Genomic DNA, 50,325 nt, shown 5'->3' on the forward strand with positions numbered 1-50,325 from the left:
TACGAACGTGAAATCGCGACGGACCTGCAGGCCGGCGAGATTCCGCTGCGCATCCATCCGCTCTCTATCAAGCGTGCGCTGGCTAATATGGTGGTTAACGCCGCGCGGTATGGCAACGGCTGGATTAAGGTCAGCAGCGGTAGCGAAGCCAGCAGCGCCTGGTTCCAGGTTGAGGATGATGGTCCGGGGATTAAGCCGGAACAACGCGAGCATCTGTTCCAGCCGTTTGTGCGTGGCGATAGCGCCCGCAGCACCAGCGGTACCGGGCTGGGACTGGCGATTGTGCAGCGTATTATCGATAACCATAACGGTCGCCTGGAGATTGGTTCCAGCGAGCGGGGCGGGCTGTTAATTCGCGCCTGGCTGCCGGTTCCGGTTCAACGTGCGTTAATGCCGACGAAACAGAGCAAAGAGAGTTAAGCGGCCGCTCGCGGCTGCCTGAATCGCGCGAGTCGGCGCGAGAGCATAAAAAAAGCCGGGCATTGCCCGGCTTATTCTTTATGGATACACGGTTAGCGTTTCGGACCGGCAGCGACCAGCGCGGCGCCCGCTGGCGTATCGGTGTACTTCTCGAAGTTCTCTACGAACAGCTTCGCCAGCTGCTCGGCCTTCTCCTGCCACTGCTCTGGCGAACCGTAGGTGTTGCGCGGGTCGAGGATGTGCGTATCGACACCTGGCAGCGAGATTGGGATCTGCAAATCGAACATCGGCAGCGTGAAGGTTTCCGCATCGTCCAGCGACCCGTCAAGAATGGCGTCAATAATGGCGCGAGTATCTTTAATCGAGATACGTTTGCCGGTGCCATTCCAGCCGGTGTTGACCAGATAAGCCTGCGCGCCGGACGCCTGCATGCGCTTCACCAGGACTTCCGCATACTGCGTCGGGTGCAGCGACAAAAACGCGGCGCCGAAGCAGGCGGAGAAGGTTGGCGTCGGCTCGGTGACGCCACGCTCGGTACCGGCCAGTTTAGCGGTAAAGCCAGAGAGGAAGTGATACTGGGTCTGATCTGCCGTCAGGCGCGATACCGGCGGCAGTACGCCGAATGCATCCGCGGTCAGGAAGATAACTTTGGTGGCATGGCCCGCTTTCGAGATCGGCTTAACGATGTTCTCGATATGATCGATCGGGTAGGAGACACGGGTGTTCTCGGTTTTCGAACCATCGTCGAAATCAATCGTGCCGTCCGCGCGAACCACCACGTTTTCCAGCAGCGCATCACGACGAATCGCGTGATAGATATCTGGCTCTGCGGCTTCGGAGAGTTTAATGGTCTTGGCATAGCAGCCGCCTTCGAAGTTGAAGACGCCATCGTCATCCCAGCCGTGTTCGTCATCGCCGATCAGGCGGCGTTTCGGATCGGTGGAAAGGGTGGTTTTGCCGGTGCCGGAGAGGCCAAAGAAGACCGCCACGTCGCCTTTCTCGCCAACGTTAGCGGAACAGTGCATCGACGCGATACCCTGCAGCGGCAGCAGGTAGTTCATGATAGAGAACATCCCTTTCTTCATTTCGCCGCCGTACCAGGTCCCGCCGATCAGCTGGATCCGCTCCGTCAGGTTGAAGGCAACGAAGTTTTCAGAGTTGAGTCCCTGCTCCTTCCACTGCGGGTTGGTGCATTTGGCGCCGTTCATCACGATGAAATCCGGCTTAAAGTTGGCCAGTTCTTCATCGCCTGGGCGAATAAACATGTTCTTGACGAAGTGTGCCTGCCAGGCCACTTCGGTAATGAAGCGTACGCTCAGACGTGTGTCGGCATTGGCGCCGCAGAACGCATCAACGATGAACAGACGCTTGCCGGAAAGCTGATGGGTGACCAGATCTTTCAGGTGCTGCCAGGTTTCCTGAGAGAGCGGTTTGTTGTCGTTTTTACCGTTGCCTTTATCAGACCACCACACGGTATCGCGGGTTGTATCGTCACGAACGATATATTTATCTTTCGGCGAGCGACCGGTAAAAATACCGGTATCGACGGCGATCGCTCCCAGATTGGTTAGTACGCCGCGCTCATACCCTTCCAGAGTGGGATCGAGTTCTTCTTGATACAACGTATCGTAACTAGGGTTGTGGACGATATCCTGGACGTCATTGATACCATAAGCCTTGAGATCCTGCGGGGTTAAACCATTATTAACGCGCATGTCACTGCTCCTTAGCCAATAATATATACTGCTTTAAATTGTAGGGGTTCTTTCGGGGTATAGACCGCGACCAGGCTCATAGATTTACGTATCTCGACAAACGCCTTACTTACGAAAAACACGGTGACTCCTGTCACGAAACATGCGTGATTATCTCAGGAAATTGGCCGTTGGTGGGGATAGATGTTTCTTATTGGTTAAAAAGTAATTAAAAAAACTGCTGAATTGTGAATGTAATCGCTTTCTTGAAAGAAAATTACGTAACTCTTTCAGTGAAAATCGATTCATCACGCGAGGAAATGTTTGACAACAGGCGCGGCGGAGGCTGAAAACCTCCGCCGCGAGCTCTGGCGGACAGGATTATCAGTGAACCTGCGGGTCAGCCGGAGAGGCATTATTGCGAATCTCGGCGATATCCATGGCGTTGAAGAGATAATGATTGCCGCAGTAATCGCAGTGCATATCAATTTCCCCTTCGTCAGCGAGAATGCTGTCGATCTCTTCATCCGGCAGCGTTTTCAGCGCCCCGGCGCAGCGTTCGCGGGAACAGGTACATTTAAATTCCACATTCTGCGGATCGTACACGGTCACTTCTTCTTCGTGATACAGACGCCACAGGACGTCAGTGGCAGAGAGGGTGAACAGCTCCTCGGCTTTGATGGTCTCAGTGAGCGTAGCCAGATGTTCGAAATCATTGGCCTGGGTCTCTTGTGCCGGCATGACCTGAAGCAGCATGCCGCCCGCCATCGGTTTCCCTTCATGTTCGCCGGTGCGAATGATAAGGCGCGTCGGCAACTGTTCTGAGCGCTGGAAATAATCTTCCAGGCAAGCCGCCAGGGTGTCGCCTTCCAGACCGACCACGCCCTGATAGCGCTCACCTTCATCCGGTGAAATGGTGATGACCAGGTACCCGTTACCGACCAGCGTTTTCAGGTCCGCATCTTCCGGAATGTCGCCCTGAGTCCGCGCTACGCCGCGCAGCTGCTGCTGATTCGTCCCGTTGATAACCGCCAGAGACAGAGGACCATCGCCCTGCAGCTGCACGGTGATATCGCCGGCAAACTTCAGCGTGGCGGTCAGCAGGCTGGTGGCGACGAGCAGCTCTGCCAGCACGGTTTTGACCGGCTGCGGGTAGCTGTGGTTCGCCAGAATCTGTTCCAGGGTTTCCGAGACGGTAACCAGTTCGCCGCGTACGGCATAGTTTTCAAACAGATAACGATGTAATTGATCGTGTTGAGTCATAATGGTCTCTCTTGCTGGCAACAGCGGTGCCTACAGGTATAGGCGGTTACTCACTGTCGCCGTGTTTAAATCTCATCAGGTCGCGGCGTTCTTTCTTGTCCGGACGTCTGTCGGGATGCGGCATGGTCAGCGCGTTCATTTTGCGCGCCAGCGCCATTTTCTCGCGTTTCTCGATGCTCTCTGCCGTCTCTTCATACAACGCGACGGCTTCACTGGCAGGTCGGCGCTGTTCCGTTATCCCTTTGACCAGCAGGGTACGTTCGTCGTTGCCCTGGCGTAGCGTCAGGGTGGCGCCCTGCTCAACGACTTTACCCGGCTTGCTGCGTTGGCCGTTGTAATGCACCTTGCCGCCTTCAATCATCTCGCGCGCCAGCGCACGGGTTTTATAAATGCGGGCTGCCCAAAGCCATTTGTCCAGCCTGACGGCTTCGACGGGCTTCTCTTTCATGGCCTCTCCTTTGGGGTCAGCGAAGGGATCAGGCGCCGGTAGTCGTTCAGTCCCGGATGGCGGGCATAGCTTTTTTCCGCCAGTCCGGAATCCGGATTCGTGACGCCCAGGCAGTAACGAATACCAAACTGAGCCGCGGCATCGAGAATCGCCTCGCTATCGTCAACAAAGAGCGTTTTGCGCGCATCGAAGCCGGTTTCTTCCGCTACCGCACGCCACAGACGCTGATCTTCTTTCGGATAACCAAATGTGTGGGTAGAAAGCAATAAATCAAGGTGTGCGTCGAGACCGGTATGTTCAAGCTTTACCGCCAGATTGTGCGGATGGGCGTTGGTCAGCAGGATGCGCCGCTTGCCGCTGGCCTTGAGGGCATCAAGGAACGGGACGGTATCTTCACGCAGCGCCGCTCGCGGCCCCTGCTCGCTGGTCATCGCACGAATATCCAAATTCAGGCGCTCGCTCCAGTAGTCCAGACAGTACCAGTTTAGCGTATGCTGCACCGCGTGATACTCCTGGTGCATCGCCTCTTTGGCCTCCTGCAGGTTGAGGCCACGTGCCGCCCCCCAGGTTTCCGGCACCAGCTTTTGCCAAAAATAGTTGTCGAAGGCGAGGTCGAGCAGCGTGCCATCCATATCCAGCAGAACGGTATCAACCTCCTGCCAGGCGATATCAAAATGCATGGTGAGTCTCCAGCGAGGGGAAATGCGCGACAGGGTATCACACCCCGCCGCGCAGGGAATTACTCTTGATGTTCCGGCGAGGGGATGAGTACCGGATTCAGACAGCTTTCGTAGTATTTCTGAATATCTTCCATTCGCTGGCGATGACGCTGGTAGCGACGAATCGTCAGGATCCCGTGCCACGACATGCAGCCCAGCATGGTCAGCAGAAGCAGCGTCGTCCCCAGATAGCGCCACAGACCTGAACGGTCCGGAATGCGATGCAGGTTGATGTGCTGCGTGCCATTGGCATCGGTATAGAGATTGGTAACAATCCCCTCGGCGTGGAACGGCGTATGCATCAGCATTCTGGCCAGCCGCTGCAGTTCGCCCCACTGTTCATGCGCCGGATAGTCATACAAGCTGGTGGTCGGCCACGGCTGATTTACCAGATCGCTGCCTTCGTCACTGACAATCAGGAAACCGCCGGGAGCCGGACTGTTAAGGGCCTGCGCTGCGCGTGAGGTTTCACGAATGACAAACGGTGCCGTTGAGGTGGTCACCAGATTTTCCAGCGACTCGGCGCTTACCGGGCGCAGCAGAACGTTGACGCCATCCAGCTTGCCCGAGTTGGCGCGTTTGGTCAGCGCTTCCCAGTTACGCGTATTGCCCAGGTTAACCAGCGCGTTTTTCAAACGGGTGCAGTCATCTTTTGCCGCGCACAGGTTGTTGGTTTTAATGACGATATCGCCAAAATCATCCAGCAGCACCATCCCTGATTTCTGAATCGCCGAGCGTAGCGCAGGGCTGACGTGCGAATCATCGTCCGGATCGGGATGTAGCTGGCGCTGCACGGATTGCATCAGCGCCGTGGCTTTGCTGACGACGTCGGACTCCGGGAGCGGTAGGGGAGGCGCGTCATTCCAGATGATCTGCGAGCAATCAAACGGCATAAACGGCGAGTTCTCTTTCGCCGTCCAGGTATCCGGCGAGTGGATATTGCAGGTTCCGGTACCTTTCAATCGCAGCGTATCGCCAAGACGAACCTGCGACTTCTCCAGTTGGGAGACGGTGGTCGCTTCAATGGTTTGCGCCCCTTTCAGCCACGAAAGCGTAAACTTAAACGGCATATTCAACGGTACGCTGGCCCACAGCATCACCACCACCAGCAGTGCGCCGGTGGCGATAATGGCGCTACGCAGCCAGTACTGAAGCGGGAAGTGTTTCACTTCATCGTGCAACGACAGGAAGCGGCCCTGGCGCACGACGTGACGGCTGAGATAGATATCGATATCCGTCTGCTGGCCGAGATCCTGGGCAATCCAGGGCTGCCAGTGGCGCGGATAGATCAGATCGATAATCCCCAGGGAGATATTATTGATATGCTCCTGGTCATTTTCGCCAAACAGACCCCAGCGTTTGGGCATCCCGCGCAGGCAGTGGATCTCCCGGAGCGCCGTTTTACGCGGCGGCGCGTAGATCCCCCACAGGCCCGCAGCCAGTAACAGCAGCCCGCCGAGCATTAGCCACGGGGTAAACACGTAGGGGCTTATCAGGCTGAAGTAAAACAGCAGGAACGAGGTGACGATAAAGATCGCTTCACGCAGCCCATCCGGCCGACTCAGCGCGTATTCCTCAGCCGTTTCCTGGCGAATACTTAACAGCTCGATCTGCTCGCTCTCTTCCCCGCGGATTGACGCCTGGGTTGACGACGCCCGTTCAAGGGCGTAACCGCGGCTCTCCTGCGGGTAGTCGCTGAGCGCGTGGCCATTGAGCGCAATGACCAGCGGCAGGCTGTCGGTGGGTATCAGCTCAACGCTATTTTCGTCATTGATATACTGCTCCCAGAAGGGCGGCAGATGCACCTCCACCGAGTCGAGGAAGTAGCGCCATTTGTTCGGGTCATCGGTGGTAATGCCATAGCGCGTAATGGCGCGGGTCACCGTGAAGACGGTATCGCTCTGTTGAGTGAGAGACAGTGCGGCAGGGGCAACGCTTGCCCCCGATGCCGGCATCTGTCGGGCGTGGTTGAGACCTTCAAGGTACTTTTCCACCGCGCGGCGTTCTTGCTCAGAAAGCTTGCGGGTGACAGCATCGCTAAAGGCATGCAGGAGGGGGAGGCGGCGACGTCTGGCATGCGATCGATACCACCACCCGATAAGCAATGCGCAGATTAGCAGAGCTGTGAAAGAAATCAGAAAGGTGCCCATGCCCATCCCATCGTAGTTATTCTTTTCTTACAGGTGTCTTTAGTTGCTTAACACTTTGCGTGAACCTGCAGTGTGCTCTCGGCAGATAGCGTATGTATACGGGAAAATTTATTGTGCGATACAGCAGCATACAAGCTTATCAAAATCGTTAAAATCCAGGAATCAGTAAATTCTCAAAAACATTTCAACCTATTGACTTTTTTATCTTTCTGATTCTCGTGTTTTGGGCGTGCAAGTTGCAACTATGTAAATAAGTGGCGAATTGAATTGCCGAAACCGTGCTGCGTATCGCACAATGACTTCTGGAATCACAGCATAGATCGATAACAATGAGCAAATCATTACAAAAACCCACCATTCTCAATGTTGAAACAGTAGCGCGTTCGCGTCTTTTTAACGTTGAAAGCGTGGACCTGGAATTCAGCAACGGCGTGCGTCGCGTTTATGAACGCATGCGCCCTTCGACGCGTGAAGCCGTGATGATTGTACCGATTGTCGATGACCATCTCATTCTGATTCGTGAATATGCCGTTGGCACCGAATCTTATGAGCTTGGGTTTTCTAAAGGGCTGATTGATCCGGGCGAAACCGTCATGGAAGCCGCGAACCGGGAGCTGAAAGAAGAGGTCGGTTTCGGCGCGAATAAGCTGACGTTCCTGAAAAAACTGAGCATGGCACCGTCCTATTTCTCCAGCAAGATGAATATCCTGGTGGCTGAAGATCTGTACCCGGAATCGCTGCCTGGCGATGAGCCGGAACCCTTACCGCAGGTACGCTGGCCGCTGTCGCAGCTGATGACGCTGTTGGATGATGAAGATTTTAATGAAGCGCGCAACGTCAGCGCCCTGTTTTTGGTCCGCGAGTGGTTGCGGGCTCAGGGACGCTTGTAGACTGCCCGGCGCCTTGCCAGACATCTGGCCTGCAACCATGGCCTGCAAACAGAAGCAGAAAAAAAGCGCCCGCAGGCGCTTTTTTTATCAGAACAATTCGTGGGTTTCACCGCCACCATCGGTGATCGTGGTCCCCACTTCATGCACCGCCTGATGGGTCGGCTGTGTGCCGTCAATGAAGTATTCGGCGCGGCTGTTACCACCGCTTGCCAACTGGCCGGTGCTGCGGTCGATATTGACCGTTACCACGCCAGGCGGCGGGGTTAATGGCTCTTCAGGTACGCCTTCCAGCACGCGTTTCATAAAGTCATCCCAGGCTGGCTGGGCGCTTTTGGCTCCCCCCTCATAGCCAGAGATCTGATCTTTAATCGCCCCGGATGCGGTGGTTCGCCCCAGATCGCGGCGGTGATCGTCAAAACCAATCCATACCGACGTCACGACACCCGGACCATAACCGGAGAACCACGCATCTTTTGAACTGTTGGTGGTCCCCGTTTTACCGCCGATATCGTGGCGCTGCAGATCGCGACCGGCGCGCCAGCCGGTCCCCATCCAGCCCGGTTCGCCGAAGATGTTGCTGTTCAGGGCGCTTTTAATCAGGAATGACAGCGGCGTGCTGATCACATGCGGCGCGTATTCCGGGGCGCCGGTTTGCGCTACCAGCGCCTGGTTGACCTGTTCAAGCTCTGGCTGCGGCGGCAGCGCGGAGTTCTGCGGTGTTGCAGAGGTCGCGACATCTTCGACATCTTTATTTTCCAGCACGTCGGATTTCGGCGTATCGCCGTAAATTACCGGCAGGTTGCACTGCGGACAGGCAACTTTAGGCCGCTCTTCAAAGATCACGCCGCCCTGATCGGTCTCGATTTTGCTGATAAAGAACGGCGTTACCAGGAAGCCGCCGTTGGCCATCACCGAATAACCGCGCGCAACCTGCAGCGGCGTAAAGGATGCGGACCCCAGCGCCAGCGACTCGGTATGCACGATATTCCCCGCCGGGAAACCGAAACGCTGTAGATACTCCGCCGCGTAATCCACGCCCATGGCACGCATGGCGCGAACCATCACGACGTTCTTCGACTGTCCCAGTCCCTGACGCAAACGAATCGGGCCGGCGTACTGCGGCGGGGAGTTTTTCGGCTGCCAGTCGGAACCTGCACCGGCGTCCCAACGGGAAATCGGCACATCGTTAAGCATACTGGCCAGCGTCAGGCCTTTATCCATCGCCGCTGTGTAGAGGAACGGCTTAATGTTTGAGCCTACCTGGCGCAGGGCCTGGGTCGCGCGGTTGAATTTACTTTGATTGAAGTCGAACCCGCCGACCAGGGCGATAATGGCGCCGTTCTGCGGGTTAATGGAAACCAACGCCGAGTTTACATCCGGTACCTGCGACAACCACCAGCTGTCGCCGACCTGACGGACCCAAACCTGCTGCCCGGACTGCAGGACATCGGTGACTTTCCGCGGAGTCGCTCCTTGCTGGGTATCGGAGATAAAGCGACGCGCCCAGCGGACGCCCTCCATGTTCAGCGTGACCGACGTTCCATTACTTAATAATGCGACCGCTTCCTGGGGATTTGCCGAGGTAATTACCGCCGGAGCAAGCGGCCCGTAGCCGGGCAGGCTTTTCAGCGATGCGATGATTTTCGCGTGATCCCAGGGCGTTTCGCCCACTTTCCACAGCACGTTGGCCGGGCCGCGGTAGCCATGGCGCATATCGTAATCCAGCACGTTATTGCGGACGGCCTGCTGAGCAGACTGCTGGTTTTTACGCGTGATAGTGGTGTAAACGCGATAGCCATCTTCATACGCCTGTTCGCCATAGCGGTTAACCATCTCCTGGCGGACCATTTCACTGAGATAAGGTGCCGAGAAGGCGATTTCCGGTGCGTGGTAGCGGGCGTCAATGGCTTCGTTGCGCGCCTGATCGTATTGCGCCTGCGTGATATAGCCTTCGCTCAGCATACGTGCCAGAACAACGTTACGACGCGCGGTCGCGCGGTCCATGGAATAGAGCGGGTTAAATGTCGATGGTGCTTTAGGCAGGCCAGCGATAACGGCCATTTCGCTCAGGCTAAGCTGGTCGATAGATTTACCAAAGTAAACCTGCGCCGCCGCGCCGACGCCATAGGCGCGGTAGCCGAGATAGATTTTATTCAGGTACAGCTCAAGGATTTCGTCTTTATTCAGCAACTGCTCGATGCGAATCGCCAGGAAGGCCTCTTTGATCTTACGCATCAGCGTCTTCTCTGGGCTCAGGAAGAAGTTACGCGCTAACTGCTGGGTGATCGTACTGGCGCCCTGTGAGGCATGGCCTGAGAACATGGCAACGCTGGCTGCACGAAAAATACCGACTGGATCGACGCCGTGATGCTCATAGAAACGACTATCTTCGGTGGCAATAAACGCTTTGATCAGCTCGGGCGGCATTTGCTGCAACGTGACGGGAATACGGCGTTTCTCGCCATACTGCGCAATAAGCTCACCATCCGCGCTATAGACCTGCATCGGGATCTGCAAACGCACATCCTTCAAGGTCGCGACGTCAGGGAGTTGCGGCTCAATATATTTATAGAGGCCAAAAACCGAGCCTGCTCCCAGCAGTACGCAACAGACTGCAAGGATCAATAGATACTTTACGAACTTCACCGGAGATTTCCCATTAAGTTTAATTTGGGCAGTTTATAAACAAACGCGCGGTAGTATAAAGGCAAGCCTGGTGCATTGATAGAGTCGAGCCGTAATGGCGGACAAGGAGATCGTAAGCATGGCTTTCAGCAACTGGCGAATCGGGATGCATATTCAACAGGACGCAATCGTGCTGGTCGCACTGCGCTATGCGCGTTCCCGCTGGGCGTTATGCCGCTGGTGGGACATCGAACTGGCGCCCGGCATCGTGCGTCATGGCATGGTGGTTGACGTGACTGCGCTGGCTGAACGGTTGCAGAACTGGCGGCGGGAACTGCCTTTGCAACATCAGGTCAGCATTGCGTTTCCGGCCAGCCGAACGCTACAAAAGCAGCTGCCGCGTCCGCAGCTGTCTCTGAGCGAAAGGGAGCGGGCAACCTGGATAGCCAGCGTGATGGCGCAACAGCTGGAGATGCCCGCCGCCTCGCTGTGCGTCGATTATTCCGCCGCGCCGGCAAATAACGCGTGGCGGGTGACGGCGGCACAACGCCTGGATATCGACGTTCTGCGTCAGCTCGCCGCCCGCCTGAAGCTGAGCATCGCAGGCATTGTCCCGGATGCCAGCGCGCTGGCGGCGTTCCTCCCCTGGTTACCCTCTGGCTCGCAAGGCCTGGCGTGGCGCAACGAGCCTCATTGGCTGTGGGCAACCCGGGAAGGCTGGGGCAGTTTGCCGTGCGCTGAAGCCTCTTCGCTTTCACAACTCTCCCGGCTTATCGATGCCCAATCACTCCAGCGCTGCGCCACGCGTTCTGGCGATGAGACCGCTTTTGACCCCTGGCGCGTGATTCATCGCCTGCAACCACCGCTGCCGAGCTGTGGAGACCGCTATGCCGTGGCGATTGCGCTGGCGTTAGGAGGGCGGTAACGATGACGACGGCGGTGAATTTTTTGCCATGGCGTGAAGCGCGTCGCCGCCAGCAGCTGCGTGTCGCGCTGCTGTACGCGGTGGGGTTTCTACTGCTCTTGCTGACGATGGCTCAGGTTAACCGGGCTGAGCGTCACGCGGTTGAGGCGCTTGCGGCGGTGAGAACCGCGGCTGAAAACCAGCTCTGGTCCGCACTCCGTCAGCGCGAAAGCATGATGCTGGAGCGACAGCAGCAAGCACAGCGGCTGCGGCTGAGACAGCAAAGAAGGGCATTAACCGAGGCCTGGCGGCCCCGATTGCAGGCAATCGCCGCGCAACTACCGGAGCAGGCCTGGTTAACCCGGCTGGAGTATCAGCGCGATACCCTGATGTTGAGCGGTCTGGCGCTGAATCTTAATGCCGTGGCGGGGCTGGAAAAAGCGCTGGGTGCGGTTGCCGGGTTCAAACCGGCCAAAGCCGGTGAAACGCGCCGCGGTGAGTCGGGGCGCTGGCAGTTTCGCTTTTCCCTGAGCGGAGAGCACGCTGATGCAGGCACTCATTGAACGTGGAATGACGGCATTGTTTTCTCTGCGTGGCGGGCGGCTCGCGCTGCCGATTATTCTGGGGCTGCTCGTGGTGATTTTTTTTCGGCTGTCGGCTTCGCCTCCACCGACAGAAACCGACGGACATCTCCGGCTGCGTCAGCAGTGGCTTCGGTTAATGCCGCTGCAGACTGCCTTGCAAAATGTCCTTCCTGATGAGCAACAGCGCTCGCTGTTCTCGCCGGTTGCGCTGCCGGTATCAGGCGCCATGCTGGTGACCTGGCGCCCGTCGGGGCATGGCGGTGAGCTGCTGCTGGAGGCCAGCTGGCAGGCGGTCCCGCCGCTGTTTTCCTGGCTGGCGGAGTGCGGGATGCGCGTAACGGGCTTTTCGCTGCGTCCGGAAAAAGAGGCACTGCTGATGACGTTACAGCTGGAGGCCGAAGATGTGGGGTAAGGGTTGGCGCTTTCTATGGCTGTTGCCGCTTTCGCTACCATTGCTGGCCGGCGATCGCGATCCGTTTCTGCCTCCGGAGGATCGCTGCCAGACGGCACAGCTGGCGCAATGGCGCTATGGTGGCGCGGTCGGTCATCCGCAATATTGGGTGGGTTATTTACTGGACCATCGTAACCAATGGCTACGGGTGCGACAAGATGACGCTTTGCCGGGGGGCTGGCGAATCCATGTGCTGACGGCGGAGCGAATTGAAATAACAACAGGGCCTGGATGCGAACCTGCGCATTGGGAATGGCTGCGGGAAAAAGGAGCAAAAAATGATGCGATGGATAAGCCTGCTGTTTCTACTGTTGCCAGCGCTAGCGGCGGCAAAAAATGAGCAACTCGTGTCGCTGGTGGTTGATGATGTGCCGGTAGCCCAGGTGCTGCAAACGCTGGCCGAGATGCAGCAAAAAAATCTGGTCGTAGCGCCTGACGTCAGCGGTACGGTGTCGCTTCATCTGAAAAACGTTCCCTGGCAGCAGGCATTGCGCGCGGTGATTGATAGCGCCGGGCTGATGTATAACCAGCAGGGCACGGTCCTGCATGTGCATACGCTGGGCTGGCAAAATGCGCGGCAGGCGCAACAAGAGGCGGCGCGCGCGAAGCAATTGCAGAATCTGCCTTTGCAAAGGCATAGCGTGATGCTGCAGCATGCCGATGCGAGCGAGCTGGCAAAGTCCGGGGACAAATTGCTCAGCGCCCGGGGCAGCCTGACGGTGGATAAACGCACCAATCGACTGTTCATTCACGACGATGCCGCGCATCTGTCGACGTTGACAGCGTGGGCCCAGGAGATGGATCTGCCGGTCGGTCAGGTCGAACTGGCGGCACATATCGTCTCGATGAGTGAAACCAGCCTGCGTGAACTGGGGGTGAAATGGAGCATGGCCGAAGCCAGCAGCGCGCCGGGTTCCGGTAAGCTGACGACCTTAAGCAGCCATCAGGCGGTGAACGATGCCAGCACTCGCGTGGGGTTTAATATCGGCCGCCTGAGCGGGCGATTGCTGGAGCTGGAGCTTTCGGCGCTGGAGCAAAAACAGCAGGTGGAAATCATCGCCAGCCCGCGTTTGCTGGCTTCTCATATGCAGCCTGCCAGCATCAAGCAGGGTAGCGAAATTCCCTATCAGGTCTCCAGCGGGGAAAGCGGCGCAACATCGGTTGAGTTTAAAGAGGCGGTTCTGGGAATGGAGGTCACGCCAACGGTTCTGCAACAGAATCGCGTGCGCCTGAAGCTACGTATTACTGAGAATACGCCAGGTCAGGTTCTGAAGCAGGAAAACGGCGAAGCGTTGGCTATCGATAAACAGGAAATTGAGACGCAGGTTGAAGTTAAAAGCGGCGAAACGCTGGCTCTGGGCGGAATCTTTTCGCAAAAAAAGAAATCTGCCCGCGACAGTATTCCGCTACTGGGTGACATTCCGCTGCTCGGCCAGCTGTTTCGTCGCGACGGTAAAGATAACGAACGGCGCGAACTGGTTGTCTTCATTACCCCACGAATTCTGGCAGTGCATTAAGCGGTTTTTCTTGCTAAACACGTTTCAGGTGTTTGACGTGAGGACGGATTTAGCATACAAGGGGTACCGATTTGAGAGTCGGGTTCGGCATCAATCCTCCCTTTTTGTCCGGTGATTTATCCACACGATCATTCAGGATGCGTCGAGGCGGTAAGCTGGTTTACCCCCAGAAACATAGATAACTATGCACCTGGAGGCGGATAAGTGCAGCCGACGGCGAGGTAGTTTGAATAATGACGAGTATATTCAGTTGCCAAACCTGCCTGAGTATTGAGATAATTTTTAGTCTGACTCTCGCTCTATTGCATATGAGGTTTCAGTTCATGTCCTGCTGCGCTGGGTATTCGCGAAGCGGGTTTACCATTAACGAATAGTCTTAGTAGTACCGAAAAAATGGCAGAGAAACGCAATATCTTTCTGGTTGGGCCTATGGGTGCCGGCAAAAGCACTATTGGGCGCCAGTTAGCCCAACAGCTCAATATGGAATTTTACGATTCTGATCAAGAGATTGAGAAACGCACTGGCGCAGATGTGGGCTGGGTTTTCGATGTCGAAGGTGAAGACGGCTTCCGCGACCGTGAAGAAAAGATCATCAATGAGTTGACGGAAAAACAGGGAATTGTGCTGGCGACTGGCGGCGGCTCTGTGAAATCCCGTGAAACGCGTAACCGTCTCTCCGCCCGCGGCGTGGTGGTGTACCTGGAAACAACGATCGAAAAGCAGCTTGCCCGTACGCAGCGCGATAAAAAGCGTCCTCTATTACAAGTTGAAGCGCCGCCTCGCGAAGTTCTTGAAGCGTTGGCCGACGAACGCAACCCACTGTATGAAGAGATTGCTGACGTCACTATCCGTACCGACGATCAGAGCGCAAAAGTAGTGGCAAACCAGATTATTCATATGCTGGAAAGCAATTGATTCTGGCTTAATAAAGAGCGTCAGAGTAAAAAGCAACTGAGGTGGACGTCGCGTTATGGAGAGGCTTACTGTAACCCTCGGGGAACGTAGTTACCCGATTACCATCGCGGCTGGTTTGTTTAACGATCCAGCTTCCTTTCAGCCACTGAAATCAGGCGACCAGGTTATGCTGGTCACCAATGAAACGCTGGCGCCGCTTTATCTGGATAACGTTCGCTCTGTACTGGAGCAGGCGGGGGTTAACGTGGATAGCGTCATTCTACCCGACGGCGAGCAGTACAAAAGCCTGACGGTGATGGACTCCGTCTTTACCGCTTTACTGCAAAAACCGCACGGCCGTGACACCACTCTGGTGGCGCTCGGCGGTGGCGTGGTCGGTGATCTAACCGGCTTTGCTGCGGCTAGCTATCAGCGCGGCGTGCGTTTTATCCAGGTTCCAACCACCCTGCTGTCGCAGGTGGACTCTTCGGTCGGCGGTAAGACGGCCGTCAATCACCCTCTTGGTAAAAACATGATTGGTGCCTTCTGGCAGCCGGTTTCCGTGGTCGTCGATCTCAACTGTCTTAAGACGTTGCCGGCCCGTGAACTCTCTTCCGGACTGGCCGAAGTGATCAAGTACGGCATTATCCTCGACGGTGAATTCTTCAGCTGGCTGGAAAGCAATATCGATGCGCTGATGGCGCTTGATGAGAAGGCGATGGCGTACTGTATTCGTCGTTGCTGTGAGCTGAAAGCCGAAGTTGTTGCTGCCGACGAGCGCGAAACCGGGTTACGTGCTTTACTCAATCTTGGGCATACTTTTGGTCATGCTATTGAAGCCGAAATGGGCTACGGTAACTGGCTACACGGTGAAGCCGTTGCTGCCGGTATGGTGATGGCTGCGCATACGTCCGAGCGATTAGGGCAGTTCAGCGCACAGGATACACAGCGTATCGTGACGCTGCTGCAGCGTGCGGGCTTGCCGGTACGTGGGCCGCAGGAGATGACTGCGCAGGCGTATCTGCCCCACATGATGCGTGATAAAAAGGTGCTGGCAGGCGAGATGCGGCTGGTGCTACCGCTGGCAATAGGGAAAAGCGAAGTTCGCGGCGGAGTGTCGCATGATGTAGTTCTTGGCGCGATTGCTGATACACAGCTAGCGCAACAATAAGAAGGTCTAGCCGCGTCCGCGCGGCGTTATCATTTCAGGTGACATGCAATAGTCGTGAGCATAAGCCTTTTAGTGGGGTGTTAAATGGATGAATTAAAACCAGAAGATGATCTGAAAGCCGATCGCAGCGATCGTCGTACTGGTCGTTCCCGTCAATCTTCCGAGCGCGATAGCGATCCGCAGATCAATTTTGATGATGTCGATCTTGATGCGGACGACAGTCGTCCGACGCGCGCCAGCAAAGCACGCCGTGAGCGCGATGAAGAAGAGTATGAAGCGGACGTAGAGTCTGAAGAAGACGAAGAGTCCGAAGAGCAGCAGGTTGAGCGTCGTCCGCGCAAGCGTAAGAAAGCGCCCGCGAAGCCAGCCTCCCGCCAGTATATTATGATGGGGGTGGGGATTCTCGTGCTGCTGCTGCTGATCGTCGGCATTGGCTCTGCACTGAAGTCGCCATCCTCTTCCAGTGAACAAACCGCGTCAGGCGAGAAGAGCATTAACCTGTCAGGCGATCAGTCTGACAATGGACAGTCTGGCAATGGCCAGCCTGCCGCTCAGGACCAGACAACGGCAAACAACGCGCAGCAGGATGTTTCTCTGCCGCCGATCGCCTCTAACCCGACTCAGGGCCAGACTGCCGCTGAGCCGCAGGGACAGCAGCGTGTTGAAGTACAGGGCGATCTGAATAATGCCTTGACTCAGCAGCAGGGCCAGATTGACAGCGCCGTAGCGAACTCTACGCTGCCGACTGAACCGGCAACCGTTGCTCCTGTCCGTAATGGCGCCGCCCCGCGTCAGGCAACAACTGAACGTCAGACTGCCGCCGCTCCGCGTCCGGTAGAGCGTAAGCATACGGTGATTGAGCCGAAACCAGTGGCGAAAGCCCCGGTTGAAGCGAAACCGGTTCAGCCGAAGCGTGTTGAAAGCACTGCCGCGGCCGCGCCGGTGAAAGCGCCTGTCACTCAGCCGAGCAAACCTGTTGCCACCGCACAGACAACTAAGCCGGCTCCGACGACAACGACAACGACAACGACAACCGCGACCGCACCAGCGGCTACCGCTGCGGCGACGGCGGCTCCGGCTGCGGCTGCGACTGCCGGGGGTAAAACTGCCGGTGATGTCAGCTCGATGAAAGCGGCGCCGTCGGGTAACTACACTCTGCAACTCAGCAGCTCCTCCAACTACAACAACCTGAATAGCTGGGCGAAGAAAGAGAAGCTGGATAAATATGTCGTCTACGAGACCACGCGTAACGGTCAGCCATGGTATGTACTGGTCAGCGGTATCTACGCTTCGAAAGATGAAGCGAAGCGTGCTGTTGCCACTCTGCCAGCGGATGTGCAGGCGAAAAATCCGTGGGCGAAACCGCTGCATCAGGTTCAGGCTGATCTGAAGTAAGTGCGGTGTAGTCTTAAGCGCAGGGTGCTGTCGGAGCTTTCTCCACAGCCGGAGAATGTGGTAATTAGTTAGGCAGCATGAAAAAGAATCGCGCTTTTCTGAAATGGGCAGGGGGGAAATACCCCCTGCTTGACGATATAAAGAAACACTTGCCGCAAGGCGATTGTCTGATTGAGCCCTTTGTGGGCGCAGGGTCGGTATTTCTGAATACCGACTTTTCTCGTTATATTCTGGCGGACATCAACAGCGACCTGATCGGTCTTTACAACATCGTTAAATTGCAGACGGATGAGTATGTTGCGGCGGCGCGTGAAATGTTTACGCCTGAGAATAACGCGGCAGAGCAGTACTATCAGTTCCGTACTGAATTCAATCAAAGTCAGGATCCGCTGCGTCGTGCGGTGCTGTTCCTGTATCTGAACCGCCATGGTTACAATGGCCTGTGTCGCTATAATCTGCGCGGCGAATTTAACGTACCGTTCGGCCGTTATAAGAAGCCCTACTTCCCGGAAGCTGAGCTGTATCATTTTGCCCAGAAGGCGCAGAATGCGTACTTCTACTGCGAGTCGTATGCCGACAGCATGGCGCGCGCGGACGGTTCTTCGGTGGTCTATTGCGATCCTCCGTATGCGCCATTGTCGTCTACCGCCAATTTTACGGCCTATCATACGAACAGCTTTAACGCCGAGCAGCAGGCCCATCTGGCGCAGCTGGCGGAGAACCTGCTGGAACAGCGGGTTCCGGTTCTGATTTCCAACCACGATACCGCGCTCACGCGCGAATGGTATCGTCAGGCTAAACTGCATGTCGTCAAAGTTCGACGCAGTATCAGCAGCAACGGTGGTACACGAAAGAAGGTGGACGAGCTTCTGGCTCTTTACCGTCCGCCCAAGACTAAATAATTTCAAGGAGATGCGGATGAAGCAGTATTTGATTGCCCCTTCGATTCTGTCGGCTGATTTTGCCCGCCTGGGCGAGGATACCGCCAAAGCGCTGGCTGCAGGTGCGGACGTTGTGCACTTTGACGTGATGGACAACCACTACGTGCCGAATCTGACCATCGGCCCTATGGTGCTGAAAGCACTACGCAACTATGGCATCACCGCCCCGATCGACGTGCACCTGATGGTGAAACCGGTCGACCGCATCATCCCTGATTTCGCCGCGGCGGGCGCCAGCATTATCACCTTCCATCCGGAAGCCTCTGAGCACGTCGATCGCAGCCTGCAGCTCATCAAAGAACATGGCTGTAAAGCCGGTCTGGTGTTTAACCCGGCCACGCCGCTGAGTTACCTTGATTATGTGATGGATAAGCTGGACGTTATCCTGCTGATGTCCGTTAACCCAGGGTTCGGCGGTCAGTCCTTCATCCCCCAGACGCTGGATAAACTGCGCGAAGTGCGCCAGCGCATCGATGCGTCGGGTTATGACATTCGTCTGGAAGTCGACGGCGGCGTGAAGGTCAGCAATATTGCGGACATTGCGGCGGCAGGCGCAGATATGTTTGTTGCCGGCTCCGCGATTTTCGACCGTCCTGACTACAAGGAGGTTATTGATCAAATGCGTAGTGAATTAGCAAAGGTTAGTCATGGATAAATTACACTCTGTTCGCGGTGTCGCCTTTGACCTTGACGGCACGCTGGTCGACAGCGCACCGGGTTTGACGGCTGCGGTTGATAGCGCGCTCTATGCGCTGGAGCTGCCGATGGCGGGCGAGGCGCGCGTCGTAACCTGGATCGGCAACGGTGCGGATGTTCTGATGGAGCGAGCCCTGAGCTGGGCGCGTCAGGAACGCGCAACCCAGCGTGCTGCAATGGGAAAACCCTCCGTCGATCATGACGATATTCCACGGGCAGAGCAGCTGATGGTGCTGCGTAAGCTGTTCGATCGCTACTATGCTGAAGCGGCGGAAGAAGGCAGTTTTCTGTTCCCGGCAGTGGCTGATACGCTTGGCGCACTGCATGCGAAAGGCCTGCCGCTGGCGCTGGTGACCAACAAGCCGACGCCGTTCGTTGCGCCAATTCTGGCAGCGTTGGATATCGCGAAATATTTTACGGTCGTCATCGGTGGCGATGATGTGAAGAATAAAAAACCACATCCGGATCCGCTGCTGCTTGTGGCGCAGAAGCTAGGTCTGGCGCCTGCTGAGCTGCTGTTCGTTGGTGATTCACGTAATGATATTCAGGCGGCTAAAGCCGCTGGCTGCAGCTCTGTCGGACTGACCTACGGGTATAACTACGGCGAGTCGATCGCGCTTAGCGAACCGGACTACATCTTCGACCAATTTAATGAACTCTTGCCCGCTCTCGGGCTACCGTACAGTGAAACTCAGGAATTGAAAAATGACTAAGCCCATCGTTTTTAGTGGCGCACAGCCCTCAGGTGAATTGACCATTGGCAACTATATGGGTGCGCTGCGTCAATGGGTGAGCATGCAGGATGATTATCACTGCATCTACTGCATCGTGGATTTGCATGCCATCACCGCGCGTCAGGATCCTGAGAAACTGCGTAAAGCGACGCTGGATACTCTGGCGCTTTACCTGGCATGTGGTATCGACCCGGAGAAAAGCACCATCTTCGTTCAGTCGCACGTGCCGGAACACGCACAGCTGGGCTGGGCGCTGAACTGCTACACCTATTTCGGTGAACTGAGCCGGATGACTCAGTTCAAAGACAAATCTGCGCGCTATTCGGAAAACATTAACGCCGGTCTGTTTGACTATCCGGTGCTGATGGCGGCGGACATTCTGCTGTATCAGACCAACCAGGTTCCGGTTGGCGAAGATCAGAAACAGCACCTGGAGCTGAGCCGCGATATCGCGCAGCGCTTCAACGCCCTTTACGGCGAGGTGTTTAAAGTGCCTGAGCCGTTTATTCCTGCATCCGGTGCCCGCGTGATGTCCCTGCTTGAACCGACAAAGAAAATGTCCAAGTCAGACGACAACCGCAATAACGTGATCGGTCTGCTGGAAGACCCGAAATCGGTGGTGAAAAAGATCAAGCGCGCCGTGACGGACTCCGATGAGCCGCCTGTTGTCCGCTATGACCAGCAGAATAAAGCCGGTGTCTCCAACCTGCTGGATATTCTTTCCGGGGTTACCGGTCAGAGCATCGCGGAGCTGGAGCAGCATTTCGAAGGCAAAATGTATGGTCACCTGAAAGGCGAAGTGGCTGATGCGGTGTCCGGTATGCTGCTGGAGTTGCAGGAGCGCTATAACCGCTTCCGTAACGACGAAGCGTTCCTCAATCAGGTGATGAAAGACGGGGCTGAAAAAGCCAGCGCTCGTGCGTCGCAAACGCTGAAAGCAGTCTATGAAGCCATTGGTTTTGTGGCTAAGCCGTAAGCGATAGCCGGGCGATAAACAGAAAAGGGCGGGTAAATCCCGCCCTTTTCTGTTTATCGTATGCGACGTTTGCCGGTCAGTTTCTCAGCATTCGCGAGCTGAACCCGGAACGTCAGTATCAGTGATGTGAGAACCAGTTCAGCTTGTCGCGCAGGCTGACCACGCGGCCAACGATAATCAGCGCCGGGCTGGCCATCTGCTGCGCCAGAATATCCAGCTGATCTAAGGTGCCGGCGACCACTCTTTGGCTGACCGCCGTACCGTTTTCAACGATAGCCGCGGGCATATCCGCCGCCATGCCGTGAGCAATCAGGTTCTCACGGATAGCAGAGGCCTGGTTCAGCCCCATATAAAACACCAGCGTCTGCTTCTCTACCGCCAGGTTTTCCCAATCCAGCTCGCCGCCGGTCTTCAGATGGCCGGTGATCAGGCGGACGCCCTGGGCGAAATCGCGATGGGTCAACGGGATACCTGAATAGGCGGAACAGCCTGAAGCCGCGGTAATTCCTGGCACCACCGAGAAGGGGATTCCGGCGTTGCACAGGGTTTCCAGCTCTTCGCCGCCGCGGCCAAAAATAAAGGGATCGCCGCCTTTCAGGCGCACCACGCGACGTCCGTTCTGCGCCTCGCGCAGCAGGATCTGGTTAATCTCTTCCTGGGGTACGCAGTGATAGCCCGCGCGTTTGCCGACGAAAATCCGATCGGCGTCGCGACGTACCAGATTCATAATGTCGTCAGAAACCAGACGGTCATACACCACGACGTCCGCCTGCTGAATCTGCTGGAGCCCTTTGAGGGTCAGCAGCCCGGCATCGCCGGGACCGGCGCCGACCAGCACCACTTCGCCACGATGATCCAGCGGCTCCATTAACAGTTGCTCGGTAGTATCGGCAACGGCCTGGCGGTCTTCATTGGCCAGCGATTGCGCCAGACGGTCGTTGACGAACAACTTTTCCCAGAAACGTCGACGTTCGCCGACCGTCGCAAACTGTTTTTTCACCCGCGAACGCAGCTGGCCGGCATAGTGGGCCAGCTGGCCTAAGTGGAGCGGCAGAATCGACTCCAGCTTTTCCCGCAGCAGCCGCGCCAGCACCGGTGAGGTACCGCCAGAGGAGACGGCGACCATCAGCGGCGAGCGGTCAATGATCGACGGCATAATAAAGCTGGCCTGCTGCGGCGCATCCACCACGTTACAGAATATCCGCCGTGCCTCTGCCGCGTCGCTGACCCGCTGATTGACATCTTCATCGTCGGTGGCGGCGATGGCCAGCCAGCAGGTGTCGAGAAGCGCCGGGTTAAACGGCGCTTGCACCAGGGTCAGCATCTGCGAATCAGCCCACGCATGGAACTGCGGCGAGAACACCAGCGCGTTGACCGTGACTCTGGCGCCGGCATCAAGCAGCAGGCGTGCCTTGCGTTCGGCAACATCACCGCCGCCGACCAGTAAGCAGTCGCGGCCGCGCAGCTGACAGAAAATAGGTAAGTGATCCACGGAACATCCTCGCAGCAAGCAGTGGGAGAGGGATAAGCGGTCGTAGCATAGCAGCAGAGGGTTGGCACAATATACGATTTTTCGGGCGCCTACCGCTTAGTTGGCATAAGAAGAAAATATGGTTCCCGCCGGAGCGCGGCGGGAACCTCAGGGCATCATGCCTTCAGCTGAACGTTGCCGTCTTTCACGCGCGCATCGAAATGTGCAATGGAGTGGCTTGCATCTTCCATGCACAGGCCGTCGCGCAGACGGAAGCGCTGTTTCTTCAATGGGCTGGCGACCCACAGCTCACCCTCATGTTCAGCAATGATGCCTCGCGACAGCACGCTGGCGTTGAAGAACGGGTCGATATTGCTGATCGCATAGACCCGATCGTCATGGTAAGGCCGGAACAGGGCGACCTGCTGCTGGCCCAGCAGCGCACAGACGCCGGTTGCAGGCAGAATATCGTCAATCTTGCAGATGTTTACCCACTGGCTCATGCGTTCTCCTCCACCAGAGTGACCGGGATACGCTCATACGGCGTTGCCGGACGGTGCTGCTCGCGTTCCGGTACGACCTGTACATTCGGGTCGCGCTGGTTGCTGTTGATAAAGTGTTTGAAGCGGGTTTGTGCCGCCGGATTGTTGACCGTCTCGGTCCACTCGCAGGCGACAGCGGCACGCAGACGCGCCAGCTCTTCTTCCAGGTGGGCGTTCAGGCCCAGCTTGTCGTCGATAATGACGCTACGCAGGTAGTCGATGCCGCCTTCCATGTTGTCTAACCACGGCGCGGTACGCGTCAGCTTATCGGCGGTACGGATATAGAACATCATAAAGCGATCGAGATAGCTGAGCAGCGTTTCGCGATCGAGATCGGCGGCCAGCAGGTCGGCGTGGCGCGGCTTCATCCCGCCGTTCCCGCAGACGTACAGGTTCCAGCCTTTCTCGGTAGCGATAATGCCGACGTCTTTCCCCTGCGCTTCCGCACATTCACGGGTGCAGCCGGAGACGCCAAACTTCATTTTGTGCGGCGTACGGATGCCTTTGTAGCGGTTTTCCAGCTCGACGCCGAAGCCCACGCTGTCGCCGACGCCGTAGCGGCACCAGGTGCTGCCGACGCAGGTTTTCGCCATACGCAGCGCTTTGGCATACGCGTGGCCGGTTTCGAAGCCCGCTTCAATCAGCTGACGCCAGATTTCCGGCAGGTCGTCTTTTTGTGCGCCGAACAGGCCGATACGCTGTGAACCGGTGATTTTAGTGTAGAGGTTATATTCGCGCGCGATGCGCCCTACGGCCACCAGGCCTTCCGGCGTAATTTCGCCGCCGGCGGAGCGCGGGATAACCGAATAGGTCCCGTCTTTCTGGATGTTGGCGAGGAAATTATCGTTCGTGTCCTGCAGCGGCGTATGCTGAGGCTTGAGAATGTACTCATTCCAGCAGGAGGCCAACAGCGAGCCAACGGTCGGTTTACACACTTCGCAGCCGTAGCCTTTTCCGTGTTTCGCCAGCAGCTCTTCGAAGGTTTTAATCCCTTCTACGCGAATCAGGTGGAACAGCTCCTGGCGGGAGTAGGCAAAGTGTTCGCACAGATTGTGGTTCACTTCGATCCCCTGTTTCGCCAGCTCCGCGTTCAGCACCTGGGTCACCAGCGGAATACAGCCGCCGCAGCCGGTACCGGCTTTGGTTTCTGCTTTCAGCGCGGCGACGGTATGGCAGCCTTTGTTGATGGCGGAAATCAGCATCCCTTTGGTCACGTCGAAGCAGGAACAGATTTGCGCGCTGTCCGGCAGTTTATCGACGCCGATTGACGGCTTACCGCTGCCTGCGTGTGCCGGCAGAATCAGCGAGTCCGGGTTTTCCGGCAGTTCAATGCCGTTGAGCACCAGCTGCAGCAGATTGCCGTAATCGCTGGTGTCACCGACCAGCACCGCGCCAAGCAGAGTTTTATTGTCTTCGCTGACGATCAGTCGTTTGTAGACTTCTTTGCTTTCATCAAGATAGACGTAGCTGCGGGCGCCAGGCGTGCGGCCATGCGCATCGCCGATGCCGCCCACGTCAACGCCAAGCAGCTTCAGTTTGGCGCTGAGATCGGCCCCGATGAAGCGGTTGTCGTTGCCGAGGAGATGGTCGACGGTCACCTGGGCCATTTTATAACCCGGCGCCACCAGACCGTAGACGCGGTTGTTCCAGCTGGCGCATTCGCCGATAGCATAGATATCCGGATCGGAAGTCTGGCAGGTGTCATTGACCACGATACCGCCGCGCTGCGCCACGGCCAGACCGCACTGGGTCGCCAGCTTGTCACGTGGACGAATACCGGTGGAGAAGACGATAAAATCGACCTGCAGCTCGCTGCCATCGGCGAACTGCATGGTTTTTCTGGCCTCGCTGCCCTGCTGGACAATCTCTTTGGTGTTTTTGCTGGTATGGACCTTCACGCCCATACTTTCGATTTTACGCTTGAGCTGCTCGCCACCCATATTATCCAGCTGTTCGGCCATCAGCATGGGAGCAAATTCGATGACGTGGGTTTCCACGCCAAGGTTCTTCAGCGCGCCGGCAGCTTCGAGGCCCAGCAGGCCGCCGCCGACTACGGCGCCGCGTTTGCTGCGACGCGCGCAGGATTCAATCGCGTTCAGATCTTCAATGGTGCGGTACACAAAGCAGTCCTGCGTGTCCGCGCCTTTGATTGGCGGGATCCACGGATAGGAGCCCGTCGCCATCACCAGCTTGTCGTAAAATACCGTGCGTCCCGCGCTGGAGTGAATCACTTTCTCCTGGCGGTTAATGGTAATAGCGCGTTCACCGATCAGGACTTTAACGCCATGTTTCTCGTAAAAACCTTCACGGACCAGCGAGAGCTCTTCGGCGGTGTGATGGGAGAAGTAAGACGACAGGTGGACGCGGTCGTAAGCGATACGGGGTTCTTCACAGAACACGGTAATGTCGAACTGTCCGGCAGGCGCCTTATCAAGAAGCTCTTCGATAAAGCGATGGCCAACCATGCCGTTACCGATAATAGCGATTCTGACTTTGCTCATTTTTGCCTCGATTTCTTTTCTATTACCGCCTACCTTAACGATTCAGCCAGGACACTTATTGATACAAATCAAGAACGCCCGCGCCTACCACTTAATGGGTATGCTTATGATTTTCCTGGATTTTTATAAGTTATGGAAAACTCAGGCTTTTCCTCGCTGTTGCTTTTGTGTACAAAATGGATGCGGGGGGATGTTCATGGGTTGGGCGAAAAAACGGCAATATTCACGGGAGTCATCAAGATGACAGCAGTTCCGCTTTGGTTGATTGAGAACGTACGTTTGCCTGACCGCGAAGGGCTGTGGCAGATCGCGATAGATAAAGGCTGTTTTGGTGATATCACCCCGATGGGCGATGCGCGCAGCGAAAGTTATGAAGTGCTCAACGCCCGCGGCGGGCTCGCGATTCCACCATTTATTGAACCGCATATTCATCTCGATACCACCCAAACTGCCGGCGAGCCAAACTGGAACCAGTCCGGGACGCTGTTCGAGGGGATTGAGCGCTGGGCAGAGCGTAAGGCGCTGTTGAGTCACGAAGATGTGAAGGCCCGGGCGTGGAAGACGCTGAAATGGCAAATCGGCAACGGGATTCAGTTTGTCCGGACGCACGTTGACGTGTCTGACCCGACGTTGACGGCATTAAAGGCGATGCTGGAGGTGAAGCAGGAGGTAGCGCCATGGGTAGATTTGCAGATAGTCGCCTTCCCCCAGGAGGGGATCTTATCCTACCCCAATGGTGAGGCCTTGCTGGAGGAGGCCCTGCGACTCGGGGCCGATGTGGTCGGCGCCATTCCGCACTTTGAGTTTACTCGCGAGTATGGCGTGGAATCGCTGCATATCGCGTTCCGTCTGGCGCAGCAGTATCAGCGTCCGTTGGATATTCACTGCGATGAGATTGACGACGAGCAGTCGCGGTTTGTCGAAACGGTGGCGGCTCTGGCGTTGAAAGAGGGGATTGGCCCACGGGTTACGGCCAGCCATACCACCGCGATGCACTCCTATAACGGCGCCTATACTTCGCGGTTGTTTCGGTTACTGAAGCTCTCGGGAATCAACTTTGTCGCTAACCCGCTGGTGAATATTCATCTTCAGGGGCGTTTTGACGATTATCCAAAGCGCCGTGGCATCACCCGGGTGAAGGAGCTGATGGCGGCGGGCATTAATGTCTGTTTCGGCCACGATGATGTTTTCGACCCGTGGTACCCGCTGGGTACTGGCAATATGCTGCAGGTGCTGCATATGGGGTTGCATGTCTGTCAGCTGATGGGCTATCAGCAGATTAACGATGGGCTGAAGCTGATTACCGACAACAGCGCCCGCACCTTTGGCCTGCACGATTACGGCATTGTGCCGGGCTATCCCGCAAATCTGGTTATTCTACCGGCGGAGAATGGTTTTGAAGCGGTTCGCTGCCAGGTGCCGGTTCGCTGGTCGATTCGTCAGGGACGGGTAATTGCCACAACGCAACTGGCACAGACCTGGATCCAGACCGACAGAGGAGGAGAGGAGCTGTTCTTTAGCCGAAACAGCCCCTTCACTGACGCAAAGGGGCCAACAAAGGCTTAGTGGGAGGCCGCCGCCGCATTGTGCTGGCGGTGGCGGGAGACGAAGCCAAGGATTAAGCACATCACAAAGACGACGGCGTAGAGGCCGTTAGCGGTGTGCAGCGCTGCCAGCGGGCCGCTGGCAGCCACAATCGGACCGGTCACCACGAAGGTCAGCATTGTGCCGATGGTGCCGCAGGTCAGTACAAAGTTCACCAGTTTCGGCGACGCGACTTTGGTTTGTAGCGAACCCAGCGTAATAAGCGAGGTGTAAATCGCGCTGGAGAAGAAGCCGAGGGTCAGAATAAACCACGGCATATGCTCCGGTGAACCGTTGATGAACAGGTACATCAGCACGGTGGCGAGACCAGCCAGGACGGTCAGGATCCGCTGCAGGTCGAAGAAGCGCAGGATGAAGCTGAACGACCACATGCCAATCATGTACGACATCCAGAAATCACTCACCAGCTTACCGCCATCGGCCAGGCTCATGCCCAGGGTCTTGGCATACTCCGGTACCCAGGAGATAAAGCCCAGCTGACCGAGGATGTAGCACAGCGCCGCAATGGCGAGGAACAGCACGCCGATGCCCCATTTTTCTTTCACGACCGGCTGGTTGTCCTGCTGCCCTTTTTTGCCAAGAACCGGGAACTCACAGCCGAAGGTCAGAATAAAGATGGCAACGTAGACCAGACCAATGCAGGCATAAACCCAGTACCACTCAATGCTGCGGGCCAACAGGAATGCGGCGACCATCGGGAAGATCATCCCCGCCATGCTGAAGAAGGAGTCGGTAAACAGCAGACGCGCGCCACGCTGGCGGCCTTCATACATGTGGGTGATCAGGAAGGTCCCGATCGACATGGTGATCCCGCTGACCAGTCCCAGAACGAACATGGACGCGGAGAACAGAGCCAGGCTGTGGCTAAACATCAGCCCGGCAACGGCCAGTACCATCAGAATGAAGCCAAAACGCAGCTGGGTTTTCAGCGGCACAATTTCCATCAGCCAGGCGTTCAGGAAGATAGAGATCAGGATACCGGCGTTGAGGAAAGTAAAGGTGTTGCTCATGCTGGAGACGGGCAAATGGAAATAATCGGCGATATTTCCCATCACCATTCCGGTGACGATCACCAGCGCGCCGGTGAGGGCGTAGGAAAAGAAGCTGATCCATGTGAGCTTGATACGATTGCTGTTAGTCATGACTGGCCTGTGAATAGAAATGTAAAGCGCATTGACTGCGCCAGGGCGGACAGATTTTATTCATTCGAGTGATGTAAGCAAACGTTTATTATGCAATGAAATGCTTTTTGCATAGATTAGTGTGATTTAGATCGCTTTTATTGATCGCGCAGGTCAAGGCGTGCGTCGTAACAACTGTTTCAGCTACGTAAAATTAGGTAAAAGGCTGGCCCAGGATGCAAAGGCTCTTTAGAATCAAAGCACTTGCTTTTTATTCTGCTCCGTTAAGGAATTCCCATGCTCAAATCAACTCTGGCGGCGGTGGTTGCCGTTTTCGCTATTTCAGCTTTCTCTCCGGCAATGGCAGCGAAGGGCGATCCTCATGTACTGCTGACGACGTCTGCGGGCAATATTGAGCTGGAGTTAAATAGCCAGAAAGCACCGATTTCCGTGGATAACTTCCTGAAGTACGTGAACAGCGGCTTCTATAACAACACCACCTTCCATCGCGTGATTCCGGGCTTCATGGTGCAGGGCGGCGGCTTCAACGAACAGATGCAGCAAAAGCAGCCGAACCCGCCGATTAAAAACGAAGCCGATAACGGTCTGCGCAATACCCGCGGCACTATCGCGATGGCGCGTACCGCCGATCAGGACAGCGCGACCAGCCAGTTCTTCATTAACATTGCGGACAACGCCTTCCTTGACCACGGGCAGCGTGATTTTGGCTATGCGGTCTTCGGCAAAGTGGTGAAAGGCATGGACGTGGCGGATAAGATTTCTCAGGTTCAGACGCACAACGTCGGACCGTACCAGAATGTACCGTCCAAACCTGTCGTCATCCTCTCAGCGAAAGTCCTGCCGTAAGCCTTTCTGTGCGCGGGTAACATCGCCCGCGCCACATCGGCCTCTCTGCGTAACCCGAAATTGCTGCTTATACTTGTGGCAAACAGGGGACGATAAGGGAGGCGACCATGCGTTCACTCACCGATAAGCAAAAATCCCAACTCTGGGAACAGACCCGCAATGTGAATTTTCAGGCCAGCCGTCGTCTTGAGGGCGCAGCGATCCCGCTGGTGACGCTGACTGCCGAACAAGCGCTGGCGCGTGTCGCCGAGATCAGGAGGCGTCATGAGCAGTAAATATGGCGACGATCGCGACCCTTACCTCTACCCTGCGCTCAATGTGATGCGTAACCGTCTCGGCATTCGTCAGGCGCAGCGGCTGGAGCAAACGGCCTGGGAAATCACCTCCCTGCGTGCGGCGACGCTGCCGCTGGGACCGCGTGGCCGCGGGCTACCTTACCTCTGTTTCATTCATCATCAGCTGTATCAGGATATCTTCGACTGGGCGGGGCAATTCAGAGAAGTCGATATCTATCAGGGTGATACCCCTTTCTGTCATTTTGCGTGGATTGAGAAAGAGGGCAATGCGCTGATGCGGGCGCTGGAGGACGAGGACTATCTCAGCGGAATCAGCCGCGCGACGTTTGTCACGCGTCTGAGCTGGTACTACGGGGAAATCAACGTCCTGCACCCGTTTCGCGTCGGTAGCGGCCTGGTTCAGCGGATTTTCTTTGAACAGTTGGCTCTTCACGCCGGGTTTGTGCTCGACTGGCGGGATATCGACCCCGATACCTGGAGCCAGGCTAACCAGCTGGGGGCGATGGGCGATCCCGAACCCCTTGAGCGGATCTTTCGCAAAGTGGTAAGCGAAGCGTGAGAATCTGAGTAGAATAGCCCGGTTTTATTCTTTCCGGAGCCGCTATGATCCTGCTTATCGACAACTATGATTCTTTCACCTGGAACTTGTACCAGTACTTCTGTGAACTGGGGGCGGAAGTGCTGGTCAGGCGTAATGATGAGCTGACGCTTGAGGAGATAGCGGCGTTGCTGCCGGAGAAAATCGTGATCTCTCCCGGGCCCTGTACGCCAAATGAGTCAGGCATTTCGCTGGCGGTGATTGCCCGTTATGCCGGTCAGATTCCGCTGCTGGGCGTTTGTCTTGGCCATCAGGCTATCGCCCAGGTCTTTGGGGCCACTATCGTGCGCGCGGCGAAAGTGATGCACGGCAAGACTTCCCCCATCCATCATAACGGGCAGGGGGTCTTTCAGGGGCTGAATAATCCGCTGACCGTCACTCGCTACCACTCTCTGCTGATTGATCCCGCGACGCTTCCCGAATGTTTTGAGGTGACGGCCCGCAGCGACAGCGGGGAGATTATGGCCATTCGCCATCGTGAGTGGGATCTCGAAGGGGTACAGTTCCACCCGGAGAGTATTCTAAGCGAGCAGGGACATCAGCTGCTGGCAAACTTCCTCAACCGGTGATTTGTAGTTGCCATTGACTGATTTTTTATGCATATTTTGTGATTAGATTATCACAATAATGACCGCATAACGAAGAAGGATGGCATGACATGGCAACTGAGCAACCGGTAATTACCCGCGCCACATTCGATGAAGTTATTTTGCCGATTTATGCACCGGCAGAATTCATCCCGGTCAAAGGTAAAGGTAGCCGCGTTTGGGATCAGCAGGGCAAAGAGTACGTTGATTTCGCCGGCGGGATTGCGGTGACGGCGTTAGGGCATTGTCATCCGGCTCTGGTCGCGGCGCTGCATGAGCAGGGAGAAACCTTGTGGCATACCAGCAATGTCTTTACCAACGAGCCGGCGCTGCGTCTGGGCCGCAAGCTGGTGGATGCCACCTTCGCCGAGCGCGTGGTGTTCATGAACTCCGGCACCGAAGCGAACGAAACGGCGTTCAAGCTGGCGCGCCACTACACCATTACCCGTCACAGCCCGTATAAGACCAAAATCATCGCCTTCCATAATGCCTTCCACGGCCGTTCGCTGTTCACGGTATCGGTGGGTGGGCAGCCAAAATATTCTGATGGCTTCGGCCCGAAACCGGCGGACATTATCCACGTGCCGTTTAACGATCTGCATGCGGTGAAGGCGGTGATGGATGACCACACCTGTGCGGTAGTGGTTGAGCCAATTCAGGGGGAAGGCGGGGTGATGGCGGCGACGCCGGAGTTCCTGAAAGGACTGCGTGAACTGTGCGATGAGCACCAGGCGCTGCTGGTATTTGATGAAGTGCAGTGCGGCATGGGGCGTACCGGTTCGCTGTTTGCATATATGCACTACGGCGTGACGCCAGACATTCTTACCAGCGCTAAAGCGCTGGGCGGCGGCTTCCCGATCAGCGCTGTACTGACCACCAGTGATATTGCCAGCGCATTCCACGCCGGTTCCCACGGTTCGACCTACGGCGGTAACCCGCTGGCCTGCGCCGTGGCCGGGGCGGCATTTGATCTGATTAATACGCCGGAGGTGCTGGAGGGCGTGAAGGCGAAGCGCGAGCTGTTTGTGCAACATCTCCAGCAAATTGACGCGCAGTTTGACCTGTTCAGCGACATCCGCGGTATGGGGCTGTTGATTGGCGCGGAGCTTAAGCCGCAGTATAAAGGCCGGGCACGCGATTTTCTCTATGCCGCGGCAGATGCGGGCGTGATGGTGCTGAATGCCGGGCCGGATGTGATGCGCTTTGTCCCTTCGCTGGTCATCGACGAGAAGGATATTGCTGAAGGTATGACCCGCTTTGCCCAGGCGATAAAGCAGGTTCTTAACGCTTAATCGCGCGTAGCCAGATACCGTGATGCGGGCGCTGACGCCATGCCACCGAGGAGATGGTGTGCATGGTGTTCAGATGGTCGAGGATCCGCTGCAGATGCTGCTCCATTGTACTTAACGGGCCCCGGCTCACCTCCACATCCTGCGACTCCATAATATTCACATCGCCAGCGCTGCCGGGACCGTCGGAGTCCAGCCGCTGTTGACAGCGCTGGAGCGCAATCTCACAGGATTCCAGGTAACGCCGGGCCAGCTCCGGCGTCAGCATATTGTGCTCGCGGGCGAGGGTGGTCATGGCGTTGATATGCTCAACAATAAACTGGCTGTGGGTGACCCACAGTTTCATATCATCAAGATAATGTGTGTTAAAACCGGGTTCCTGCATGGCCTGATTCAGCGAGTTATACAGCGAGTTATGTGCCTGATTGACGCGCATCCGGCGATAGGCCAGCGCCGGGGCCTGATGATCGTCGCTGAGAATTAGCCTGATCGCTTCCTGATCGGCTTCCAGCGCGTCGTGAGCGTTCTTACGCAGTAGCCCGCTTTGCCATTGCGGCCATAGCCAGACCATGCCGCCAAAGGCGATAAGGCAGCCGATAAGCGTATCGATAAGCCTGGCGACAATATACTGCTCGCCGTTGAGCGTCAGAAGCTGCAGGGTATACACCGCCGTCACGGTAAAGCCAACCATCGCCCAGCCATAATGCTTGCGAATAATCAGGTAGCTCAGCAGCGTGACGAGCAGCATCGCGGAGAGCGTATAACCCTCCGGGACGTGAAAGTGCAGCGCCAGGCCGGCGATAGCCAGACCGGCAAGTGTACCTGCCGCCCGATGGACGATACGTACCCGCGTCGCGCCGTAGCCGTTTTGGGTCACAAAAAGCACCGTCATCAGGATCCAGTAAGGCTTGGGAAGGTTCAGGGCGCTTCCCATCAGGCTCGCGGCCGTTAACATCACGCAGATACGCGCAGCGTTACGTAGCGCCGGCGATTTTAATGAGAGATAGCTCTTTAGCGCGGGCAGCAGCGGCAGACGGCGCTCTTTATCCGCCATCAGGTTGCGAGCATACAGCGGGCGCTGGGTACGCAGCACCCGGGCTATTCGGCTGAAGTGCCAGGCGCAGAACTGCCCTACCAGGTTGTCCGGATGCTGCCAGGCGATTTTCTCCAGCGCGCCGATTTGCTTATCCATATGAAAGCGTTGCGGGTAGCGGTGGTAGAGAATGTCATCGGCCAGCACCCGCAGGCGTGCGGCAACGGTTTGTGCGTTCCAGCGGATCACCGCCTCGGCATGGCTGCGCTCTACCAGTTTTTGTACTTCTTCGGGTTGGTGCAGGCTGACGGAGATATGTTCCTGCAAATCCAGCGCCATCTGAAATGCCCGCAGCAGGCGCTTGTGGTCATTGCGCTGGTTCGCCGCCAGCATATGCATCTGCTGGTAGCATTGGGTGATCAGGTCCACCACCTTCTGCTGGCGCGTGAGCAGCGGCGGCAGTGAAGTGGTGGGATCGATATGCTGGGTCAGCAGGCTGTATTTGGCTTCGCAGTAGTTAGCCAGCTCGCGATAAAGCAGGCTCAGCGATTCGCGCAGCGGCTGCTCGCGCCATAGCCAAAACCAGAACCAGTTAAACAGGCCGTACCACAGCGTCCCGAGGGCGTAGATCAGCAGTGGCTCCCAGACGGGCATGTTCCCGGCAAGGCTCAGGGTAAAGATTGCGGCAATTAACGACGCGGGCAGAAGCCTGGCGTGCAGAGAGCTGATCTCCGCCGTTACGCCCAGCAGTAGCGCCAGGCCGCTGAGAATCAAGGGCAGCGGGATATCCTGCTGAAGAAGAAGCTGGACCACCAGGCTACAGCCGGCAAACAGCGAGCCGCCAATAATCAGACGTTTAAAAAAGCGTTTGTGCGGCGTATCCAGACCGGCGACGTTACAGCAGGCGGGCACCAGCGAAAACAGCAGACCTTGCTGTAAGTGACCGAGGAGGAGACCGATTGCGACAGGCAAACACAACACCAGCGTTTGCCGCAGTGCATAGTTGACTTCCGGGTGGTAAATCAGCCTGCGCCACATAGAGGGAAAACGAAAACGGCGTGTTGCGCAAGCAACACGCCGTTTTATCGACTTAACGCGTACCGTATACGACGATAGTTTTACCGTGTGCGGAGATCAGGTTCTGATCTTCCAGCATCTTCAGGATACGGCCAACGGTTTCGCGGGAACAGCCAACGATCTGACCAATTTCCTGACGGGTAATTTTAATTTGCATACCATCAGGGTGGGTCATCGCATCCGGCTGTTTTGCCAGGTTCAACAGCGTCTGAGCGATGCGCCCGGTGACGTCGAGGAAGGCAAGGTTACCCACTTTTTCTGAGGTCACCTGCAGACGGCGAGCCATCTGCGACGACAGGCGCATCAGGATATCCGGGTTAACCTGAATGAGCTGACGGAATTTTTTGTAGGAGATTTCGGCCACTTCACATGCGGTTTTCGCACGTACCCAGGCGCTACGCTCCTGGCCTTCTTCAAACAAGCCTAATTCACCGATGAAATCGCCCTGGTTGAGGTAAGAGAGGATCATCTCTTTACCTTCTTCATCCTTGATGAGCACAGCCACAGAGCCTTTGACGATGTAGTACAACGTTTCTGCTTTTTCACCCTGGTGGATCAGCGTGCTTTTAGATGGGTACTTATGAATGTGGCAATGAGACAAGAACCATTCGAGGGTAGGGTCTGTTTGCGGTTTGCCAAGCACCATGCGCGGTTATCCTCTGTTATAAGCTATCTCCGGGTGCCGACACTACACGGCATCCGGGCATGCAATCGTATTGTTTCCCTATGCCTGGGAAACGGCTGGTGAGTTTTCTTCAGCCTGTAATGTGAACTCCTCTGCATACATGCAGTACATCAATGTAATACTGTAGCATCCCGACTGTTTTAGCATAGCTTTTGCCGCATGTCTCCTGGTGTCTCGCTTCAGCATGATGCAGGTCGCCTTCCGTTGCGAGAATTGTTATGTACGCGTAATCTGTCAGGAAAATTGCAACCTCGGAGTTAAATTTTATGCAAGCTCGTGTGAAATGGGTTGAAGGGTTAACCTTCATCGGAGAGTCGGCGTCAGGTCACCAGATTCTGATGGACGGCAACTCCGGAGATAAAGCGCCAAGCCCAATGGAGATGGTGCTGATGGCGGCGGGCGGATGTAGCGCGATCGATGTCGTGTCTATTTTGCAGAAAGGTCGTCACAACGTGACCAACTGTGAAGTCAAGCTGACGTCTGAACGTCGGGAAGAGGCGCCGCGCCTGTTTACCCATATCAACATGCATTTTATCGTCACCGGCAAGGAGCTGAAAGAGGCGGCCGTTTCCCGTGCGGTGGATCTGTCGGCGGAGAAATACTGCTCGGTGGCGCTGATGCTGCAAAAAGCGGTGAATATCACCCACACCTATGAAGTGGTGGAAGGCTAAGCAGTCTTCCCGGAGAGCGGCGCAAACGCCTTATCCGGGAGCCGTGAGTGAAGGACGAAAACCCCGCTTAGCGCCATGCGCTCGGGGTTTTTAAACGTGGTTAACTGATTTTCTTCCCTTCCATCAGTCGTTCGACTAGCGGCGTCATGATGAGCTCCATCGCCAGCCCCATTTTCCCGCCAGGCACCACCAGCGTATTGATATGCGAGATAAACGACCCCTGCAGCATCGCCAGCAGCCAGGGGAAATCGATATCCTGCAGGTTGCGGAAGTGGATCACCACAAAGCTTTCATCCAATGACGGAATGCCCTTCGCCGCAAACGGGTTGGAGGTGTCGACAGTGGGGACGCGCTGGAAGTTGATATGGGTGCGCGAAAACTGCGGCGTAATGAAGTTGATATAGTCTTCCATTGAACGGACCACGGAATCCATCACCGCTTCACGGGAGTGGCCGCGTTCACTGGTATCGCGGATGAGCTTCTGAATCCATTCCAGGTTGACGATAGGCACCACGCCGACCAGCAGGTCGACATTCTGCGCGACGTTATACTGCGGCGTAACAACCCCGCCGTGCAGCCCTTCATAAAACAGGACATCGGTCGGTTCCGGTAGCGGTTGCCACGGTGTGAATGTGCCCGGCACCTGATTCCACGGCACCGCCTCATCATAGGTATGCAAATACTTGCGCGACTGGCCGCTACCGTTACGCCCGTACTCAAGGAAGGTGTTTTCCAACAGACCGAAGTCGTTGGCTTCCGGACCGAAGTAGCTGATGTGTTTCCCCTGATCGCGCGCTTTGCGGATCGCCATGTCCATTTCCGGGCGGGTATAGCGATGGAAGCTGTCGCCTTCCACCTCAGCGGCACGCAGGTTTAGCTGTGCGAAAATTTTACGAAAGGCGAGGCTGGTGGTCGTGGTTCCCGCGCCGCTGGAGCCCGTGACGGCAATCACCGGATGTTTGGCAGACATAACAACTCCCAGATTAAACGATGTGTGGCGCCGCCTTAGCCGTGAAACTGCTTGCGGGGCATGATGTTGACCGTCTCGTGCAGTTCTGACCACACCAGTACGGCTTCTCCGCTTTTCAATTGCTGTTTGACGTCGGCGACTTTATCCGCCAGCGAGCGTTCATGTTCACCATAATCGGTGCCTTCACGCAACACAAAGCTTTCGATCAGGTTATCCAGCGTTTCGGGATCCAGATCGTGCCAGGGAATAATCATTTTTGTACTCCCAACCAACGGGTTAACCAGTCCGGGATACGCTTTTCCAGCCACATTTCCGGCTTGCGCAGCGTGCCGCCAACGAATCCGACGTGTCCGCCATTTTCTGTCAGCTGATACTCGACGTTTACCGGGAGTTGCTCTTGCGGCGGAATGGAGTGGTGGTCCATAAAAGGATCGTCCTTCGCATGAATGATCAACGTCGGTTTAGTAATGTCGCTGAGCCGCGGCATTGCGCTACACTGGCGATAGTAGTCCAGCGCATCCGCAAATCCGTGAATCCGGGCAGTGATCATATCGTCAAACTCGCGGATGCGGCGCATACCTTTGAGCTGGCGCAGATCAACCGGTAGCGAGCCGGGATAGGCTTTCAGCTTACGCGCGGCGTTGGCCTTTAACAGATTGAGCAGATAACGTTGATAGACCCGGGAAAAGCCCTTGTCCATATGATAGCTGCAGGCTTCGAGCATGAACGGGGCTGAGACAATAACCGCGGCATCCAGCGGGACATTATCGCCTTCTTCGGCCAGCAGGCAGCCCAGCATATTGCCGCCCAGCGAATAGCCGACGGCGGCGGTCGGCACCGCACCCCATTCGCGTTGTAGCCAGTGCAGGAACCAGCTGCCATCTTCGGTTTCACCCGAATGATAGATGCGGTTATTGCGATTGGGTTCGCCGCTACAGCCGCGGAAATGCATCACCACGCCCAGCCAGCCGCGCTGCATGGCTGCATGGATAAGGCCATGAGCATAGGGGCTGTGCAGACTGCCCTCCAGTCCGTGGAACACGACCAGTCGCGGTTTATGTTGCGCCCCGGCGGGGTCTTCGCTCCACGCCAGATCGACAAAATCACCGTCCGGGAGTTCAAGTCGCTGCCAGTGCGGCGTGAATCCCAGCTTACGGCGAATCAGGCGCGGCAGCATGGTCTGCAGATGACGATTGCCCACGCCGCGCATAGGGTGAAACTCGCGCGAGTCGTCTTCGGGGGGCGTCATTTCTGTGGGGGTGATTTCAACCATAGCACCAGAGCAGTTAATCATCTTATAAAACAGTATACCGCGCATGAAGTGCGCAGGTTATCCAATATGTGGTCTTGCGGCCTGCGCTATAGGTTACACGAAATTGAAGCCGGATGAGGACTGCTCTTGCGGGATAAGGATGACCCGCTGCCCGGGAGGGCTGGAAGGGGAAACGGCCCCGCCAGGAGCGAATGGCCGTGGGGCTGGCTCAAAACATGCTGTTGCCGCTGGCGGTTTTTTCCGGAACCGTCTGAATAACATCCCAGTGCTCAACGATCTTGTTCTGCGCATCGAGGCGGAAAATATCGATAATCGCCCGGGTGACGCCCGGCTCGCGGCCGGTGGACGCAACGTGCAGAACGACATAGTCGCCGTCGACAATCACCCGTTTAATCTCGCTGTGAGAGTCGGGGAATTTCTCTTTCAGAAAGGCGATGAATTGACGAAAGCCTTCAGGCCCATCCTTCGCGCCAGGATTATGCTGGATATACTCCTGCCCTAGGTAGGTTTTTGCGGCATCAAAGTCTTTATCGTTCAGCGCCTTATTATAAAAAGCGATGACGTTTTCTTTGTTCTTTAATTCGCTTGCGGTGTAGGCGGCAAAAGCAGAGTGGGTCAGGGTGCAAAGCAGTGAGAGGGAGATGAGCGTTTTTTTTACCATGGCAATGCCTCTTCGCAGATGAGTGTTGCGGTTTTTAGCAGGGGCATATCACGACGTGTTCCCATAACCTGGCGCCGCTGCGTTTATGCCCCCTGCCCGATCATAACCGGTCTTAACCTTCCTGCAGCATCTGTTCCAGCTGCTCTTGTGCATCCAGCCAGGCCATTTCACACTCTTCCAGACCGGATTTGGCACTGGCCTGCTGCTGCAGACAGGTGGTCAGCTCGGCTTTGCGGGAGGCATCATACAGCCCGCTGTCGCCGAGCTTCTCTTCCGCCTGGGCGAGCTGCGCGTTGAGCTTATCCATCTCTTTTTCGAGGCGGGTAATCTCTTTACGCAGCGGTTGAGTGAGCGTGCGTAATTCCGCTTCCCGACGTTTCTGGTCTTTGCGGGCCTGCGCGCTGTTACCGCTCTCTTTCGCCACGTCAGACGACGAGCTCTCCTGTTTCTGTGAGTCGCTGAGCCACTGCTGATAATCCTCCAGGTCGCCATCGAACTGCTCGACTTTGCCGTCATGCACCAGATAGAGATCGTCGGTGGTGGAACGGATCAGGTGGCGATCGTGCGAGACCACAACCAACGCGCCTTCGAAATCAATCAGCGCTTCGGTCAAGGCCTGACGCATATCGAGATCGAGGTGGTTCGTCGGTTCATCGAGCAGCAGAAGGTTAGGGCGCTGCCAGACGATTAACGCCAGCACCAGACGGGCCTTTTCACCGCCGGAGAAACGCTGAGTCTCTTCGTTGACCTTATCGCTCTGGAAACCAAATCCGCCGAGATAGTCGCGCAGCTTCTGCTCTGTCTCCTGAGGCGCCAGGCGAGCCAGATGCTGTAATGGGGATTCGTCAGCGCGCAGAAACTCCAGCTGATGCTGAGCGAAGTAGCCGAGCTTAATGCCTTTAGCGAGGCCAATCTCGCCATGCAGCGGCTGGAGTTCGCCAGCCAGCAGTTTGATCAGCGTCGACTTGCCGGCGCCGTTGCGCCCTAACAGGCCAATGCGCGAACCGGGCACCAGGTTTAACTTGATCGAGTCCAGAATCACCCGTTCGCCGTAGCCGGCGCTGACTTTTTCCATTTTCAGCAGCGGGTTTGGCAGGCTTTCCGGCGCGCGGAAACTGAAGTGGAACGGGTTATCGACGTGAGCCGGAGCGATAAGCTCCATACGCTCCAGCATCTTAATACGGCTTTGCGCCTGCTTGGCCTTGGTGGCCTTGGCGCGAAAGCGGTCGATATAACTTTGCAGATGCGCGACGCGCAGTTGCTGGCTTTCATACATCGACTGCTGCTGTGACAGACGGGTTGCGCGCTGCACTTCAAACGAGCTGTAGTTGCCGGTGTATTCGAACATCGTTTGCTGTTCGATATGAATAATTTTATCGACGATCGGGTCCAGGAAGTCACGATCGTGAGAGATCAGAATCAGCGTGCCGGTGTAGCCTTTCAGCCATTTTTCCAGCCAGATGACCGCATCGAGATCGAGGTGGTTAGTCGGTTCATCGAGCAGCAGCAGATCGGAACGACAAATCAGCGCCTGCGCGAGGTTCAGGCGCATACGCCAACCGCCGGAAAAGTCGCTGACCGGGCTTTCAAGCTGCTCATTACTGAACCCCAGCCCGTGCAGCAGGCTGGCGGCGCGCGAACGGATGGTCCAGGCATCAATGGCATCCAGTTTACCGTGCACCGTTGCGATGGCGTGGCCGTCATTGCGCTCGTTGGCCAGGTTTAAATCGGCTTCGAGCTGGCGGTATTCGCGATCGCCATCAATAACATAATCAATGGCTGGCTGCGGCAGCGCAGGGGTTTCCTGATTAACCCACGCCAGCTGCCAGTTACCCGGAAAGGTCATACTGCCGCCGTCGGCGCTAATCTCGTTTTTCAAAAGCGACAGCAGCGTGGATTTGCCGCAGCCGTTTTTTCCCACCAGGCCGACCTTCTGGCCAGGATTGATGGTTGCGGTGGCGTTGTCCAGGAGGACCCGTACGCCGCGACGAATTTGTAACGAGGAGAAAACAATCATAAGGCGCCGTATGTTCTGACTATGTTAGTTTGTCATTATGATAATGTAATGTGGTAGCAAATTGCTCCACCGGGCCGCAATGGTAGCCCAAAACGAAGACGATACACAAAGTCATTCTGGTTGCGTCGGGACGCAGCCGTTGTACAGGCCACCAGAAGACGTTCGGGAGGGGAATGATGTCTCAGACAGCGAAGGTTTTGCTGCTGTATGCCCACCCAGAATCCCAGGATTCCGTGGCCAACCGGGTTTTACTTGAACCGGCTTTACAGTTGCCTAATGTCACCGTGCACGATCTCTATGCACACTACCCAGATTTTTTTATCGATATTGCTCACGAGCAGGATCTGTTGCGCCAGCATGAGGTGATTGTTTTCCAGCACCCGCTTTATACGTGGAGCTGCCCGGCATTGCTGAAGGAGTGGCTGGACAGAGTGCTGACCCGCGGCTTTGCCAGCGGCGCCGGAGGGAACCAGCTTGCGGGAAAGTACTGGCGTAGCGTGATTACCACCGGTGAGCCCGAGAGCGCCTACCGACGCGATGCCAATCGCTATCCCATGAACGACATCCTGCGCCCATTTGAACTGACTGCCGGCATGTGCCGGATGCACTGGATGAGTCCGATTATTGTCTACTGGGCTCGCCGACAATCGCCTGCCGATCTGAAAAATCACGCGCGTGCTTATCGCGACTGGCTGGCTAATCCCATCGCGGCAGGAGGCATAAATGGAGGGCGCTGATCTGCTGTTAGCGGGAGTCTTGTTTCTGTTTTCTGCCGTGGTGGCGGTGCCGTTGGCCGCCCGGCTGGGCATCGGTGCGGTATTAGGCTATCTGCTGGCCGGCATTGCGATTGGTCCCTGGGGGCTGGGATTTATTAGCGATGTCGATGAGATTTTGCACTTCTCCGAACTGGGCGTTGTGTTCCTGATGTTCATCATCGGACTGGAGCTGAATCCGGCTAAGCTCTGGCGCCTGCGCAGCTCCATTTTTGGCGTCGGGGCGGCGCAGGTCGTGCTCAGCGCGGGTATCCTCGGCGGATTACTGATAGTGACCGGGTTTTCCTGGCAGGCGGCGGTAGTCGGCGGTATTGGTCTGGCGATGTCGTCCACGGCAATGGCGCTGCAGCTGATGCGTGAGAAAGGAATGAGTCGCAGCGAGTCCGGCCAGCTGGGTTTTTCCGTGCTGCTGTTCCAGGATCTGGCGGTGATCCCCGCGCTGGCTCTGGTTCCGCTGTTGGCCGGTTCCGGTGATGACCATCTTAACTGGGTGACCGTCGGGCTGAAGGTTTTGGCCTTCGCGGGGATGCTTATTGGCGGCCGTTTTCTGCTGCGACCTGTTTTTCGGTTTATCGCCGGCTCCGGGGTCCGAGAAGTATTTACCGCCGCGACGCTGCTGCTGGTACTGGGATCGGCCTTGTTTATGGACGCGCTCGGTCTGTCTATGGCGCTCGGTACCTTCATCGCCGGCGTTCTGCTGGCTGAAAGCGAGTATCGCCATGAGCTGGAGATCGCCATTGAGCCGTTTAAAGGGCTCTTGCTCGGGTTGTTCTTTATTTCCGTCGGCATGGCATTGAATCTGGGCGTGCTCTATACCCACTTACTGTGGGTGGCGGCAAGCGTTGCCGTGCTGGTGGCGGTGAAAAGCCTCGTGCTGTACGGCCTGGCGCGGGTATACGGGTTGCGTAGCTCGGAACGGATGCAGTTTGCGGGAGTGCTGAGCCAGGGGGGCGAGTTTGCGTTTGTGCTGTTCTCACTGCCGGCCTCGCTGCGACTGTTCGAAAACGATCAGATGGCGCTGCTGCTGGTGACGGTCACGCTATCGATGATGACGACGCCGCTGCTGATGACGCTTATCGATCAAATTCTCTCCCGGCGCTTTAACCAACCGGAAGAAGAAGATGAAGCGCCGTGGGTTGAGGACGATAAACCGCAGGTGATTATTGTCGGCTTTGGCCGCTTCGGGCAGGTTATTGGTCGTTTGCTGATGGCCAATAAAATGCGGATTACCGTGCTGGAGCGCGATATCAGTGCGGTTAACCTGATGCGTAAATATGGCTATAAAGTCTATTTTGGCGATGCGACGCAACTGGAGCTGCTGCGCTCGGCGGGGGCGGAGGATGCGCAGTCGATTGTTATCACCTGCAACGAGCCGGAAGATACCATGAAGCTGGTGGAGATGTGTCAGCAACACTTTCCGCATCTGAATATTCTGGCGCGCGCCCGGGGGCGTGTTGAGGCGCATGAATTGCTGCAGGCCGGCGTGAAACAGTTTTCGCGTGAAACGTTTTCCAGCGCGCTGGAGTTGGGGCGCAAGGCATTGATTACCCTGGGCATGCATCCGCATCAGGCGCAGCGTGCGCAGCTGCACTTCCGTCGTCTGGATATGCGAATGCTGCGTGAGTTAATGCCCGTGAATACTGATACGCTGCAGATATCACGCGTGCGGGAGGCTCGCCGGGAGCTGGAAGAGATTTTCCAGCGCGAGATGCAGAAAGAGAGCAGGCAGCTTGACGGTTGGGATGAGTTTGAATAAGGGTCAAATAATGATGGCTGTACGTAAACGTTTTATTGCCGGTGCAAAATGTCCGGCGTGCCAGGCGCAGGATTCTCTGGCAATGTGGCGTGAGAATAATGTCGATATTGTTGAGTGTGTTAAGTGTGGTCACCAGATGCGTGAGGCGGATAAAGAGGCGCGCGAGCACGTCCGCAAAGATGAACAAGTGATTGGCATTTTTCATCCGGACTAGCGTTATCTGTCGCCTTTTTTTAAGCTAGAGGGTACACGGCTGCAGAATTCCGCTACAATCTGCGCCACTATTCTTCCCATGCTCAGGAGATATCATGAAAGTAGCAAAAGACCTGGTGGTCAGCCTGGCCTATCAGGTACGTACAGAAGACGGTGTGTTGGTTGATGAGTCTCCGGTAAGCGCGCCGCTGGACTACCTGCATGGTCACGGCTCCCTGATTTCCGGCCTGGAAAATGCGCTGGATGGTCATGAAGTGGGCGACAAATTTGACGTAGAAGTCGGCGCGAACGATGCGTACGGCCAGTACGACGAAAATCTGGTTCAGCGTGTTCCTAAAGACGTCTTCATGGGCGTTGACGAACTGCAGGTTGGCATGCGTTTCCTGGCGGAAACCGACCAGGGTCCAGTGCCGGTTGAAATCACCGAAGTGGACGATGAGCACGTAGTGGTTGACGGTAACCACATGCTGGCTGGCCAGAATCTGAAGTTCAACGTTGAAGTTGTTGCGATTCGCGAAGCGACTGCAGAAGAGCTGGAGCACGGTCACGTGCACGGCGCCCACGGCCACGATCATGACCACGATCATGAAGGTTGCTGCGGCGGCCACGGCCACGATCACGACCACGGTCATGAACATGGCAAAGGTGGTTGTGGTAACGGCGGCTGCGGTTGCCACTAATCCCCGTCGTCTTTCAGGCCGCAGGCGCGTTGGCCTGGCTTTCAAACCCCGGTGACATTGTTCTCTATGCTGCCGGGAGTTCTCAAGCCTGCCGTCGTTCTGCGAATCGAAATTCTTAGGGTATTCAATCCGGTAGACATAGCGCTGCCGGAGATAGTCAAGCGGGGAAACCCGCTTTTTTTACGCCTCAATAATGTGGTGGGGGCGTTTCTTCTGCCTGTGATGCGATATGCGATGATTGGGTCGCTTTCAGTTTTTCAACCATCAAGCGCATATGTTCACGCATCTTCGCCATTTCTATCTCATGGGCGGTGACGGTCTTGTTGAGGTCTTCAATGGTGATTTCCTGAAACGCCAGCCGGCTTTCCAGCTCCGCCAGGCGAGTCTCCAGTGTACTGTCGTGCATGAGTCACCTCTTCTGTCTTATTTCGCGAGCGGATTCTACTCAACTTTCACCCTTCGCGCAGCAACCTCGCGTAAGACAGGAAACTTATTTATACAAAAATAGTCTGAAAACTGGCGATATTCAGGAAGGTCTGTATGTAGATTTGCTCTGCAACGTTCTATAGTACCTTTTTTGCTTTTTACGATAACCCTGGGGTGAGATGCCCCGGCCCTGGAGAAATGGATGAAATCACTGTTTAAAGTAACGCTGCTGGCGACCACGATGGCTGTCGCCCTGAATGCACCGCTGACCTTTGCGGCTGATACTGCCGCGAAGACGGCACCTGCAACGGATAGCAAAGCGGCATTTAAAAATGACGATCAAAAATCTGCTTATGCGCTGGGTGCTTCACTGGGACGTTACATGGAAAACTCCCTGAAAGAACAAGAAAAACTGGGTATCAAGCTGGATAAAGATCAGCTGATTGCCGGTGTTCAGGATGCGTTTGCGAATAAAAGCAAACTGTCCGATCAAGAAATCGAGCAGACTCTGCAAACCTTCGAGACTCGCGTAAAAACTGCTGCTCAGCAGAAAATGGAAAAAGACGCGACTGAAAACGATGCTAAAGGCAAAGCCTATCGCGACACCTTCGCAAAAGAGAAGGGCGTAAAAACCTCTAAATCTGGCCTGCTGTACAAAGTTGAGAAAGAAGGGACCGGCGACGCACCGAAAGACAGCGACACTGTTGTCGTGAACTACAAAGGTACGCTGATTGACGGTAAAGAGTTCGATAACTCCTACACCCGCGGTGAGCCGCTCTCCTTCCGTCTGGACGGCGTTATCCCTGGCTGGACTGAAGGCCTGAAAAATATCAAGAAAGGCGGCAAAATCAAGCTGGTCATCCCACCGGATCTGGCTTACGGCAAAACTGGCGTCCCGGGTATTCCGGCTAACTCCACGCTGGTCTTCGACGTAGAACTGCTGGATATCAAACCGGCACCGAAAGCCGATGCCAAGCCTGAAGCGGCGGCTGATGCCAAAGCTGACGCACAAAGCGCAGACGAGAAGAAGTAATCTGGTCTAAGCCGCCGCCGTTAAAGGCGGCGGCTTTTTTATTTGGGGCAGATATAATTAAAACTGGAAAGTGCCTCAAGCGCTGTATTACTTTAGTTAGCTTAATAATGATGATGAGCCTGCCCTGACAAGCTACACCTCATCCTTCAAGCTGCCTCTGCATTGGCTGCATCCGCTTATTCCGGTTACGCACTGGAGTCAGCCCTGAGACGTGATAAGAGACATGTTTGCCTCTTACCTCGCCAGCTTACGGCTGGTCAAATTCGTGGTGACGAATGTCTCGGACGTGCACCTCAGCGCATCTTGAACGGTTTTGTGTAAAAAATGACAGGCTCCTGAAAAGGAGTGCTTTTTTTCATGTCCAGGTCGCTTTTAACCAACGAAACCAGTGAGCTTGACCTGCTGGATCAACGTCCTTTCGACCAGACCGACTTCGATATCCTCAAATCCTATGAAGCGGTTGTGGACGGGTTAGCGATGCTCATTGGTTCCCATTGCGAGATCGTGCTGCATTCTTTACAGGATCTGAAATGCTCCGCCATCCGCATCGCCAACGGTGAGCATACCGGGCGCCAAATCGGCTCGCCGATTACCGATCTTGCGCTGCGCATGCTGCATGATATGACGGGGGCCGATAGCAGCGTATCCAAGTGTTACTTTACGCGGGCGAAGAGCGGCGTCCTGATGAAGTCCGTCACGATCGCGATTCGCAACCGTGAACATCGGGTCATCGGTCTGCTGTGCATCAACATGAACCTTGATGTGCCGTTCTCACAGATAATGAGCACCTTTATTCCGCCGGAAACGCCTGAGGTGAACTCTCAGGTTAACTTTGCCTCGTCCGTCGACGATTTGGTCGCTCAAACTCTTGAGTTCACTATCGAAGAAGTGAATGCTGACCGTAATGTTTCCAACAATGCTAAAAATCGCCAGATTGTCCTGAATCTCTACGAGAAAGGGATCTTTGATATCAAAGATGCCATCAACCAGGTTGCCGATCGGCTGAATATTTCCAAACATACGGTCTATCTCTATATCCGTCAGTTTAAGAGCGGCGATTTCCAGGGGCTGGATAAGTAATGCGTTTTGCCATTACGGTGACAGGGCCAGCCTACGGTACGCAGCAGGCCAGCAGCGCCTGGCAGTTTGCCCAGGCCATTTTGCAAGAGGGTCATGAGCTGGACTGTGTCTTCTTCTATCGTGAAGGCGTCTACAACGCCAACCAGCTGACTGCACCCGCCAGCGATGAATTTGACCTGGTACGCGCGTGGCAGCGGCTGCATGACGATCATGCTGTCGCGCTGCACATCTGCGTGGCGGCAGCCCTGCGTCGCGGTGTCACCGATGAACAAGAAGCTCAGCAGCTGGGGTTGCCGGGTCATAATCTGCAGCCCGGATTTACGCTGAGCGGCTTGGGTGCGCTGGCGGAAGCCTCATTAACCTGCGATCGGATGGTGCAGTTCTGATGAAACGCGTTGCCTTTGTTTTTTCTTCTGCCCCACATGGTTCTGCGTCGGGTCGGGAAGGTCTGGATGCGCTGCTGGCGACTTCCGCGCTGACCGATGAGATCGGCGTATTCTTTGTCGGCGACGGCGTCTTCCAACTGCTGCCCGGGCAACAACCGTCGGCGGTGCTTGCCCGCGATTACATCGCGACCTTTAAACTTTTGCCGCTGTACGATATCGACGCGTGCTGGATATGCGCAGCGTCTGCCCGCGAACGCGGCCTGAATGCCGGGACGGCGTGGGTAGTGGATGCCGGGTGGCTTGAACCCGAAGCGCTGCGCGCCCGACTCGATGATTTCAACGTGATTTTACGTTTCTGAGGACTGAATGCTCCACACACTCAGCTCGTCCCCGTGGCACACCGATCTCCGCGCGATGCTGCGCCTGGTAAAGGATGGCGACGATCTCCTGCTGCTTTCTGATGGCGTGATTGCGGCTATTGCCGGCGGACCCTTCCTTGAAATCCTGCACTCTGCCCCCATAACCATTCATGCTCTGCAAGACGATATCGATGCCCGCGGGCTGGCTGGTCAAATTGCGGACAGTGTCATCAGGGTTAGCTATACTGATTTCGTCAGAATGTCGGTCAAACATCCTGGACAGTTGTCCTGGTAATGGCGGGATCGTTGTATATTTCTTGACACCTTTTCGGCACCGCCCTAAAATTCTGCGTCCTCATATTATATGAGGCGATTTATTACGTGTTTACGAAGCAAAAGCTAAAACCAGGAGCTATTTAATGGCAACAATTAACCAGCTGGTACGCAAACCACGCGCACGCAAAGTTGCAAAGAGCAACGTGCCTGCACTGGAAGCCTGCCCGCAGAAACGTGGCGTATGTACTCGCGTATATACCACCACTCCTAAAAAACCGAACTCCGCACTGCGTAAAGTTTGCCGTGTTCGTCTGACTAACGGTTTCGAAGTCACCTCCTACATCGGTGGTGAAGGTCACAACCTGCAGGAACACTCCGTGATCCTGATCCGTGGCGGTCGTGTAAAAGACCTTCCGGGTGTTCGTTACCACACCGTTCGTGGTGCGCTTGACTGCTCCGGCGTTAAAGACCGTAAGCAAGCTCGCTCCAAGTATGGCGTGAAGCGTCCTAAGGCTTAATGGTTCTCCGTTAAGTAAGGCCAAACGTTTTATATTAATGTCAAACTAAACTCTTTGAGTTTTGGACAATCCTGAATTAACAACGGAGTATTTCCATGCCACGTCGTCGCGTCATTGGTCAGCGTAAAATCCTTCCAGATCCTAAGTTCGGATCAGAACTGCTGGCAAAATTTGTAAACATCCTGATGGTAGATGGTAAAAAATCTACTGCAGAAGCTATCGTATACAGCGCGCTGGAGACCCTGGCTCAGCGCTCTGGTAAAAATGAACTGGAAGCTTTCGAAGTCGCTCTGGACAACGTCCGTCCGACCGTCGAAGTTAAGTCCCGCCGCGTAGGTGGTTCTACTTACCAGGTTCCAGTTGAAGTCCGTCCGGTTCGTCGTAATGCCCTGGCAATGCGTTGGATCGTAGAAGCTGCTCGTAAACGTGGTGATAAATCCATGGCTCTGCGTCTGGCGAACGAACTTTCTGACGCTGCAGACAACAAAGGTACTGCAGTTAAGAAACGTGAAGACGTTCACCGCATGGCAGAAGCCAACAAGGCGTTCGCTCACTACCGTTGGTAATCCCTTCGGAGTCATAGTCACCAGGCGGGCGCTTCAGGTAAGTCGCCCGTGCTGGATAACTTAACTGAACGCCTAAAGAAATAAACGAGGAATCAAATGGCTCGTACAACACCCATCGCACGCTACCGTAACATCGGTATCAGTGCGCACATCGACGCCGGTAAAACCACTACTACCGAACGTATTCTGTTCTACACCGGTGTAAACCACAAAATCGGTGAAGTTCATGACGGCGCAGCAACCATGGACTGGATGGAGCAGGAGCAAGAGCGTGGTATCACTATCACCTCCGCAGCGACTACTGCATTCTGGTCTGGTATGGCTAAGCAGTATGAACCGCATCGCGTTAACATCATCGACACCCCGGGGCACGTTGACTTCACTATCGAAGTAGAACGTTCCATGCGTGTGCTTGATGGTGCGGTAATGGTTTACTGCGCAGTTGGTGGTGTTCAGCCGCAGTCTGAAACCGTATGGCGTCAGGCAAACAAATATAAAGTTCCGCGCATTGCGTTCGTTAACAAAATGGACCGCATGGGTGCGAACTTCCTGAAAGTTGTTGGTCAGATCAAAACCCGTCTGGGCGCGAACCCGGTTCCGCTGCAGCTGGCAATTGGTGCTGAAGAAGGTTTCACCGGTGTTGTTGACCTGGTGAAAATGAAAGCCATCAACTGGAACGAAGAAGACGCAGGCGTAACCTTCACCTATGAAGATATCCCGGCTGACATGCAGGATCTGGCTGAAGAATGGCACCAGAACCTGATCGAGTCCGCTGCAGAAGCTTCAGAAGAGCTGATGGAGAAATACCTGGGTGGTGAAGAACTGACTGAAGAAGAGATCAAAAAAGCTCTGCGTCAGCGTGTTCTGAACAACGAAATCATCCTGGTAACCTGTGGTTCTGCATTTAAGAACAAAGGTGTTCAGGCGATGCTGGATGCGGTAATTGATTACCTGCCATCCCCGGTTGATGTACCTGCGATCAACGGTATTCTGGACGACGGTAAAGATACTCCGGCTGAGCGTCACGCTAGCGATGAAGAGCCGTTTGCTGCTCTGGCATTTAAAATCGCTACCGACCCGTTCGTGGGTAACCTGACCTTCTTCCGCGTTTACTCCGGTGTGGTTAACTCTGGTGATACCATCCTGAACTCCGTGAAATCTGCACGTGAGCGTTTCGGTCGTATCGTACAGATGCACGCTAACAAACGTGAAGAGATCAAAGAAGTTCGCGCGGGCGACATCGCTGCTGCTATCGGTCTGAAAGACGTGACTACTGGTGACACCCTGTGTAACCCGGATCACCCGATCATTCTGGAGCGTATGGAATTCCCTGAGCCGGTAATCTCCATCGCTGTTGAACCGAAAACCAAAGCTGACCAGGAAAAAATGGGTCTGGCTCTGGGTCGTCTGGCGAAAGAAGACCCGTCATTCCGCGTATGGACTGACGAAGAATCTAACCAGACCATTATCGCCGGTATGGGTGAGCTGCACCTCGACATCATCGTTGACCGTATGAAGCGTGAATTCAACGTTGAAGCGAACGTCGGTAAACCTCAGGTTGCTTACCGCGAAGCGATTCGTGCGAAAGTTACCGATATCGAAGGTAAACATGCCAAGCAGTCTGGTGGTCGCGGTCAGTATGGTCACGTTGTGATCGACATGTACCCGCTGGAGCCGGGCTCAAATCCGAAAGGATACGAGTTCATCAACGACATCAAAGGTGGTGTAATTCCTGGCGAATACATCCCGGCCGTTGATAAAGGCATCCAGGAACAGCTGAAAGCTGGTCCGCTGGCAGGTTACCCGGTAGTTGATCTCGGCGTGCGTCTGCACTTCGGTTCTTACCATGACGTTGACTCCTCTGAACTGGCGTTTAAACTGGCCGCTTCTATTGCCTTCAAAGATGGCTTTAAGAAAGCGAAACCAGTTCTGCTTGAGCCGATCATGAAGGTTGAAGTAGAAACTCCGGAAGAGAACACTGGTGACGTCATCGGTGACCTTAGCCGTCGTCGTGGTATGCTGCGTGGTCAAGAATCCAACGTGACTGGCGTTGTGATTCACGCTGAAGTTCCGCTGTCTGAAATGTTCGGATATGCAACTCAGCTGCGTTCCCTGACCAAAGGTCGTGCTTCTTACTCCATGGAGTTCCTGAAGTATGATGACGCGCCGAACAACGTTGCTCAGGCCGTAATTGAAGCCCGTGGTAAATAAGCCGTAGGGTTAAAACCAAAATCCCGTGCTCTCTCCTGAAGGGGAGAGCGCTATAGTAAGGAATATAGCCGTGTCTAAAGAAAAATTTGAACGTACAAAACCGCACGTCAACGTCGGTACTATCGGCCACGTTGACCATGGTAAAACTACTCTGACCGCTGCAATCACTACCGTTCTGGCTAAAACCTACGGTGGTTCTGCTCGTGCATTCGACCAGATCGATAACGCACCGGAAGAAAAAGCTCGTGGTATCACCATCAACACTTCTCACGTTGAATATGACACCCCGACTCGCCACTACGCACACGTAGA

52 protein-coding genes (1 of these 52 cut by a window edge) are annotated in these 50,325 nt (G+C 55.7%); 34 read left to right on the forward strand and 18 right to left on the reverse strand.

Annotation, left to right across the window (positions count from 1 at the left end; translation table 11 throughout):
• A protein-coding gene (gene envZ / locus BV390_RS21320; RefSeq protein WP_032690446.1) for a two-component system sensor histidine kinase EnvZ crosses the window boundary here: on the forward strand, window positions 1-420 show its final stretch. 942 nt of this gene lie to the left of the window's left edge; the window shows 420 of its 1,362 coding nt (coding positions 943-1,362); its start codon lies off the left edge, out of view; the stop codon is at window positions 418-420.
• Window positions 421-512: 92 nt separating this feature from the next.
• Here envZ and pckA read toward each other — a convergent pair whose 3' ends face one another.
• The 5 genes from pckA to BV390_RS21345 form a co-directional block, all read right to left on the reverse strand.
• Entirely contained in the window at window positions 513-2,135 is a 1,623-nt protein-coding gene (gene pckA / locus BV390_RS21325; RefSeq protein WP_032690447.1) for a phosphoenolpyruvate carboxykinase (ATP), read from the reverse strand.
• A gap of 363 nt (window positions 2,136-2,498) precedes the next feature.
• Window positions 2,499-3,377, reverse strand: coding sequence for an Hsp33 family molecular chaperone HslO (gene hslO, locus BV390_RS21330; protein ID WP_032690448.1), 879 nt, complete (start codon window positions 3,375-3,377; stop codon window positions 2,499-2,501).
• Window positions 3,378-3,423: 46 nt separating this feature from the next.
• Complete coding sequence (gene hslR / locus BV390_RS21335) at window positions 3,424-3,825, reverse strand: ribosome-associated heat shock protein Hsp15 (RefSeq protein WP_032690449.1); 402 nt, start codon at window positions 3,823-3,825, stop codon at window positions 3,424-3,426.
• On the reverse strand, window positions 3,822-4,505 hold the full coding sequence (yrfG, locus tag BV390_RS21340; protein WP_085397313.1) for a GMP/IMP nucleotidase: 684 nt from the start codon (window positions 4,503-4,505) through the stop codon (window positions 3,822-3,824). The genes hslR and yrfG overlap by 4 nt, the downstream gene beginning before the upstream one ends.
• A 59-nt stretch (window positions 4,506-4,564) precedes the next feature.
• Complete coding sequence (locus BV390_RS21345) at window positions 4,565-6,694, reverse strand: intracellular growth attenuator family protein (RefSeq protein WP_085397314.1); 2,130 nt, start codon at window positions 6,692-6,694, stop codon at window positions 4,565-4,567.
• Window positions 6,695-7,023: 329 nt separating this feature from the next.
• On the opposite strand from BV390_RS21345, the gene nudE reads away from it, so the two are divergent.
• The gene (gene nudE, locus BV390_RS21350; RefSeq protein ID WP_032696898.1) at window positions 7,024-7,584 is read left to right on the forward strand and encodes an ADP compounds hydrolase NudE; all 561 of its coding nucleotides are present in this window, start codon (window positions 7,024-7,026) and stop codon (window positions 7,582-7,584) included.
• Window positions 7,585-7,671: 87 nt separating this feature from the next.
• On the opposite strand, the gene mrcA is transcribed toward nudE, so the two are convergent.
• On the reverse strand, window positions 7,672-10,230 hold the full coding sequence (gene mrcA / locus BV390_RS21355) for a peptidoglycan glycosyltransferase/peptidoglycan DD-transpeptidase MrcA (protein WP_032698697.1): 2,559 nt from the start codon (window positions 10,228-10,230) through the stop codon (window positions 7,672-7,674).
• Between the two features lie 118 nt (window positions 10,231-10,348).
• On the opposite strand from mrcA, the gene BV390_RS21360 reads away from it, so the two are divergent.
• The 12 genes from BV390_RS21360 (at window position 10,349) to trpS (ending at window position 20,472) form a co-directional block, all read left to right on the forward strand.
• Window positions 10,349-11,134, forward strand: coding sequence for a type IV pilus biogenesis protein PilM (locus tag BV390_RS21360; RefSeq protein WP_085397315.1), 786 nt, complete (start codon window positions 10,349-10,351; stop codon window positions 11,132-11,134).
• A gap of 2 nt (window positions 11,135-11,136) precedes the next feature.
• On the forward strand, window positions 11,137-11,676 hold the full coding sequence (locus BV390_RS21365; RefSeq protein WP_032698699.1) for a PilN domain-containing protein: 540 nt from the start codon (window positions 11,137-11,139) through the stop codon (window positions 11,674-11,676).
• Window positions 11,660-12,109: a HofO family protein gene (locus BV390_RS21370; protein ID WP_032690456.1), complete on the forward strand. Its 450-nt coding sequence runs from the start codon at window positions 11,660-11,662 to the stop codon at window positions 12,107-12,109. Before BV390_RS21365 ends, BV390_RS21370 begins: the two co-directional genes overlap by 17 nt.
• A complete protein-coding gene (locus BV390_RS21375; RefSeq protein WP_032690457.1) occupies window positions 12,099-12,488 on the forward strand; it encodes a HofP DNA utilization family protein in 390 nt (129 codons plus the stop codon). Before BV390_RS21370 ends, BV390_RS21375 begins: the two co-directional genes overlap by 11 nt.
• Window positions 12,427-13,665: a DNA uptake porin HofQ gene (gene hofQ, locus BV390_RS21380; RefSeq protein ID WP_032690458.1), complete on the forward strand. Its 1,239-nt coding sequence runs from the start codon at window positions 12,427-12,429 to the stop codon at window positions 13,663-13,665. Before BV390_RS21375 ends, hofQ begins: the two co-directional genes overlap by 62 nt.
• Window positions 13,666-14,058: 393 nt before the next feature.
• Window positions 14,059-14,580, forward strand: a complete 522-nt coding sequence (gene aroK, locus BV390_RS21395) for a shikimate kinase AroK (RefSeq protein ID WP_004868452.1) — start codon at window positions 14,059-14,061, stop codon at window positions 14,578-14,580.
• A gap of 55 nt (window positions 14,581-14,635) precedes the next feature.
• Window positions 14,636-15,730 (forward strand): 3-dehydroquinate synthase, encoded by a 1,095-nt coding sequence (gene aroB, locus BV390_RS21400; protein ID WP_004868451.1) that lies wholly within the window; start codon window positions 14,636-14,638, stop codon window positions 15,728-15,730.
• 84 nt (window positions 15,731-15,814) lie between these two features.
• Window positions 15,815-17,125: a cell division protein DamX gene (damX, locus tag BV390_RS21405; protein WP_085397316.1), complete on the forward strand. Its 1,311-nt coding sequence runs from the start codon at window positions 15,815-15,817 to the stop codon at window positions 17,123-17,125.
• Between the two features lie 77 nt (window positions 17,126-17,202).
• Entirely contained in the window at window positions 17,203-18,027 is an 825-nt protein-coding gene (dam, locus tag BV390_RS21410) for an adenine-specific DNA-methyltransferase (protein ID WP_032690461.1), read from the forward strand.
• Between the two features lie 16 nt (window positions 18,028-18,043).
• Entirely contained in the window at window positions 18,044-18,721 is a 678-nt protein-coding gene (gene rpe, locus BV390_RS21415) for a ribulose-phosphate 3-epimerase (protein WP_004868444.1), read from the forward strand.
• A complete protein-coding gene (gene gph, locus BV390_RS21420) occupies window positions 18,714-19,475 on the forward strand; it encodes a phosphoglycolate phosphatase (protein WP_032696894.1) in 762 nt (253 codons plus the stop codon). Before rpe ends, gph begins: the two co-directional genes overlap by 8 nt.
• Window positions 19,468-20,472, forward strand: a complete 1,005-nt coding sequence (trpS, locus tag BV390_RS21425) for a tryptophan--tRNA ligase (protein ID WP_032696893.1) — start codon at window positions 19,468-19,470, stop codon at window positions 20,470-20,472. The genes gph and trpS overlap by 8 nt, the downstream gene beginning before the upstream one ends.
• A gap of 118 nt (window positions 20,473-20,590) precedes the next feature.
• Here trpS and cysG read toward each other — a convergent pair whose 3' ends face one another.
• The 3 genes from cysG to nirB all read right to left on the reverse strand — a co-directional run bounded on the left by cysG (window position 20,591) and on the right by nirB (window position 24,986).
• Window positions 20,591-21,964, reverse strand: coding sequence for a siroheme synthase CysG (gene cysG, locus BV390_RS21430; protein ID WP_085397317.1), 1,374 nt, complete (start codon window positions 21,962-21,964; stop codon window positions 20,591-20,593).
• Window positions 21,965-22,119: 155 nt separating this feature from the next.
• Entirely contained in the window at window positions 22,120-22,446 is a 327-nt protein-coding gene (gene nirD / locus BV390_RS21435) for a nitrite reductase small subunit NirD (RefSeq protein ID WP_004868437.1), read from the reverse strand.
• Complete coding sequence (gene nirB, locus BV390_RS21440; RefSeq protein ID WP_004868435.1) at window positions 22,443-24,986, reverse strand: nitrite reductase large subunit NirB; 2,544 nt, start codon at window positions 24,984-24,986, stop codon at window positions 22,443-22,445. The genes nirD and nirB overlap by 4 nt, the downstream gene beginning before the upstream one ends.
• A gap of 240 nt (window positions 24,987-25,226) precedes the next feature.
• Between nirB and BV390_RS21445 the strand changes: the two genes are divergently transcribed.
• Complete coding sequence (locus BV390_RS21445) at window positions 25,227-26,552, forward strand: cytosine deaminase (RefSeq protein WP_032690465.1); 1,326 nt, start codon at window positions 25,227-25,229, stop codon at window positions 26,550-26,552.
• On the opposite strand, the gene tsgA is transcribed toward BV390_RS21445, so the two are convergent.
• Window positions 26,549-27,733, reverse strand: coding sequence for an MFS transporter TsgA (tsgA, locus tag BV390_RS21450; RefSeq protein ID WP_032690466.1), 1,185 nt, complete (start codon window positions 27,731-27,733; stop codon window positions 26,549-26,551). The genes BV390_RS21445 and tsgA overlap by 4 nt on opposite strands.
• A 276-nt stretch (window positions 27,734-28,009) precedes the next feature.
• On the opposite strand from tsgA, the gene ppiA reads away from it, so the two are divergent.
• The 5 genes from ppiA to argD all read left to right on the forward strand — a co-directional run bounded on the left by ppiA (window position 28,010) and on the right by argD (window position 31,352).
• Window positions 28,010-28,579, forward strand: a complete 570-nt coding sequence (gene ppiA, locus BV390_RS21455; protein WP_004868429.1) for a peptidylprolyl isomerase A — start codon at window positions 28,010-28,012, stop codon at window positions 28,577-28,579.
• 107 nt (window positions 28,580-28,686) lie between these two features.
• Window positions 28,687-28,854 (forward strand): YhfG family protein, encoded by a 168-nt coding sequence (locus tag BV390_RS21460; RefSeq protein ID WP_049267913.1) that lies wholly within the window; start codon window positions 28,687-28,689, stop codon window positions 28,852-28,854.
• Complete coding sequence (locus tag BV390_RS21465; protein WP_032698705.1) at window positions 28,844-29,434, forward strand: putative adenosine monophosphate-protein transferase Fic; 591 nt, start codon at window positions 28,844-28,846, stop codon at window positions 29,432-29,434. The genes BV390_RS21460 and BV390_RS21465 overlap by 11 nt, the downstream gene beginning before the upstream one ends.
• A 44-nt stretch (window positions 29,435-29,478) precedes the next feature.
• Window positions 29,479-30,042, forward strand: coding sequence for an aminodeoxychorismate synthase component 2 (gene pabA / locus BV390_RS21470; RefSeq protein ID WP_032690468.1), 564 nt, complete (start codon window positions 29,479-29,481; stop codon window positions 30,040-30,042).
• 89 nt (window positions 30,043-30,131) lie between these two features.
• A complete protein-coding gene (argD, locus tag BV390_RS21475; protein ID WP_085397318.1) occupies window positions 30,132-31,352 on the forward strand; it encodes a bifunctional acetylornithine/succinyldiaminopimelate transaminase in 1,221 nt (406 codons plus the stop codon).
• Here argD and BV390_RS21480 read toward each other — a convergent pair.
• On the reverse strand, window positions 31,342-33,420 hold the full coding sequence (locus tag BV390_RS21480) for a YccS/YhfK family putative transporter (protein ID WP_085397319.1): 2,079 nt from the start codon (window positions 33,418-33,420) through the stop codon (window positions 31,342-31,344). The two genes, argD and BV390_RS21480, sit on opposite strands and share 11 nt — an antisense overlap.
• Window positions 33,421-33,472: 52 nt before the next feature.
• On the reverse strand, window positions 33,473-34,105 hold the full coding sequence (crp, locus tag BV390_RS21485) for a cAMP-activated global transcriptional regulator CRP (RefSeq protein ID WP_000242758.1): 633 nt from the start codon (window positions 34,103-34,105) through the stop codon (window positions 33,473-33,475).
• 305 nt (window positions 34,106-34,410) lie between these two features.
• Between crp and BV390_RS21490 the strand changes: the two genes are divergently transcribed.
• On the forward strand, window positions 34,411-34,815 hold the full coding sequence (locus tag BV390_RS21490; protein WP_032690471.1) for an OsmC family protein: 405 nt from the start codon (window positions 34,411-34,413) through the stop codon (window positions 34,813-34,815).
• A 100-nt stretch (window positions 34,816-34,915) separates the two neighbouring features.
• On the opposite strand, the gene BV390_RS21495 is transcribed toward BV390_RS21490, so the two are convergent.
• The 5 genes from BV390_RS21495 to BV390_RS21515 all read right to left on the reverse strand — a co-directional run bounded on the left by BV390_RS21495 (window position 34,916) and on the right by BV390_RS21515 (window position 39,736).
• A complete protein-coding gene (locus tag BV390_RS21495; protein ID WP_032690472.1) occupies window positions 34,916-35,785 on the reverse strand; it encodes a phosphoribulokinase in 870 nt (289 codons plus the stop codon).
• A 35-nt stretch (window positions 35,786-35,820) separates the two neighbouring features.
• Window positions 35,821-36,039 carry a YheU family protein gene (locus BV390_RS21500; RefSeq protein ID WP_004868412.1) on the reverse strand — a complete coding sequence of 73 codons (219 nt, stop codon included), beginning with the start codon at window positions 36,037-36,039 and terminating at the stop codon, window positions 35,821-35,823.
• On the reverse strand, window positions 36,036-37,034 hold the full coding sequence (locus BV390_RS21505; protein ID WP_463671389.1) for a hydrolase: 999 nt from the start codon (window positions 37,032-37,034) through the stop codon (window positions 36,036-36,038). The genes BV390_RS21500 and BV390_RS21505 overlap by 4 nt, the downstream gene beginning before the upstream one ends.
• 232 nt (window positions 37,035-37,266) lie before the next feature.
• Complete coding sequence (locus BV390_RS21510; protein ID WP_085397321.1) at window positions 37,267-37,719, reverse strand: nuclear transport factor 2 family protein; 453 nt, start codon at window positions 37,717-37,719, stop codon at window positions 37,267-37,269.
• A gap of 112 nt (window positions 37,720-37,831) precedes the next feature.
• The gene (locus BV390_RS21515) at window positions 37,832-39,736 is read right to left on the reverse strand and encodes an ABC transporter ATP-binding protein (RefSeq protein ID WP_032696887.1); all 1,905 of its coding nucleotides are present in this window, start codon (window positions 39,734-39,736) and stop codon (window positions 37,832-37,834) included.
• Between the two features lie 173 nt (window positions 39,737-39,909).
• Between BV390_RS21515 and kefG the strand changes: the two genes are divergently transcribed.
• From kefG to slyD, 4 genes are all read left to right on the forward strand, one after another.
• On the forward strand, window positions 39,910-40,473 hold the full coding sequence (gene kefG / locus BV390_RS21520) for a glutathione-regulated potassium-efflux system ancillary protein KefG (protein WP_032690475.1): 564 nt from the start codon (window positions 39,910-39,912) through the stop codon (window positions 40,471-40,473).
• Complete coding sequence (gene kefB, locus BV390_RS21525) at window positions 40,460-42,265, forward strand: glutathione-regulated potassium-efflux system protein KefB (RefSeq protein WP_064385895.1); 1,806 nt, start codon at window positions 40,460-40,462, stop codon at window positions 42,263-42,265. The genes kefG and kefB overlap by 14 nt, the downstream gene beginning before the upstream one ends.
• A 13-nt stretch (window positions 42,266-42,278) precedes the next feature.
• On the forward strand, window positions 42,279-42,479 hold the full coding sequence (locus BV390_RS21530; RefSeq protein WP_013364433.1) for a YheV family putative zinc ribbon protein: 201 nt from the start codon (window positions 42,279-42,281) through the stop codon (window positions 42,477-42,479).
• A gap of 94 nt (window positions 42,480-42,573) precedes the next feature.
• Window positions 42,574-43,158 carry a peptidylprolyl isomerase gene (slyD, locus tag BV390_RS21535; RefSeq protein ID WP_004868397.1) on the forward strand — a complete coding sequence of 195 codons (585 nt, stop codon included), beginning with the start codon at window positions 42,574-42,576 and terminating at the stop codon, window positions 43,156-43,158.
• A gap of 187 nt (window positions 43,159-43,345) precedes the next feature.
• Here the strand turns inward: slyD and BV390_RS21540 are convergent, their stop codons facing one another.
• Window positions 43,346-43,564, reverse strand: coding sequence for a protein SlyX (locus BV390_RS21540; protein ID WP_004868395.1), 219 nt, complete (start codon window positions 43,562-43,564; stop codon window positions 43,346-43,348).
• A 222-nt stretch (window positions 43,565-43,786) separates the two neighbouring features.
• Here BV390_RS21540 and fkpA point away from each other — a divergent pair, with 222 nt between their 5' ends.
• The 9 genes from fkpA to BV390_RS21585 all read left to right on the forward strand — a co-directional run.
• On the forward strand, window positions 43,787-44,617 hold the full coding sequence (gene fkpA / locus BV390_RS21545) for an FKBP-type peptidyl-prolyl cis-trans isomerase (RefSeq protein ID WP_085397322.1): 831 nt from the start codon (window positions 43,787-43,789) through the stop codon (window positions 44,615-44,617).
• Window positions 44,618-44,974: 357 nt separating this feature from the next.
• Entirely contained in the window at window positions 44,975-45,697 is a 723-nt protein-coding gene (locus tag BV390_RS21550) for a helix-turn-helix transcriptional regulator (RefSeq protein ID WP_004868391.1), read from the forward strand.
• The gene (gene tusD / locus BV390_RS21555) at window positions 45,697-46,083 is read left to right on the forward strand and encodes a sulfurtransferase complex subunit TusD (RefSeq protein ID WP_032690478.1); all 387 of its coding nucleotides are present in this window, start codon (window positions 45,697-45,699) and stop codon (window positions 46,081-46,083) included. The genes BV390_RS21550 and tusD overlap by 1 nt, the downstream gene beginning before the upstream one ends.
• On the forward strand, window positions 46,083-46,442 hold the full coding sequence (gene tusC / locus BV390_RS21560; RefSeq protein WP_032690479.1) for a sulfurtransferase complex subunit TusC: 360 nt from the start codon (window positions 46,083-46,085) through the stop codon (window positions 46,440-46,442). The genes tusD and tusC overlap by 1 nt, the downstream gene beginning before the upstream one ends.
• Window positions 46,443-46,449: 7 nt before the next feature.
• Window positions 46,450-46,737 carry a sulfurtransferase complex subunit TusB gene (gene tusB, locus BV390_RS21565; protein WP_032690480.1) on the forward strand — a complete coding sequence of 96 codons (288 nt, stop codon included), beginning with the start codon at window positions 46,450-46,452 and terminating at the stop codon, window positions 46,735-46,737.
• A gap of 124 nt (window positions 46,738-46,861) precedes the next feature.
• Window positions 46,862-47,236, forward strand: a complete 375-nt coding sequence (rpsL, locus tag BV390_RS21570) for a 30S ribosomal protein S12 (protein ID WP_002920115.1) — start codon at window positions 46,862-46,864, stop codon at window positions 47,234-47,236.
• Between the two features lie 95 nt (window positions 47,237-47,331).
• Window positions 47,332-47,802 (forward strand): 30S ribosomal protein S7, encoded by a 471-nt coding sequence (gene rpsG / locus BV390_RS21575; RefSeq protein WP_004106370.1) that lies wholly within the window; start codon window positions 47,332-47,334, stop codon window positions 47,800-47,802.
• Window positions 47,803-47,898: 96 nt separating this feature from the next.
• Window positions 47,899-50,013, forward strand: a complete 2,115-nt coding sequence (gene fusA, locus BV390_RS21580) for an elongation factor G (RefSeq protein WP_004868382.1) — start codon at window positions 47,899-47,901, stop codon at window positions 50,011-50,013.
• A gap of 70 nt (window positions 50,014-50,083) precedes the next feature.
• Window positions 50,084-50,325: GTP-binding protein (locus tag BV390_RS21585; protein ID WP_040171081.1), on the forward strand; the 242-nt coding region annotated here is incomplete at its 3' end.

Source organism: Klebsiella sp. YJ (assembly GCF_002108615.1).
Lineage (GTDB): Bacteria > Pseudomonadota > Gammaproteobacteria > Enterobacterales > Enterobacteriaceae > Klebsiella > Klebsiella planticola.

Coding starts and splice junctions, on each gene's coding strand:
- tusD (WP_032690478.1), top strand. CDS start 45,697: ATGCGTTTTGCCATTACGGTGACAGGGCCAGCCTACGGTACGCAGCAG.
- pckA (WP_032690447.1), bottom strand. CDS start 2,135: ATGCGCGTTAATAATGGTTTAACCCCGCAGGATCTCAAGGCTTATGGT.
- rpsL (WP_002920115.1), top strand. CDS start 46,862: ATGGCAACAATTAACCAGCTGGTACGCAAACCACGCGCACGCAAAGTT.
- BV390_RS21365 (WP_032698699.1), top strand. CDS start 11,137: ATGACGACGGCGGTGAATTTTTTGCCATGGCGTGAAGCGCGTCGCCGC.
- damX (WP_085397316.1), top strand. CDS start 15,815: ATGGATGAATTAAAACCAGAAGATGATCTGAAAGCCGATCGCAGCGAT.
- BV390_RS21540 (WP_004868395.1), bottom strand. CDS start 43,564: ATGCACGACAGTACACTGGAGACTCGCCTGGCGGAGCTGGAAAGCCGG.
- tusC (WP_032690479.1), top strand. CDS start 46,083: ATGAAACGCGTTGCCTTTGTTTTTTCTTCTGCCCCACATGGTTCTGCG.
- BV390_RS21495 (WP_032690472.1), bottom strand. CDS start 35,785: ATGTCTGCCAAACATCCGGTGATTGCCGTCACGGGCTCCAGCGGCGCG.
- kefG (WP_032690475.1), top strand. CDS start 39,910: ATGATGTCTCAGACAGCGAAGGTTTTGCTGCTGTATGCCCACCCAGAA.
- pabA (WP_032690468.1), top strand. CDS start 29,479: ATGATCCTGCTTATCGACAACTATGATTCTTTCACCTGGAACTTGTAC.
- rpe (WP_004868444.1), top strand. CDS start 18,044: ATGAAGCAGTATTTGATTGCCCCTTCGATTCTGTCGGCTGATTTTGCC.
- BV390_RS21510 (WP_085397321.1), bottom strand. CDS start 37,719: ATGGTAAAAAAAACGCTCATCTCCCTCTCACTGCTTTGCACCCTGACC.
- BV390_RS21370 (WP_032690456.1), top strand. CDS start 11,660: ATGCAGGCACTCATTGAACGTGGAATGACGGCATTGTTTTCTCTGCGT.
- nirD (WP_004868437.1), bottom strand. CDS start 22,446: ATGAGCCAGTGGGTAAACATCTGCAAGATTGACGATATTCTGCCTGCA.
- ppiA (WP_004868429.1), top strand. CDS start 28,010: ATGCTCAAATCAACTCTGGCGGCGGTGGTTGCCGTTTTCGCTATTTCA.
- fusA (WP_004868382.1), top strand. CDS start 47,899: ATGGCTCGTACAACACCCATCGCACGCTACCGTAACATCGGTATCAGT.
- nirB (WP_004868435.1), bottom strand. CDS start 24,986: ATGAGCAAAGTCAGAATCGCTATTATCGGTAACGGCATGGTTGGCCAT.
- BV390_RS21360 (WP_085397315.1), top strand. CDS start 10,349: ATGGCTTTCAGCAACTGGCGAATCGGGATGCATATTCAACAGGACGCA.
- hofQ (WP_032690458.1), top strand. CDS start 12,427: ATGATGCGATGGATAAGCCTGCTGTTTCTACTGTTGCCAGCGCTAGCG.
- crp (WP_000242758.1), bottom strand. CDS start 34,105: ATGGTGCTTGGCAAACCGCAAACAGACCCTACCCTCGAATGGTTCTTG.
- tusB (WP_032690480.1), top strand. CDS start 46,450: ATGCTCCACACACTCAGCTCGTCCCCGTGGCACACCGATCTCCGCGCG.
- BV390_RS21375 (WP_032690457.1), top strand. CDS start 12,099: ATGTGGGGTAAGGGTTGGCGCTTTCTATGGCTGTTGCCGCTTTCGCTA.
- hslO (WP_032690448.1), bottom strand. CDS start 3,377: ATGACTCAACACGATCAATTACATCGTTATCTGTTTGAAAACTATGCC.
- trpS (WP_032696893.1), top strand. CDS start 19,468: ATGACTAAGCCCATCGTTTTTAGTGGCGCACAGCCCTCAGGTGAATTG.
- BV390_RS21490 (WP_032690471.1), top strand. CDS start 34,411: ATGCAAGCTCGTGTGAAATGGGTTGAAGGGTTAACCTTCATCGGAGAG.
- BV390_RS21445 (WP_032690465.1), top strand. CDS start 25,227: ATGACAGCAGTTCCGCTTTGGTTGATTGAGAACGTACGTTTGCCTGAC.
- gph (WP_032696894.1), top strand. CDS start 18,714: ATGGATAAATTACACTCTGTTCGCGGTGTCGCCTTTGACCTTGACGGC.
- tsgA (WP_032690466.1), bottom strand. CDS start 27,733: ATGACTAACAGCAATCGTATCAAGCTCACATGGATCAGCTTCTTTTCC.
- aroK (WP_004868452.1), top strand. CDS start 14,059: ATGGCAGAGAAACGCAATATCTTTCTGGTTGGGCCTATGGGTGCCGGC.
- BV390_RS21460 (WP_049267913.1), top strand. CDS start 28,687: ATGCGTTCACTCACCGATAAGCAAAAATCCCAACTCTGGGAACAGACC.
- BV390_RS21500 (WP_004868412.1), bottom strand. CDS start 36,039: ATGATTATTCCCTGGCACGATCTGGATCCCGAAACGCTGGATAACCTG.
- hslR (WP_032690449.1), bottom strand. CDS start 3,825: ATGAAAGAGAAGCCCGTCGAAGCCGTCAGGCTGGACAAATGGCTTTGG.
- BV390_RS21505 (WP_463671389.1), bottom strand. CDS start 37,034: ATGACGCCCCCCGAAGACGACTCGCGCGAGTTTCACCCTATGCGCGGC.
- BV390_RS21550 (WP_004868391.1), top strand. CDS start 44,975: ATGTCCAGGTCGCTTTTAACCAACGAAACCAGTGAGCTTGACCTGCTG.
- kefB (WP_064385895.1), top strand. CDS start 40,460: ATGGAGGGCGCTGATCTGCTGTTAGCGGGAGTCTTGTTTCTGTTTTCT.
- nudE (WP_032696898.1), top strand. CDS start 7,024: ATGAGCAAATCATTACAAAAACCCACCATTCTCAATGTTGAAACAGTA.
- BV390_RS21345 (WP_085397314.1), bottom strand. CDS start 6,694: ATGGGCACCTTTCTGATTTCTTTCACAGCTCTGCTAATCTGCGCATTG.
- argD (WP_085397318.1), top strand. CDS start 30,132: ATGGCAACTGAGCAACCGGTAATTACCCGCGCCACATTCGATGAAGTT.
- yrfG (WP_085397313.1), bottom strand. CDS start 4,505: ATGCATTTTGATATCGCCTGGCAGGAGGTTGATACCGTTCTGCTGGAT.
- aroB (WP_004868451.1), top strand. CDS start 14,636: ATGGAGAGGCTTACTGTAACCCTCGGGGAACGTAGTTACCCGATTACC.
- BV390_RS21480 (WP_085397319.1), bottom strand. CDS start 33,420: ATGTGGCGCAGGCTGATTTACCACCCGGAAGTCAACTATGCACTGCGG.
- slyD (WP_004868397.1), top strand. CDS start 42,574: ATGAAAGTAGCAAAAGACCTGGTGGTCAGCCTGGCCTATCAGGTACGT.
- BV390_RS21530 (WP_013364433.1), top strand. CDS start 42,279: ATGGCTGTACGTAAACGTTTTATTGCCGGTGCAAAATGTCCGGCGTGC.
- BV390_RS21515 (WP_032696887.1), bottom strand. CDS start 39,736: ATGATTGTTTTCTCCTCGTTACAAATTCGTCGCGGCGTACGGGTCCTC.
- BV390_RS21465 (WP_032698705.1), top strand. CDS start 28,844: ATGAGCAGTAAATATGGCGACGATCGCGACCCTTACCTCTACCCTGCG.
- fkpA (WP_085397322.1), top strand. CDS start 43,787: ATGAAATCACTGTTTAAAGTAACGCTGCTGGCGACCACGATGGCTGTC.
- rpsG (WP_004106370.1), top strand. CDS start 47,332: ATGCCACGTCGTCGCGTCATTGGTCAGCGTAAAATCCTTCCAGATCCT.
- dam (WP_032690461.1), top strand. CDS start 17,203: ATGAAAAAGAATCGCGCTTTTCTGAAATGGGCAGGGGGGAAATACCCC.